This is a genomic window from Pyxidicoccus trucidator (assembly GCF_010894435.1).
Taxonomy (GTDB): domain Bacteria; phylum Myxococcota; class Myxococcia; order Myxococcales; family Myxococcaceae; genus Myxococcus; species Myxococcus trucidator.
Window position 1 is genome coordinate 1 of sequence record NZ_JAAIXZ010000014.1, and the last position, 56,931, is coordinate 56,931.

At 69.5% G+C, this 56,931-nt stretch carries 47 protein-coding genes and 1 pseudogene (1 of these 48 only partly in view); 23 read left to right on the top strand and 25 right to left on the bottom strand.

The features are described from left to right. The first annotated feature begins 150 nt into the window (after positions 1–150). Both G4D85_RS32735 and G4D85_RS32740 read left to right on the top strand, forming a co-directional pair. The gene (locus G4D85_RS32735) at positions 151–1,491 is read left to right on the top strand and encodes an RCC1 domain-containing protein (protein WP_164018001.1); all 1,341 of its coding nucleotides are present in this window, start codon (positions 151–153) and stop codon (positions 1,489–1,491) included. 107 nt (positions 1,492–1,598) lie between these two features. After that, on the top strand, positions 1,599–2,060 hold the full coding sequence (locus tag G4D85_RS32740) for a VOC family protein (protein ID WP_164018002.1): 462 nt from the start codon (positions 1,599–1,601) through the stop codon (positions 2,058–2,060). A 142-nt stretch (positions 2,061–2,202) separates the two neighbouring features. Here G4D85_RS32740 and G4D85_RS32745 read toward each other — a convergent pair whose 3' ends face one another. The 4 genes from G4D85_RS32745 to G4D85_RS32760 are packed head-to-tail and all read right to left on the bottom strand — an operon-like array spanning position 2,203 to position 5,299. After that, positions 2,203–2,754 carry a hypothetical protein gene (locus G4D85_RS32745; protein WP_164018003.1) on the bottom strand — a complete coding sequence of 184 codons (552 nt, stop codon included), beginning with the start codon at positions 2,752–2,754 and terminating at the stop codon, positions 2,203–2,205. Continuing rightward, positions 2,751–3,785 carry a FecR domain-containing protein gene (locus G4D85_RS32750; RefSeq protein ID WP_240359632.1) on the bottom strand — a complete coding sequence of 345 codons (1,035 nt, stop codon included), beginning with the start codon at positions 3,783–3,785 and terminating at the stop codon, positions 2,751–2,753. The genes G4D85_RS32745 and G4D85_RS32750 overlap by 4 nt, the downstream gene beginning before the upstream one ends. Then, complete coding sequence (locus G4D85_RS32755) at positions 3,772–4,332, bottom strand: RNA polymerase sigma factor (RefSeq protein ID WP_164018004.1); 561 nt, start codon at positions 4,330–4,332, stop codon at positions 3,772–3,774. The genes G4D85_RS32750 and G4D85_RS32755 overlap by 14 nt, the downstream gene beginning before the upstream one ends. A 49-nt stretch (positions 4,333–4,381) precedes the next feature. After that, a complete protein-coding gene (locus tag G4D85_RS32760; protein WP_164018005.1) occupies positions 4,382–5,299 on the bottom strand; it encodes a hypothetical protein in 918 nt (305 codons plus the stop codon). Between the two features lie 119 nt (positions 5,300–5,418). On the opposite strand from G4D85_RS32760, the gene G4D85_RS32765 reads away from it, so the two are divergent. Next, the gene (locus G4D85_RS32765; RefSeq protein ID WP_164018006.1) at positions 5,419–7,197 is read left to right on the top strand and encodes a DUF1592 domain-containing protein; all 1,779 of its coding nucleotides are present in this window, start codon (positions 5,419–5,421) and stop codon (positions 7,195–7,197) included. Continuing rightward, positions 7,194–8,813 carry a DUF1552 domain-containing protein gene (locus G4D85_RS32770; RefSeq protein WP_164018007.1) on the top strand — a complete coding sequence of 540 codons (1,620 nt, stop codon included), beginning with the start codon at positions 7,194–7,196 and terminating at the stop codon, positions 8,811–8,813. The genes G4D85_RS32765 and G4D85_RS32770 overlap by 4 nt, the downstream gene beginning before the upstream one ends. Before the next feature lie 47 nt (positions 8,814–8,860). Here G4D85_RS32770 and G4D85_RS32775 read toward each other — a convergent pair whose 3' ends face one another. The 3 genes from G4D85_RS32775 to G4D85_RS50850 form a co-directional block, all read right to left on the bottom strand. After that, entirely contained in the window at positions 8,861–9,355 is a 495-nt protein-coding gene (locus G4D85_RS32775; RefSeq protein WP_164018008.1) for a hypothetical protein, read from the bottom strand. Between the two features lie 30 nt (positions 9,356–9,385). Then, on the bottom strand, positions 9,386–10,051 hold the full coding sequence (locus G4D85_RS32780; protein ID WP_240359633.1) for a hypothetical protein: 666 nt from the start codon (positions 10,049–10,051) through the stop codon (positions 9,386–9,388). Between the two features lie 330 nt (positions 10,052–10,381). Continuing rightward, the gene (locus G4D85_RS50850) at positions 10,382–11,095 is read right to left on the bottom strand and encodes a hypothetical protein (RefSeq protein WP_420821739.1); all 714 of its coding nucleotides are present in this window, start codon (positions 11,093–11,095) and stop codon (positions 10,382–10,384) included. 798 nt (positions 11,096–11,893) lie between these two features. Here G4D85_RS50850 and G4D85_RS32790 point away from each other — a divergent pair. Both G4D85_RS32790 and G4D85_RS32795 read left to right on the top strand, forming a co-directional pair. Then, positions 11,894–12,739, top strand: coding sequence for an SIR2 family protein (locus G4D85_RS32790; protein WP_164018010.1), 846 nt, complete (start codon positions 11,894–11,896; stop codon positions 12,737–12,739). A gap of 28 nt (positions 12,740–12,767) precedes the next feature. Continuing rightward, complete coding sequence (locus G4D85_RS32795; protein ID WP_164018011.1) at positions 12,768–13,328, top strand: non-canonical purine NTP pyrophosphatase; 561 nt, start codon at positions 12,768–12,770, stop codon at positions 13,326–13,328. A gap of 67 nt (positions 13,329–13,395) precedes the next feature. Here G4D85_RS32795 and G4D85_RS32800 read toward each other — a convergent pair whose 3' ends face one another. Then, positions 13,396–13,812: a hypothetical protein gene (locus G4D85_RS32800; RefSeq protein WP_164018012.1), complete on the bottom strand. Its 417-nt coding sequence runs from the start codon at positions 13,810–13,812 to the stop codon at positions 13,396–13,398. A 290-nt stretch (positions 13,813–14,102) separates the two neighbouring features. Here G4D85_RS32800 and G4D85_RS32805 point away from each other — a divergent pair, with 290 nt between their 5' ends. Continuing rightward, a complete protein-coding gene (locus G4D85_RS32805; RefSeq protein WP_205525817.1) occupies positions 14,103–14,396 on the top strand; it encodes a hypothetical protein in 294 nt (97 codons plus the stop codon). Between the two features lie 229 nt (positions 14,397–14,625). Continuing rightward, positions 14,626–16,941, top strand: coding sequence for a Vps62-related protein (locus G4D85_RS32810; RefSeq protein ID WP_240359634.1), 2,316 nt, complete (start codon positions 14,626–14,628; stop codon positions 16,939–16,941). A 32-nt stretch (positions 16,942–16,973) separates the two neighbouring features. On the opposite strand, the gene G4D85_RS32815 is transcribed toward G4D85_RS32810, so the two are convergent. Beyond that, a complete protein-coding gene (locus G4D85_RS32815; protein WP_164018014.1) occupies positions 16,974–18,056 on the bottom strand; it encodes a hypothetical protein in 1,083 nt (360 codons plus the stop codon). Positions 18,057–19,256: 1,200 nt separating this feature from the next. Beyond that, the gene (locus tag G4D85_RS49800; protein WP_240359635.1) at positions 19,257–20,558 is read right to left on the bottom strand and encodes a hypothetical protein; all 1,302 of its coding nucleotides are present in this window, start codon (positions 20,556–20,558) and stop codon (positions 19,257–19,259) included. Positions 20,559–20,766: 208 nt separating this feature from the next. On the opposite strand from G4D85_RS49800, the gene G4D85_RS32830 reads away from it, so the two are divergent. From G4D85_RS32830 to G4D85_RS32840, 3 genes are all read left to right on the top strand, one after another. Continuing rightward, positions 20,767–21,570 (top strand): HmuY family protein, encoded by an 804-nt coding sequence (locus G4D85_RS32830; RefSeq protein ID WP_240359636.1) that lies wholly within the window; start codon positions 20,767–20,769, stop codon positions 21,568–21,570. Beyond that, entirely contained in the window at positions 21,567–23,090 is a 1,524-nt protein-coding gene (locus G4D85_RS32835; RefSeq protein ID WP_164018016.1) for an MXAN_6640 family putative metalloprotease, read from the top strand. Before G4D85_RS32830 ends, G4D85_RS32835 begins: the two co-directional genes overlap by 4 nt. A gap of 145 nt (positions 23,091–23,235) precedes the next feature. Further along, positions 23,236–25,272 (top strand): hypothetical protein, encoded by a 2,037-nt coding sequence (locus tag G4D85_RS32840; RefSeq protein WP_164018017.1) that lies wholly within the window; start codon positions 23,236–23,238, stop codon positions 25,270–25,272. 61 nt (positions 25,273–25,333) lie between these two features. On the opposite strand, the gene G4D85_RS32845 is transcribed toward G4D85_RS32840, so the two are convergent. After that, positions 25,334–25,915 (bottom strand): hypothetical protein, encoded by a 582-nt coding sequence (locus G4D85_RS32845; protein WP_164018018.1) that lies wholly within the window; start codon positions 25,913–25,915, stop codon positions 25,334–25,336. Positions 25,916–26,103: 188 nt separating this feature from the next. After that, a complete protein-coding gene (locus G4D85_RS32850; protein WP_205525818.1) occupies positions 26,104–26,403 on the bottom strand; it encodes a hypothetical protein in 300 nt (99 codons plus the stop codon). A 204-nt stretch (positions 26,404–26,607) separates the two neighbouring features. Here G4D85_RS32850 and G4D85_RS32855 point away from each other — a divergent pair, with 204 nt between their 5' ends. After that, positions 26,608–26,811: a trypsin-like peptidase domain-containing protein gene (locus tag G4D85_RS32855; RefSeq protein WP_338052924.1), complete on the top strand. Its 204-nt coding sequence runs from the start codon at positions 26,608–26,610 to the stop codon at positions 26,809–26,811. Between the two features lie 116 nt (positions 26,812–26,927). Here G4D85_RS32855 and G4D85_RS32860 read toward each other — a convergent pair whose 3' ends face one another. The 5 genes from G4D85_RS32860 to G4D85_RS32880 form a co-directional block, all read right to left on the bottom strand. After that, a complete protein-coding gene (locus G4D85_RS32860; protein ID WP_164018020.1) occupies positions 26,928–27,251 on the bottom strand; it encodes a DMT family transporter in 324 nt (107 codons plus the stop codon). 98 nt (positions 27,252–27,349) lie between these two features. Next, entirely contained in the window at positions 27,350–29,575 is a 2,226-nt protein-coding gene (locus G4D85_RS32865; RefSeq protein ID WP_164018021.1) for a S8/S53 family peptidase, read from the bottom strand. A 25-nt stretch (positions 29,576–29,600) separates the two neighbouring features. Next, positions 29,601–32,354 (bottom strand): CHAT domain-containing protein, encoded by a 2,754-nt coding sequence (locus G4D85_RS32870; RefSeq protein WP_164018022.1) that lies wholly within the window; start codon positions 32,352–32,354, stop codon positions 29,601–29,603. Continuing rightward, the gene (locus G4D85_RS32875; RefSeq protein ID WP_164018023.1) at positions 32,351–33,148 is read right to left on the bottom strand and encodes a hypothetical protein; all 798 of its coding nucleotides are present in this window, start codon (positions 33,146–33,148) and stop codon (positions 32,351–32,353) included. The genes G4D85_RS32870 and G4D85_RS32875 overlap by 4 nt, the downstream gene beginning before the upstream one ends. After that, complete coding sequence (locus G4D85_RS32880) at positions 33,145–33,807, bottom strand: RNA polymerase sigma factor (RefSeq protein WP_164018024.1); 663 nt, start codon at positions 33,805–33,807, stop codon at positions 33,145–33,147. The genes G4D85_RS32875 and G4D85_RS32880 overlap by 4 nt, the downstream gene beginning before the upstream one ends. A gap of 142 nt (positions 33,808–33,949) precedes the next feature. Between G4D85_RS32880 and G4D85_RS32885 the strand changes: the two genes are divergently transcribed. Beyond that, positions 33,950–35,242 (top strand): trypsin-like serine peptidase, encoded by a 1,293-nt coding sequence (locus tag G4D85_RS32885; RefSeq protein WP_164018025.1) that lies wholly within the window; start codon positions 33,950–33,952, stop codon positions 35,240–35,242. Here G4D85_RS32885 and G4D85_RS32890 read toward each other — a convergent pair. Beyond that, on the bottom strand, positions 35,193–35,597 hold the full coding sequence (locus G4D85_RS32890; protein WP_240359638.1) for a DUF3565 domain-containing protein: 405 nt from the start codon (positions 35,595–35,597) through the stop codon (positions 35,193–35,195). The two genes, G4D85_RS32885 and G4D85_RS32890, sit on opposite strands and share 50 nt — an antisense overlap. Before the next feature lie 19 nt (positions 35,598–35,616). Continuing rightward, complete coding sequence (locus G4D85_RS32895) at positions 35,617–36,711, bottom strand: amidase (RefSeq protein ID WP_205525819.1); 1,095 nt, start codon at positions 36,709–36,711, stop codon at positions 35,617–35,619. Positions 36,712–36,931: 220 nt separating this feature from the next. Here G4D85_RS32895 and G4D85_RS32900 point away from each other — a divergent pair, with 220 nt between their 5' ends. Continuing rightward, positions 36,932–37,525, top strand: coding sequence for a biotin transporter BioY (locus G4D85_RS32900; protein WP_240359639.1), 594 nt, complete (start codon positions 36,932–36,934; stop codon positions 37,523–37,525). Between the two features lie 31 nt (positions 37,526–37,556). On the opposite strand, the gene G4D85_RS32905 is transcribed toward G4D85_RS32900, so the two are convergent. Further along, on the bottom strand, positions 37,557–38,885 hold the full coding sequence (locus G4D85_RS32905; protein WP_338052923.1) for a M24 family metallopeptidase: 1,329 nt from the start codon (positions 38,883–38,885) through the stop codon (positions 37,557–37,559). Positions 38,886–39,043: 158 nt separating this feature from the next. On the opposite strand from G4D85_RS32905, the gene G4D85_RS32910 reads away from it, so the two are divergent. Then, positions 39,044–39,934 (top strand): CPBP family intramembrane glutamic endopeptidase, encoded by an 891-nt coding sequence (locus G4D85_RS32910; protein ID WP_164018027.1) that lies wholly within the window; start codon positions 39,044–39,046, stop codon positions 39,932–39,934. 23 nt (positions 39,935–39,957) lie between these two features. Here G4D85_RS32910 and G4D85_RS32915 read toward each other — a convergent pair whose 3' ends face one another. Continuing rightward, complete coding sequence (locus G4D85_RS32915) at positions 39,958–40,212, bottom strand: hypothetical protein (protein ID WP_164018028.1); 255 nt, start codon at positions 40,210–40,212, stop codon at positions 39,958–39,960. Between the two features lie 139 nt (positions 40,213–40,351). Next, the gene (locus G4D85_RS32920; RefSeq protein ID WP_164018029.1) at positions 40,352–41,767 is read right to left on the bottom strand and encodes a serine/threonine protein kinase; all 1,416 of its coding nucleotides are present in this window, start codon (positions 41,765–41,767) and stop codon (positions 40,352–40,354) included. Positions 41,768–42,235: 468 nt separating this feature from the next. Here G4D85_RS32920 and G4D85_RS50855 point away from each other — a divergent pair. Continuing rightward, a pseudogene (locus tag G4D85_RS50855) lies at positions 42,236–42,361 on the top strand (TetR family transcriptional regulator); the annotation flags it as partial. A gap of 38 nt (positions 42,362–42,399) precedes the next feature. Here G4D85_RS50855 and G4D85_RS32930 read toward each other — a convergent pair. Continuing rightward, complete coding sequence (locus G4D85_RS32930; protein ID WP_164018030.1) at positions 42,400–42,750, bottom strand: hypothetical protein; 351 nt, start codon at positions 42,748–42,750, stop codon at positions 42,400–42,402. Between the two features lie 256 nt (positions 42,751–43,006). Next, the gene (locus tag G4D85_RS32935) at positions 43,007–44,446 is read right to left on the bottom strand and encodes a cytochrome B6 (protein ID WP_240359640.1); all 1,440 of its coding nucleotides are present in this window, start codon (positions 44,444–44,446) and stop codon (positions 43,007–43,009) included. A gap of 181 nt (positions 44,447–44,627) precedes the next feature. Here G4D85_RS32935 and G4D85_RS32940 point away from each other — a divergent pair, with 181 nt between their 5' ends. Continuing rightward, the gene (locus tag G4D85_RS32940) at positions 44,628–45,932 is read left to right on the top strand and encodes a dipeptidase (RefSeq protein WP_164018031.1); all 1,305 of its coding nucleotides are present in this window, start codon (positions 44,628–44,630) and stop codon (positions 45,930–45,932) included. 13 nt (positions 45,933–45,945) lie between these two features. On the opposite strand, the gene G4D85_RS32945 is transcribed toward G4D85_RS32940, so the two are convergent. Further along, positions 45,946–46,848, bottom strand: coding sequence for a LysR family transcriptional regulator (locus tag G4D85_RS32945; RefSeq protein ID WP_164018032.1), 903 nt, complete (start codon positions 46,846–46,848; stop codon positions 45,946–45,948). A 144-nt stretch (positions 46,849–46,992) separates the two neighbouring features. On the opposite strand from G4D85_RS32945, the gene G4D85_RS32950 reads away from it, so the two are divergent. The 6 genes from G4D85_RS32950 to G4D85_RS32975 all read left to right on the top strand — a co-directional run. After that, a complete protein-coding gene (locus tag G4D85_RS32950) occupies positions 46,993–48,708 on the top strand; it encodes a malectin domain-containing carbohydrate-binding protein (RefSeq protein WP_164018033.1) in 1,716 nt (571 codons plus the stop codon). 186 nt (positions 48,709–48,894) lie between these two features. After that, positions 48,895–54,621: a sensor histidine kinase gene (locus tag G4D85_RS32955; protein WP_164018034.1), complete on the top strand. Its 5,727-nt coding sequence runs from the start codon at positions 48,895–48,897 to the stop codon at positions 54,619–54,621. 153 nt (positions 54,622–54,774) lie between these two features. After that, complete coding sequence (locus G4D85_RS32960; protein ID WP_164018035.1) at positions 54,775–55,161, top strand: VOC family protein; 387 nt, start codon at positions 54,775–54,777, stop codon at positions 55,159–55,161. A gap of 39 nt (positions 55,162–55,200) precedes the next feature. Further along, the gene (locus G4D85_RS32965) at positions 55,201–55,770 is read left to right on the top strand and encodes an AAA family ATPase (protein ID WP_164018036.1); all 570 of its coding nucleotides are present in this window, start codon (positions 55,201–55,203) and stop codon (positions 55,768–55,770) included. A gap of 4 nt (positions 55,771–55,774) precedes the next feature. Beyond that, positions 55,775–56,386 (top strand): DUF998 domain-containing protein, encoded by a 612-nt coding sequence (locus G4D85_RS32970; RefSeq protein ID WP_164018037.1) that lies wholly within the window; start codon positions 55,775–55,777, stop codon positions 56,384–56,386. A gap of 194 nt (positions 56,387–56,580) precedes the next feature. After that, positions 56,581–56,931: the 5' portion of a hypothetical protein gene (locus tag G4D85_RS32975; protein ID WP_164018038.1), read on the top strand. The gene runs 21 nt beyond the window's last position; 351 of the gene's 372 nt are visible here — the first part of the coding sequence; its start codon is at positions 56,581–56,583; its stop codon lies off the right edge, out of view.

The window sequence follows — 56,931 nt, forward strand, 5'->3', positions numbered from 1 at the left end:
CCACGCGCAACTGGACGCCCGCGGGGCCCGTGCGCCTCAACCCCTCCGCGAACACCACGCCCATTCAGCACGCACGGACGAAGACGCGCTGACCCGACTCACCCGACATCTTCCTTGACGCTCACCGATGGGACGACTACCGATCGGCGGATGCCCACGCAGATGCCCGGTCTCACTGGCGTGGCAGCCCTGACCGCGGGCTCAATTCATTCGTTGGCACTGAAGGCGGACGGCACCGTCTGGGCCTGGGGCTACAATGGGTATGGCCAGCTGGGCAATGGGACAAAAAAACAGGGTTCGACGCCGACGCAGGTGCCCGGCCTCACCAATGTGGCAGCCTTGGCCGCGGGCTCAAGCCACTCGTTGGCACTGAAGGCGGACGACACTGTCTGGGCCTGGGGCCGGCGGCCGGGATGGTTCCTCGCCCCGATTCTCTCCCAGCTTACGGACTGCCAGAGCATGACCGCAGGCTACCTCTACTCGCTGGCGCTGAAGGCGGACGCCACCGTCTGGGCTTGGGGCGACAATTCGAACGGCCAGTTGGGTGACGGGGTGCTTCCCGAGCGTGGTGCGCCAAACCAGGTGCCCGGTCTCACTGGCGTGGCAGCCGTGGCCGCGGGCTATCACTACGCGCTGGTGGTGAAGGCGGACGGCACCGTCTGGGCCTGGGGCGACAATGGGTCAGGCCAGCTGGGCGATGGGACGAACACCCAACGGCCGACGCCGACGCAGGTGCCCGGTCTCACCGGCGTGGCGGCCTTGACCGCGGGCTCAAGCCACGCGCTGGCAGTGAAGGCGGACGGCACCGTCTGGGCCTGGGGCTCCAACACTTCCGGCCAGCTGGGCGATGGGACAAACACCCAGCGGTTGACGCCGACGCAGGTGCTTGACCTCACCGGCGTGGCAGCCGTGGCCGCGGGCGCAAGCCACTCGTTGGCGCTGAAGGCGGACGGCACCGTCTGGGCCTGGGGCACGAATGCGGACGGCCAACTGGGCGATGGGACAAACACCCAGCGGCTGACGCCCACGCAAGTGCCCGGTCTCGCCGGCGTGGCAGCCCTGGCTGCTGGCCGGTTTTTCTCGCTGGCGCTGAAGGCGGACGGCACCCTCTGGGTCTGGGGCGACAATTCGTACAACCAGCTGGGTGATGGGACGCTCACCGATCGTCTGACGCCGACGCAGGTGCCCGGTCTCACCGACGTGGTGGCTCTGGCTGCGGGCAACGTCCACTCGCTGGCGGTGAAGGTGGACGGCACCGTCTGGGCCTGGGGCGAGAATGGATACGCCCAGCTGGGTGATGGGACGTACACCAGCCATAGGAGGCCCACGCAGGTGCCTGGCCTCTCAAGCGTGGTCACCCTGGCCGCGGGCTACCAGCACTCGCTGGCGATGAAGGCGGACGGCACCGTCTGGGCCTGGGGCAGTAACCTGGAAGGCCAGCTGGGAAATGGTCGCTCGCAAAGCCAACTGTTCCCGGAGCAAGTCTGGTGAGTTGTAGAAGTACGACGGCCAGGTAGAGGAAGCCGCTCCAGGTAGGCAAACCGGATGCTGTAGGCTCCTCGCGTAGCCGGAACAGGTCCGCACGAGGAGTGGCAATCATGTCCAGCAAGGTCTCACCGTTTCTCTGGTTCAACGACAGCGCGGAAGAAGCCGCTGAGTTCTACCTCAGCGTCTTTCCGCAGGCGCGCAAGGTCACGGAGCTGCGCTCGAAGGGCGTCGGGCCCTGGCCGGAAGGCAAGATCGCGACCATCGTCATCGAGCTCGAAGGCCAGGAGATGACGTTCATGAACGGCGGGCCCGCGCACCAGCTCACCCCGGCGTTCTCGTTCTTCGTGCGGTGCGATTCGCAGGAAGAGCTCGACGCGTACTGGGAGAAGCTGATGGCGGGTGGTGGAAAGCCCATGGCCTGTGGCTGGCTGACCGACCGCTTCGGCCTGTGCTGGCAGGTCGTGCCACGCAATGTCGAGGAGCTGCTGCGCCATCCCAAGGCCATGCAGGCCATGATGGGCATGATCAAGATGGACATCGCGGCGCTGGAAGCCGCGGCGCGTGAGCGCTGAGCGCTCTGTGCCGTCACCTCATTGACGGTTCACCATCGCTGAGAAGGCGTCCGAGGTGCCGATGGCGGAGACGCCCGTGGTCACCAGGGTACCCGCCACCGCCACCGTGTAGCCGGCCTTGACGCCCACCGTCAGGAGCCACTCAAGGCGCGCTCAAGGCCTGCACGACCAGCACATCCAGCTCGATGACGTCGCCCGGGGCACCCTCGGTGCCCGTCACCTCCACCCACACCCGCTCCGTTCCGGCCGGGGCCGTCAGCTCGCGAGCAGTTCGAACCCACTCCGCGGAAAGCACCGGGCTGGAGAGCACGTCCGACCGCAGCTCCTCGCCGCTCGCCTCGAGCCATCTCACCCGCATCTCGGCGACCAGTGAGCGCTCCGGCGTCCCGCGGGCCCAGAAAGAAGCGCGGTGCGCTCCCGCGGATGCGACAAATCCCGGCGAGTTGTCGAGATGGACGCCCCAGCCGTACAGCTCGGTCACCTCCACGCGCATGCCCGCTTCGCCAGCTCTCGCAGCGGTGGGCTCTCTCGAGACGTTCACCGAGTACCAGGGGACCCACTGTCCGAGCCCGGTCTCGAGAGACGCCGTCTCGGCGTCGAGCAGATTGGAGGTGGGGGGATGGTCGATGATGGCAGGCTCGCAGGCGGTGAGCGCAGCGACCAGCGACAGCACGCTCCAGCGCCCTGGTCTCATCGCCCTGTCTCCCCGTCACGGGCCTGACAGGACAGCGTCTCACGGGCACGCTGGACTGCCTCTGCATAGCGCCCACGCGGGAACTGTCGTTCGTGGCGGGCCCAGTGCGCACAGGCGCGCTGCGCGTCCTTGAGCTGGTGCGTGAGCAGCGAGCCCAGCTCGAAGCTGAGGCGCTCCCGCGTCGCTATGGGCTGCTTGCGCATCGCCGCCTCGAGGTGCCGCGCCGCTCGCTCGAACTCGTGCCGACCGCGAAGGACCTCCAGCTCTCGCAAGACTTCCTCCACGCTCGGGGCACGGCCTGCCGCGGCGGGGGGGCGGGAGGAAGCGACCTCCGGGCTGGGCGGCGCCGGGGGCTGGGGCGGCTCCGGCTCGGGCGACGCCAGCCCGCGACGTGCTGGCTCGGCGGGTTCGGCCACCGGCCACCCCAACGTCTGCCCCGGCCGAAGCGGAACCACCTCACCCGTGAGCCGACGGAAGACAATGGCGCCTTCGTGCAGGGTGACCGCTCCTCCCGCTTCCCGCTCCTCCACCGTGAAGCGCGTGCCCATGACCTCAATCGCCCCACCCGACACGAGCACGACAGCGGGGGAGGCCCCTGGCTTTCGGCGCTCCACCGAGAACTCCGCGCGGCCGCGGACCAGTCGCACCCCCGACGGCTCGCGACGAACGACGAGCGGCCCCAGGTTCCGAAGGGCGAGGCCCCGGGCGTCGTCCACCAGGGCGGCCTCACCCCTCTGGATTTCCACCCCCGCGGCGTCTTCCCGCACCCTCAGGTCGGCAGTGGCCTGCGCGACTTCGAGCCCCCCGAGCGAGCGTGCGGACGGAGCGCTCCAGAAGTACACCGCGAGGGCCAGCGCCGCTGCCGACGCGGCGAGCATCCACCCCACGGGGCGCCTGTACCGTGCCGGCTTCGGCTCGCGGGCGCCCCGCAGCCGAGACTCCAGCCGGGCCCGGGCGGCCGGGGACATCCCCTGCTCGCGGCGGAGCTGGTCTTCACGCCGGAGCTCGGCGCGGAAGTCACGGGGCTCCATCGTCCACCTTCCATCCCCACGCCGCCAGGCGGCCCTGGGCGCGGCTGATCAACTTCGACACGTAGCCCTCCGACAGCGAGAGGAGCTGGGCAATCTCGCGCTGGCTCAGGTCATCCAGCATCTTCAAACCCATCACCACCCGCTCCTGTCCCGGCAAGCGGTCCAGCGCCGCCGTGGCGCTGCGCACCGCCTCTCGCCGCTCGAGGGCCGCCTCGGGCGTGGACTCCGTCTCCGTGCGCTGCGACGGAAAGAGGAGGGCGGCGAGGCGCCGTTGAAACGTGTTCTCGCGCCGCAGGGCGGAGAGCGCCACGTTCTGCGTGACGCGAAACAGCCAGCCCCTCACGTCCTCCTCGCGCAGCCAGGCCCGGTGCTCCCAGGCCTTGAGGAAGACATCGTGCGTCACGTCTTCGGCCCAGCCCGAGCGGCCCGCCGCATACCGCATGGCCCAGAAGAAGACATCCTCGGCGTGCTCCTCGTAGAGCGTGTCGAACGACACAGGGCGGGCAGGCACGGCAGGCAGGGCCTTGGAGTGGGGGGCGCGCGACATCCATCACCTGGGCACCTACGGTTGGCGCCGGAGAAACTTTCCTCGGAGGTTACGGCCACCAGGAGAGGCTGGCGCCGGTTTCGAGCCTCGCGCCACCCCGCGACCACAGCGTTGCGCCTTCGTTTACATGAGTCACCGGCCTCAGCAGGCCCAGGGCCACGCGCAGCTCCGCCGCGAGGCGCTCGGTGAACCTCCACCGGAGCTTCATCCGGGCCCAGCCCGCGGGAGACACCTGCGTACCGGACCGGGCCGACACCCAGGAGGCCGCGAGCTGGAAGGTGTGGAGGACGACGCCCGCGCCCACGCCAGGTTCGAGCTGGAGGCGCTCCGTCGCGGAGAGTCGATAGCTGAAGAAGGCCCCACCTTGCACCTCGAGCACGGTCAACTCCGCGCCGCGAGACACCCCGAGCCCCGTCTCCGCCTCGAGGCCGAGCGCCCCCAGGCCGCGCCTGATGGAGAGCAGGAGGTGTGGGTCGGCGGCGGGTCCACGCCAGAGCGAACCCAGGCCCAGGCTCAGGTCCAGCTCGGAGCTGCGTGGGGCGGAAGCCACCGCCACGGGAGGCTGGGGCGCGGGCTCGGGAGGCACGGGCGCGGACGGGGGCGGCTCCGGCTCGGGCTTCAGCGCCCGCGCCAGCTCGGAGAGCTTCTGGGCGATCTCCAGATGAAGCTCCGCGAGCGAACCCCGCCCCACTCGAACGCGCTGCTCGGCCCGTTGCCGCGGCCCGACTGCCTCGAGCCGCAATCCTTCTGGAGCGCGGCTTGCGCGCAGTCGAAGCTGCGCCGGGCTCTCCGGAGAGACGACCGCGAAGCCCTCCTGTATCAACCGGATCGCCACCTTTCGCTCCAGCTCCACACCGTCCCACCGCCGATAGTCCTGGTCGGACAGGGGGCGAAGGTCGAAGGAGACGGACACCGCCGGGGCCTGGGCCAGGAAGACGAGGGAGAGCGCGCTGAGCAGAGCGGTCATGCGGTGACAGTGAGAGTACCGCCGACCGTGGATCACAGCCAGCGTCGGCCGCCCGTGCGCTCCGGCTGCCAGCCCTCACGGGGAGGAAAGTTTTTTCGGCCGCGCGCGTAGTGGGGGGCATGACGTTTCCACGCTACGTGAGCCTCCTGCTTCTTTGCGCTGGCGCGGTCGCCTGCTACGGCACCGTCGAGCAATCAGGTCCCGGCGGAGAAGACGACCCCGCTCCGCCGGCCTCGTCCGCGCCCGTCCCCCCTGCACCGGCGCGGTTCTCCTGCGACGCGAGCGCCGTCCCCGCGGACCTGCCCTTGCCCAGGCTGTCCCGGACGCAGCTGGCGAACTCGCTTCGCTTCGCCATTGCTCGTGCATTGCCGAACGAGGCGGACGCCCTCTGGGCGGAGCTTGCGCCCACCTTCGCCCGGTACCCCACGGACCAACGCAAACCCGCGCCCGGTGACTTGAGAGGTGGCTACAGCCGGCTGGACCAGTCCATCCAGCAGTCGCAGGTGGACGCCATGTACGACGTGGGCGTGGTCATCGCCCGGGAGCTCACGCGGACGCCGGCCCGCCTCGAGGCCGTCCTGGGCCGCTGCGCGACGGACAGCAACACCTCCAACGACCGCGGCTGCCTGGAGGACTTCATCAAGGGCTGGGGCTCGCGCATCCTGCGCGCTCCTCTGCCCGCGGCGGAGGTGACGTTCCACGCGGACATCGCCGGCAACACGCCCGTGGAGCCCGCGGCGGTGGCGGACGTCATCGCCACCCTGCTGAACTCGCCCAGGTTCCTCTACCGCGTGGAGAGCGGGACCCAGAACGCGGAGGAGGTGAGCCCCCTGTCCGCGTACGAGCTGGCCTCGCGCCTCTCCTACCAGTTCTGGCAGGAGCCACCGGACGACGCCCTCTGGGCCGCGGCCGCGGGCGGCTCCCTCCTGACGCCCGAGGGCTACGACGCGCGGCTGACGCGGCTGCTGGAGAGCCCGAAGCTGCGCAACTCCCTGGACGACTTCATCAGCGAGTGGCTCCGCCTGGAGGAGCTGCCTTCGCTGGTGACGCTGCGGAATGACCCCGTCTACAAGTCCTTCGTCGGCGAGCGAATGCCCACCGAGGCCACCCGCACCGCCATGCTCGAGGACGTCCGCCGCTCCGCCTGGCAGACGGTGTCCTCCGGCGGCTCGGTGAGCGACTTCCTCTGGGACAGGCACTCGTACACGGACGACCCCTTCCTCGCCGCCGTCTACGACGTGCCCGTCTGGAACGGGACGGGGCCGGCCCCCGTCATGCCCTCCACGCGCCGCAGCGGCCTCTTGACGCGCGCCGCGCTGCTGGCCACGGGGACCGCCTCCACGCGGCCCATCCACAAGGGCTACCTGGTGCGCAACGCGCTGCTGTGCCAGCAGGTGGGCGCGCCACCGCCCAACGCCACCGACACGCCGCCCGTCCCCACGGCCACCATCACCACGCGCGAGGCCGTGACGGCGATGACGTCCACCGCCGCCTGTCGGGGTTGCCACAAGGCGACCATCAACCCGCAGGGCTTCGTGCTGGAGGGCTTCGACGCGCTGGGGCGTGAGCGCCTCCAGGAGCGCCTCTTCGACGCGCAGGGCCACGAGACGGGCGCCCCCACGGTGGACACCGTGGCCGAGGTGCACGTCTACGACGACGAGTTCCGCGTGCTCGACAGCGCGGTGGGGCTCACCCAGGCCATCGACGACAGCCAGCTGATGGAGTCCTGCCTGGCGCGCAACTACTTCCGCTTCGCCCACGCGCGCGTTGAGTCAGAGGAGCGCGACGGGTGCCTGCTCGCCGAGTTGGAGCAGGTGACCCGCGGCGGCGCCCCGCTGGCGGAACTCTTGAGGAAGGTAGCCCACCATCCCAGCTTCAAGCAGAGGAGGTTCCAGTGAAGAAGACTCAGGACCCGGGTGTCTTCAGGGTCGACAGGCGCCAGTTCCTTCGCGGTACGGGCGGGGCGATTTTGGCTCTGCCGCTGCTGCCCTCGCTGCTGAGCGCCCGCGAAGCGAAGGCGGCGGAGACCCAGCGGCCCAAGTGCTTCGTGCACGTGCGCACGCCGCATGGCGCCATCCTCACCTCCAACATGTGGCCGGGGGCCTCGGCCCTGAGCGAGACGCTCCGCTATGCGGGCCACGACGTGCGGCGCGGGAGCCTGACGGCCCCGGTGAACGCGAGCGGCGAGGCGGTCATCAGTCGGGCACTGACGGCGAAGTCGAGCGTCCTGACGCCGAGCCTGGTGTCGAAGATGAACATCCTGCGCGGGCTCGACTACCCCTTGTACATGGGGCACAACTTCGGCGCCGCCCTGGGCTACTACGACGAAGACAAGGGCCGGCCCGGCTCGCCGCGGGCGACGATTGACCAGCTCATGGCCTACTCCCCGGCCTTCTATCCGAGCGTCGCCTCGGTGCGGAAGCGCAGCGTGGTCCTCGCCAGCTCGGGGACGTCGAGCGGGAGCTGGGGTTACAACACGCCGGGGGTCCGCTCCTCCGGTGTGGCCGCGAGCGACGTCAGCGCCATCGAGAGCTCGTTGGCTCTCTTCGACATGCTGCTCGCGGGCGCAGGGGAGGGCACCCACCCGAGCCGGCCCCCGGTGGTGGACCGCATCCTCGAGAGCTACCGCCGGCTCCGCAACGGCAACAGCCGGCTGTCCGCGGAGGACAAGGTGCGGCTGGACCAGCACATCCACGCGGTGGCTGAGCTGCAGCGCCGCCTGGGCACCGTCGTGCACGAGGCCTGCCAGGTGCCCGCCCGGCCGACGACGGACAACCTCACCCTGAAGCGCTCGGCCTCGTTCGCGGGGGACCCGGCGAAGAACGTCGAGTACTTCCGGCTCCTCAACGAGGTGCTCGCGGTGGCGATGAGCTGTGGCACCTGCCGCGTGGCCACCCTCACCATTGACGAGAACAACCAGAACCTCACCTTCACCACTCGCGCCCCGCAGGGGGAGGACTGGCACAACAACGTCGTGCACCCGTCCACCGCCCCCGGCGACGAGCAGGACCTGGTGGTCCAGTTCAACAAGGTGTTCTTCTCGGAAGTCTTCCTGGACCTCGTCGGCCGCTTCGAGAGCATCTCCAACGGCGTGGGCGGCACGCTGCTGGACGACTCGCTGGTGGCGTGGGGCCAGGAGAACGGCAACTACCCCCACTACTCCTTCTCGGTGCCGGTGGTGACCGCCGGTAGTGCCGGAGGCGCCCTGAAGACCGGCAACTACTGCGACTACCGGAACCTCAACTACAACCTGGCCGGCAGGAACAGCCCCGAGGACGAGTCCTTGTGGCCGGGTCTGCTCTTCAACCAGTGGCTCGGCACGGCCCTCCAGGCGATGGGCATCCCCCACGCAGAGTGGCGCGAGGAGGACCACCCCGGCTTCGGCTGGAAGACCACGTACCAGTCCCAGTACGCGTACTTCTTCACGAACACGGGCCTGACGGCCGACAAGGTCTACCACTCGGAGCTGTGGGCCAAGACGGGCGAGATTCTGCCGTTCCTCGCGCCGACGTAGCGCTGGCCGCACGCGCCCTCCTCGAGGGCGCGCGGCACCCCAGGGGCTCAGCGATCCGCGAACGCGCCCCCGCTGTAGCGGTCGCACAGCGCCAGGTACTCGTCGCTCGTCATGTCGAGCGCGAAGACGCGCAGCTTCTTCGTCTTGGGCTTCTTCAGCCGCGTCTTGATGACGACGTACCGGCCGATGGGGATGAGGCCCATATAGGTCTGGTTGAGGTAGGTGTTCTCCTCCATGTCGTCCCAGTCGATGAGCTGGCCATCGGGGAAGAGGACTCCATCAAGGCCAATCACCAGCGCGGGCATGTGCAGCTTGCCCAGGCCCCGGATGCAATTGATGAGCATCCACACCGCGGCCAGCGCGATGAGTCCCACCAGGTACCCCGCGCCCGTCTTGGGGATGGCCATGGCGGTCAGCACGAGGAAGAACGCGCTGCCCATGGACCAGATGATGGCGCCCGCGATGAGCCTGGTGCGCGAGTAGTAGAATTCGTGGGGCTTGTCGGACTTCGCCTTCGACTTCGCGGAGCTGTAGATTTCCATGATGTGATGCCTGTGTTGGGGTGAGGGGTATCAGCCGGCCAGGCGCGCTGACAGGTAGGCCAGCAGGACGGGGGCGTTGACGACCTTCGCCTCGTCAAGCTTGTGGCGTCTGCCGTTGACCGTGAGGATGAGCTCACGCGTCTCCGCGCCCGTGTCGCTCTCGTCCTGGAAGCGGATGCTGTCGATGTCGTCCCAGTGAATCAGCCGCCGCTTGTAGGTCAGCCCCTCGTCACCGAGGGTCAGGGGACCGAAGGGAACCGCTTCCCCCTGGGATACCTGGTGGTGCACCTCCTCCAGGAGCTCCGCGACCACGGAGTCCGTCACCAGGGCCTCGAGCTCGTCCGGGTCGCTCCACAGGTACAGCCGGAGCCGGTACGTGCCTCGGTCATGACGGAGGACGAGCTGGTCCTCCTGGTGCCGCCGGACGATGGAGCGCACCTGGCCCCACGCGAGAGACGTGCTGCCCGAGCGCAGCCCCCTGTCGTCCACCACCAGCGAGCGCGGGGACCACCACCAGACGAAGAAGTCGCTGGCCCGCCACGCCATCAGGTAGATGCCGCATGGGATGCCGAGCAGCAAGGTGGGGAAGCCATACGTGCTGCGCAGCATGCCCACCACCATTTCGCGTGGCAGCAGGTGGATGGACGCGGGCGTGAGCAGCATGGCCAGCACCACGTAGATGAGGACAAGCCCCATCACGAGCCACCACAGGGTGTGCCGGGGGAAAACCAAGGTGTACGAGTGCTTCAGGGGACGACTCCCAGCGGGCCGGGTGGGGGGCGCGGAACTTAGCGAACGTTCGTTCAGCCTATAGCCTCGGAGCCGACCCTTTACGAGCACCAAACGCCTCGGGCCCTGGCCATGGGCCATGTAAACTCAGAACCTCCAAATTCTCATTGAGTGAGATTCGGCCCATGCCGCTCCAGGGGATGGGCGGAAGGGCTGGCTTGCTCCCACAAAAGCAAAGGGCCGAGTCCCAGAAGGAACCCGGCCCGCGCAGGTGGTCAACGATACGTTCGCCTGCTCTTACTTGCGTATGCAGCCAGATTTATCAGTGATTGCGGATGGACAGGTGACCTGCTTGAAGCTCACGGTGGGATTATCCGCGTTCTTGAACCAATCGAATCGCCACTGACAGCCCGCCCTCAATTGAGACGGCAGTTGGCTGCATTCATTTCGAGTGGCGATGCCGCCGTATCTGGCACCCCAACCATCGGCTGGAGCACCCCACTGACTCGTACAGGCGTTGAAAAGGCCAACACCCCCGCCAGGGATTAGCAGGGCGAAATGGTTCTGACCCAAATCCCCTCCCGTATTAACAGCCTGAACCACCATCTTCTTGCCCTTCACGGGCCCGCTGGTGAATGTCAATTCGTAACAGGCGCAGCTCCAAGCGGCTTCTGTCAAGCCCTGCAAATTCGCTGCGGCAAATCCATACGACAGATTCGAATTAACAGCCCACGGCTGATTGTTGTTACACGCGTAGGCAGTACCACCATTCGCACCGCTTTGCGTATCCGGACTGAGCACGGAGACGCCATTACTGGCGCAAGCTTTAACCGGACTGGTAACTGAGGCTTTCCCAGGCCACGAAGCGCTTCCTTTGGCACAATCCCAGTATCGGGTCGTCTTGCCCGTTTGTTGAGCCTCAGCCTCGTTGCCGATGCCGAGCAGGAGCGCGAACGCAGTCACTACAGCCAGCGCTTGTCGAAGGGAGCCTCTGTGACGAATATTTGTCATCGTCGCAGCGTGGCCATAACAGCGCGCGAGTGTCAAGGTGCGGCGCTGCCCCACGCTTCACACCTCGTGCGTACCCGGCAATGCTCTGCTCGGCACGACGCCCCGCACCAGCTGAACCCATAATGAGGAAACGAGAGGGGATTCGCGGTCAGCCGGAGGGCCGGCGCGTTGACGTTCAGCAACGAAGTGGGGCGGAACAGGGAGCGGGGCTAAGAGCGGGGCAGGGCTAACCCGTGAGACTCACTCTGGAGTTTGGCGGCCTGCCCCGCTGCCCCGGCGCCCCGGCGGAATACACACGAGTCCAAGCAGGAGGAATGAGAGGAATTGAATGACTGGCAATTGTCGCCTTGGGGGTTGTGTTCCTCTTCCTCTCTCTCTTCTCTGAAACAGGCGGGGCAGGCGGGGCCGCGAGACGAAGGCGTGTAAAAGAGTTGTGGTCTCGGGCACTTGGCGTGGTGGGGGCTGCCCCGCTTCGCGCCCCGGTGTGGCGAGGCAGCGGGGCCAAGGGCATGTGGTCGGGGCAGCACGCCTGAAGGCTGCGCGTCCCCACGTACTGCTGCGCCCGTCGCCGTGGGCGGACTTCTTCAAGACGTGCCTGGGCGCGCCCCGCAGGAGGCCGAGTGACCGGTCAGCCGCCGCGACCTTCCCCTCGAGGTCCAGCACGCCCAGCGAAGCGAGTCTCGCGCCAGCCAGACGTACAAGGCCTTCCTCGACCACCTGTGCCCCGCGCTTGTTGTGATGGGGCCACGTGGACAAGGTGCGATTGCAGGAACGTGCTCCCCGGCCACGGAGGTGACCATGGCGGTTCTCGAGCTGCCCCAGGCCGCGCCATTGCTCCAGCAGGAATACCGGGAAGGCCGGCTCATTCCCTTTCTGGGCGCGGGCTTCTCCAAGCCGCTGCACCTGCCGGACTGGAGCGAGCTCATCGCGTCCATGGCGGAGCCGCTGGGCTTCGAGCCGGAGTTGTTCATGGACCATGGCAGCGCCGAGCAGCTCGCGGAGTTCTTCTCCGTGGCGCACCCGAACAACTTCGAGCGCCTCGTCTATGGCATGGCGCGGAAGTTCAACTCGGAAGAGGCCAGCCAGCTCCGCAAGGTCTCTCCCACGCACAAGGCCCTGGCCCTCCTCGACCAGTGGCACACCATCTACACGACCAACTTCGACTGCCACATCGAGCACGCGCTCAGGGATGCGGGAAGGAAGGTCTCCGTGCTGGCCTCCTTCGTGGACTTCCAGGACAAGCAGGAGGCCGGTGCCTGCGATGTCATCAAGTTCCACGGCACGCTGGAGATCCGCAACACCATCATCCTGACGGAGAGCGGCTTCTTCGACCGGATGGCGCTGGAGGATGCCGCGGACCAGCGACTGCGGGCAGACCTGCTCAGCCACAGCTTCCTGTTCATCGGCTACAGCTTCAGCGACATGAACATCCGCTACATCTGGTACCGCATGCACCAGCTTCGCCAGCGCAGCCAGGCCGGAAGCCGCGCTCCGCTGACGCCTCGCAAGTGCTTCTTCGCCACGCATGGCGCCGGGCCGGTCCAGCCGATGCTGCTCGAGCAGTGGAACGTCGACGTCATCCAGCTCGACCCGGAGGACAAGACCGCAAGCGTCGCGGAGCTCCTGAGGAGTATCGGCGGATGACGGGAGCGGATGACGGGAGCGGATTGGAATGAAGACCGCCTATTACGTCACGTCGAATGCCGACAGGCTCCGTGAGGTCGAGCACTTCTTCCAGGGCTCGTCGAAGCTGGGCTTCGTCAAGGCGCGCAGGTCGGCCTTCGTCGAGCTCCTCGAAACGGACCTGAAGACGCTCGTCCTGAACAAGGCCGCGGCGGCCTACGCCCGGGTCCGGTTTCCCCTCATCGTCGAGCATGGCGCCTTCTGTATCGAAGACTTCGGCTGGCTCCCGGGGACGCTCATCCGTCCTTTCTGGGAGGCGCTCGGGACAAGGCTCTGCGGGTTGGTCCGTCCCGACCGCAAGAGGGTGACCACCCGGTCCGCTGTCTGCTTCTGCGACGGCAGGCAGCGGAAGGTGATTCTCAAGGAAGTCGAAGGGACGCTGGCGGATGCACCGCGCGGCAAGGGCGGCTTCGATTGGGACTCCATCTTCATTCCCCAGGGCCGCACGCAGACCTTCGCGGAAATCGCCGAGGCCTCACTGGATGACAAGCTGGGCCTCTCCGCCTCGGGGCTCGCATACGCCGAGCTGAAGAAGGAGCTCGGCCTCTGACCTGACTTCGGGCATGGAAAGGTGGCACGGCGACCTGCTCATCCAGGTGCCGTGCCGTGATGCTGCTCTACGCGCCGGTCTCGTAGTTGGCGGTGGCGGACAGGATGACCGACTGGCCCGTCTGCAGATCAGTCACCTGCACGCGCTGGGGGTAGTCCCGGAAGGGACCAATCGAGCGCGAGCAGACCCAGCCCTCCTGGGTGGTGTACCAGACTCTGGCGCACTTGTTGTCGAGGTACGTGATCTGGTACCGGCCGGCGGACTGGTCGATGCCGACGACCGAGAACACCGCCGTGGCCTTGGGCTGCCACCAGACGATGGCGGAGCAATAGTAGGGGGTCGCCACGTCCCACGCCGATGTGTCGATGTAGCAGGCGGCCCGGGCCGACTCGAGCCCCGCGACCTGTACCAACCCCTCTTGTGTACCCGTCGCATCCTCGTGAGCGAGGGCCGGAGTCGCGATGGTGGCCAGGACAGTCGACATTCCCCACTTCAAGAAAGACTTCATACAGAGCACCTCGTTCCAGTGTGTTGTGGGTCCCTGCCACAGACGTGAAGCGCGGCAGGCAACCGGAGACACAAATAGAACGAGGCGCCTGGAGGGTATCGGACGACAGCGCACCACGATTCGACTGGGAGTGCCCCCTCTATGCCAGGCCCGAGGAGATCGCGCGGCAGATTGGCTTCCTGCTGTCAGACGACTGCGCGCCGGACGGCGGGTCGGTCTTCGACAAATGCGTCATGAACCGGGGCCGTACCTCGATGAACATGATCGTGAACCCGGAACTCCCATACGTCGGGGAGTTTGCGTGCGAGGAGGTGTACTCGTTCCGCCGTGCCCAGCGGGCGCCCGCCACCGCGCCGCCGGAGGGCGCCACCTTGCGCTGCTCCACGCTGTACGACGTCGAGGGCGAGTCGCTGTCGGTGAACACGCGCCCGGAGCTCTTCTGCACCACTGGCAACACGACGCGCTACGCCCTGGTCGACGGCTACACCGGACAGTGGGATGACCGCGCCAACCCGCCCGCGTGGTGGCCCTGCGAGGTGACGCCGCCCTCCGAGCCCTGAGCACGGAGAGACACCGGAGGCTGGCTCGGTGAGGCCTGCCTCCGGTTCGCGGCGACGACTGCGACAGCTTCGCCTGGAGGCCAGCCTTCTCGCGCCGTGATTCGACGAAACGGGATGTGCTTCCCGGGGGCAGGGTGTGCCACGTTGGCGGCTTCGCGCGGCGGTGTGAGGTCGTGACACGCCGGCATCTCGCCGGCCACCAGCGGCCGCGCGTCCCCACAGGTGGCTCATGGCACTGTCTCGAACAATCCGACTCCGATGGCTTTCTTGCCTCGCGGGCGCCGCGCTCCTCGGCGCATGCACCTCGGAGGACCTCACCGAAGCCGAGCTGCTCGGCGAAGGCCCCGTTGACGAAGTAGAGGCGGCGCTGGGCGCCAACCTCGCGCTCGGCAAGCCGGCGCTCCAGTCGAGCAACTATCCACACGGTGGCGGCGAGGCGATGCGCGCGGTGGATGGCAACACCAGTGGCAACTGGGGTCACAACTCCGTCACCCACACCGACAACCAGCTCCAACCCTGGTGGCAGGTCGACCTCCAGGGCATCCAGCCCCTCTCCAACGTGGTCCTCTACAACCGCACCGACTGCTGCTCGGAGCGGCTGCAGAACTTCAGGGTCCGCGTCTCGGATGACGGGATGAGCTGGCAGGACTACCCCTTCGCCGGTGTCGCCCCGGTGCAGTCCACGTTCGCCATCAACCGCCCGGCCCGGTACGTCCGGGTGCAGCTGGACGGCACGGGCATCCTGAGCCTCGCCGAGGTCCAGGTCTTCGCTCCCACGCAGCCCGCACATGGCGGTGTCCGCTTCGGCAACACCGTGTATGGCCGGTGGAGCGGCTCCGGCGGGAGGGCCCCACTCAGCGCCGCCAACCGGCAGCTCATCGTGGACTTCGAGGGCCCGAGCGAGACGGTGACCTTCCAGCTCACCTCGTCCGCCAATTCCTATCTCTACCTGCTGGACGCGAACGGCAACGTGCTCGCGGAGGATGACGATGGTGGTGGCGGCACGCACTCGAGAATCTCCCGGGTGCTGTCGGCCGGAACCTACAAGCTCGTCGCGGCGACCGCCGCTCCCGGCCAGAGCGCCGAGTTCACCCTCAGCGCGGACAAGGCCCTGCTGCGCTTCCCGCAGCGCCTCTGGGTCCAGGCGGCCACCCAGCTCCAGTGGCTCTACGACGACTACGAGACGGGGGCGAGCAACAACGTCTCCGTCTGGCGGCCGAACCTCGGTGCGTATCCGGGCTACTTCTCGCTCGGAGACGTGGCCATGCCCTCTCATGGCGTGGCGCCCCGGATGACCTTCGTGGTCGCCGGTGAGGGGGACACGCTGGCGCGCCCGGTCGACTACAACTGGATCTGGAGCGACTGGGGCTCGGGTGGCGCCCATGACGTCTCCTTCTGGGACCCTGTGCCTCCAGCGGGCTACACCTGCCTGGGCACTGTCACCGTTCTAGGCTACGGCAAGCCCTCCACCGACCTCATCCGGTGCGTGAAGAGCGAGTACGTGCTCCCGGGCAGCTTCAGCTGGGTGTGGAACGACGGCGGCTCTGGCGCGGACTACGACGTGGGCCTGTGGCAGGTGGGGCCCCGGACGGACGACCCCCGCGGCCTGGCCCTGTCCACCTTCAAGGGTCAGGGCAACTACGGCAATCCCGACGGCGGCCGCGCCTGGGTCCTCAACAAGAGCGCCACCGCCAACCCCGAGCTGCAGGGGCTTCCAGTCGACGGGGCGACGGCGCTCCAGTTCGCGCCCCGCATCTGGCTGCACGCCGGCGAGTACTACTTCCCCTCCTCGGTCGAGTTCTTCCTGCCCAACGTGCAGGAGCAGAACGGCTACCTCGTGACCCGGCAGCCCCTGGGCTGTGACTCCTGCACGGACCCGCAGTTCCTCGACGGCCAGCGGCCGGACCAGGTCCCCGTGCCCATGTACGTGGAGGTTGTCCACCGCACGAGCCAGGGCGCGCCCACGAACATCACCGACCTCATCTACTGGAACTTCTATCCATACAACAATGGCAAGCGGGTGTGCATCGGCTGGTACTCGCCCTGGGGCTGCGCGGGCGGCTACTCCACCTTTGGCAACCACGTGGGGGATTGGGAGCACCTGACGGTGCGGCTCATCGACGGCCGGCCGTACGCGGTGTACCTGAGCCAGCACGCGAGCGGACAGACCTTCCTCTTCGGCGCCAAGGAGCTGGCCGTGCTGGGTTGGCACCCGGAGGCGTACGCGGCGCTGGGCTCGCATGGCCTCTACCCGGACGCGGCCCGGCACATCTACCAGAACCTGCCCAACGGGGACTTCCTCGCCGACGACACGAGCCGCGGCCTCGCCTGGGACGGCTGGGTGCGGCCGGTGGTCTTCCCCTGGCAGCCGCTGGGCTCGTACACCGGAAGCCTGAGCTGGCTCAACATCACCAGTGACTGGGGCAACCCCGCTTCCGGCTGTGAATGGAGCGAGCCCGTGGCCGGCCAGTGCGTGCTCAACAGCGGACCGACGGCGCCCATGAAGAAGACCTTCTCCCAGCCGCAGGCCCTGACGCTGGAGTAGGGGAGGGCGACGGGCGCGCTGACCGTCGTGGGTCAGCGCACCGGGTGCGCTGTCCAGGTCCTGCCGTCAGCGCTCGACGCGACGACGTGACTTCCCGCCAGCCAGAGGCGGCCACCTCCCGAGGACAGTCGCCCCACGTCGGGCCAGTTGCCCGCGGCGGCCACCAGGGGCGTAGCGCACCGCTCGAAGCCGGACCCGTCCCAGCGGTAGACCCGCTCCGAGTCCGCCACGTAGAGCTCGCCACCCCACCGCTCGGCGGTGTGGATGCGACCGACGCGCCCGAGGACGCGGCAGCCCTCCGCCGTCCCCGCGATGACGTCGCCTCGCGCCGTGCCCGCGATGACCTCGCCCGAGGGGAAGCAGCGGAGGAAGACCACCTCGCTCCCCAGGTAGGGATGGACATCCCGCCATTGGTCCCCCGAATACATCCAGAGGCTCCGGCCTCCCGCATAGAGGACTCGCGTCCCGTCTTCACCGAGGCGGCTGTCCAGCGCGAGCACCCGACCTGGGACTTGTCCCAGTGAGTGCGTCCACCTCATGACGCCCTCGCCGCGCACGAGCAGGCCGACCTCGGACGGAGCGTCGGGCTCGAATGACCGACTCCCGGCGAGCACGATGTCGGCACCGCTGAAGCACGCACGCGTGTCGACCAGCCCCGCCGGCAGCCCCGCGTAGTCGAGGCCCTCCCAGCGGCCTGCTCCGTCCGCGCGAATGGCCGCGAACCAGGCCGAGCCACCGTAAGAGAGCAGCGCGCCGTAGCCGTGAGTCCCCAGCCGGAACAGCGTGTCGATGGTTCCGGAGCCTGGCAGTTCCTCCAGCGACCAGACGCCCTCCGTGCACACCGCCACGTTCCGGAACTCGCGGACCTCGTAGGTGGCATCCCCGGGGTCGAAGCCCGAGTCCTCGGGGTCGAAGTCCGCATCCTCGGGGTCGAAGCCCGAGTCGACGAGGGACGCGTACGCCTCCGTGTCGTAGGGCTCGCGCCAGTTCCCGACGGGGCCGGGTCCGCCTCCGTGGTCATTGTCCGGATGCGGGTGGCTGACGACGAGCGCCAGGTTGCGCTCATCGGTGAAACAGCCGCTGTGCACCACTCCCCGGAAGGCGTTGTTCTCCACGGCTGTCCTCTCGCTGAAGGTCCGGCGGCGCGTATACCACCGGCCTTCAGGAGGACTCTCGCTTTCGCGGCGCTCAGCGCTTCAGCGGGTCGCCGTGCTTCTCGTTCGACGTGGACCGCCTGGGCTCCGCGAAGCCGGGCGGCATCGTGGCCCGCCTCGGAACTTTCCGAGGCGGGCCACCGTCAGCGGTTCAGACGCTAGCCGATGATGCAGCTGCACTTGCGGGTCACCGCATTGCACCGGCCACTCATCGTGCCGCCGCACTGGCTATCCGAAGTGCAGGACCTGCCCGCGACGCAGGTGCCACAGTCTGGATCCAGGGCACAGACCTCGGAGCAGCAGTTGTCCCGGCTACAGCCGCACGTGGGCTGGACGATGGGGTTACAGAACGTCGTATTGGTCCCACCACTATTGGTGCAGGTCACACTTCCGAACCCAGCTGGATTGACCGAGCAAGCTCCATTCGAGCCGGTGCAGGAGGCCCAGTTCCCACAGTAGATGCTGGCCGTGCAGTCTCCCTGCACGGCCGAGAACTCCTGCGTCCGCTCGTGCTGTTCGGAGGACACAGCTCCATTTTCGAGAGCCTGGTCCGCACCGGACGTGGAATCACAGGCGGTCAGCATCATCACCAGGCTGACAAGAACTCCGGCCATCATCTTCATGGAAGCTTTCCTTTCATTGATGCAGTGGATGGACGCTCCCAGGTGCACTCGGAAGCCGGTGTCCGGCTGCTTGCGCGGTCGCCAGAGCCAGGACTGCCGGTGATAGCGCCAGCACGAGCGCTGGCTGGAAGACCGCCGAGCCATTGCTGAGCTGCCACTTCATCTCCGCTTCCCGAGAGTGGGTCCATGACCGCGACACCTCTGCGCGGCCACGCCTCGCTACGCAGGCACTGTGCCAACGCGGAACGCTTCGGAATGGCAGGAGGAGGTGACGGCTGCAGTGACATGCCGGGTTACAAGCCCGAGGTACTTGTAGCGTCGATGGCTACAGTACCTGCGTACGCTCGGCCTTCAGCTCCGCTTCTCCGCGGTGCGCTGGAGCCGTTCGGCGTGGAGGCGTGGCGCTCGCGTCGATGCGCACGGCGCCTTCACCGTCCGTAGGAGTCCCGTGGAGGGACGGCACTTCATGGGAACGCCCGCGACCGAGGTGACGACCGCCCAGGGCATCACACGAGGTGCGGGAGAGCCGAAGGCGGGATCAGAGGCCTTCGCGCAGGTTTTCCTCCGCGATGTCCGTGAGTCGTGACACGTGCTTGTGGAGCCACAAGCCGAAGGGCTGGATGCGCGCGGGAGGCGTCTTCTTCGGCAGCGCTTGCAGGCTCTCGTCGAACGGAACGACGGCGTGCTCACCCGTCGGAGACTTCGTGCGGTGGTCGAAGGCGAAGGACCTGCCGATGTGCCACCCGCCGTGGAACACGAAGAGGTTCTCCAGGTCCTTATTCCCGGTGGCCTCGACGAGCCCGTCGATTTCGTAGATGTCGTCGGCTATCTCCAGGCAGCTCCAGCCGCCGCCCGTGACGTTGCCGCAGGGGAACGTGGGCAGGCCGTTGTCGACGACGTTGTCCACGATCCAGGTGATGGAGCCGTACACGCGCAGGAAGTAGTCCCAGCTCGACTCGCTCTTCCTGGGCTTGAGCGCCTTCGCCCCGTTCCAGCTCCCGATGCGGTGCTTGTACTCGCGCTTGAAGATGGACAACTGCTGGTCGAGGGAGTCCATCCGCCCGGGCTCCTTCTTCAAGTCCAGCTGCTCCGCGACGAAGTGCGCTTGGGGGAAGCGCTCGTGGAGGTCCTTCAGCATCGCGATGGCCGTGTCGGCGGCCGCGTAGGCGTCCTGGGGCTTCGCGAAGGAGGGGCTCCTGGGCGCGGGGGACTTCTTCGGGGAGCCCTTCGGAGCCTTCGGTTCGGGATTGGGATACTTCGCATCCCGGAGATCGACCGTGTGCAGGACGAAGCCCTCCTTCTCCTTGGCGCGAATGAGCTTCTCCGCCCGCTCGATGGCTTCCTCGTGGCTCGCGGCGACTGTCTCGTTGCGATACGCCTCGATGGTCCGGTCCCCATCGACGGAGATGGCCCAACCGGTCGATGGGCCCTTCCGGTACTCACGTATCGCCACTCGCTTCTTCGTCGCGTTCCAGGGGTTGCCGTCGCGGAAGCCGAGCGTCCGGTAGCGCGCCACCAGCGCTTCGACGTCCGTCGCCTCCACGAGCGAGAGCAGATAGGCGCCGTTCATGGTGCCGCGGCGGACCACCGCCTGGCTGCCTCGTACTTCCACGTCGACGAAGAGGAGCGACAGCGGCTTGAAGAGCGTGAAGCGCTCCTTCACGGGCGTGGTGAGCTTCAGCGCCTGGGGCTCCGGCTTGTGGAGGGTTCCATCGCTCCAGACCCGGAGCTCGCCGCCCGCCGAATAGAGCCAGACCTCGCCCTTCAGTGAGAGCTGGGGGTCCGAGTGCCAGATGGCCTCGCCGCCGTTGAGCTTCTGCAGGTGCTTCCAGTTGGACATGGGGGCTTTCTCGCACGGGAGTCGTGAGGGGTAAATCTGCCTCCACGCCTCTCGGGAAGGGGGCTTCCTCCTCGGGAAACAGGGGTGCTCATGATTCAGTATTGAAAATGAGAATCGTTATCAAGTAGGTTGCCATCCATCGAGAGGGCCAGGTGCCAGGCCCTGGAACGAGTCACGCAGTCCGAACAGGGAGAGGGGCAAGAAGATGATGAGTCATACCGAACAGGCGATGCCCAGGCGCGCCGGACAGCAGGGGCTGTGGGTCCTCGTCGCCGTGGCCGTGTCGCTGGCGCTGCTGGCTGGCTGTGGCGACGACGGGCCAACGGATCTCCAGCCGGACGCGGGCACAGAGCCCGAGGTGTGTGGCCCGAGCGACGTGTGGTGCAAGGACCAGACAATCGACCGGCTGGACCTGCTGACCACGGTGTCGACGGGTGAGGTTCGCGAGGAGGGCACGACGTCGGGCGAGTTCCTCACCTTCGTCGACTCGCGCGCGGGCGGCCTGTCGCCGACGATGTCCTATTCCTACCTCCGCTTCACGCCGCAGGGGCTGACCCCCGTGCAGATCCACGACCAGGAGTCGCTCGGGTCCACGGACTGGGACCTCGCGGTCCGTCGCTACACCCTGCGCGTCAACAGCGGCACGTCCGGTCCGTCCTGCGTCTCGGTGGCGAACACGCCCGAGGGCACGACGTTCGCGTCGGTGACGGCGGTGAACGCCGCCATGGAGTTCAAGACCGAGGCCTGGTTCGACACTGCCTGCACGCTCATCCCGGATGACTCCGGCCTCAACGGGCCCTTGACGCAGCTGGGCGGGTTCTGGGCCTATACGAGCTGCGTGCAGATGACGGGTCGCGTCTTCGTCATCCGGCTGGCGGATGGTCGCCACGTGAAGCTGGAGGTCACCTCCTACTACGAGCCCTCGGCGCAGCAGGTCTGCAACCAGACGGGCAGCGTGCCGCAGCCGAGCGGCTCCGGCGCCATTCGCATCAAGTGGGCGTTCCTGCCATGAGACTCGGGGCGTTGCTCCTGTTGCTTCCCCTGGGGTGTGGCCCCGTGCAGGCGTCGCGTGAGCCGCATGAGCGTCATGAGCCGTTCGCTGAATGGCGAGAGGGGCTGCAGGCAGGAGCGCGCCCCACCTCACCGGAGGCGGTGCCTCCGCGCTTCGGCGTGGAGGAGCAGGTGGAGTCGGTGGTGTCCCCAGCGGGGCGCTTCCGGGTCCACTTCTCCCGCGTCGGGCCCAACGCCGTGGTGGCAGGCGACGTGGATGGCAATGGCGTGCCCGACGCGGTGGACGTCGTCGCGCACGCCTATGACCGGGTGGCCGCCTTCTACCTGGAGCTGGGGTTCCTGCTGCCGGGCGACGACGCCTCGGTGGGCGAGGACCACGGCGGGGATGGGCTGTTCGACGTGTACCTCGTGGACTTCGCGGGCAGGGCGGATGGCGCCTTCCGGCTGGAGGGCTGCGAGGACGAAGAGGAGGGTGCTCGCTGCGTCGGGCACATGCTCCAGGAGAATGACTTCGCGGGTTACAGCTACCCCTCCTTCGAGGCGGCGGTGAACATCCTGGCGAGCCACGAGTTCTTCCACGCGGTGCAGGCGGCCTATCGGCCCGGGCTGGGCAACGTGGCGTCGGAGGGCTCGGCGGTGTGGGCCAGCGAGCGCTTCGATTCCTCGCTCGATGACCTGGAGTCGTTCTCTTCGTCGTATCTCTCGCGGCCAGACCGGAGCCTGGTGGTGGACCCGACGGGCCCCGCCGTGTCCTTCAGCTATGGTGCGGGACTCTTCTTCCAGTACCTGGGCGAGCGCTTTGGCGACCGGGTCGTCCGGGCGATGTGGGAGGAGAGCGTGGTGGCGCCCGCCGCTCGCTGGCCTGTCCTGGTGGACACCGTCCTTCGCCGTGAGTGGGGGGCGGACTTCGACACCGCCTTCGCCGAGTTCGCGCAGTGGAACCTCGCCACGGGCGCGCGGGCGGGTGCAGAGGGCGGCTATGCGCGGGGCGGTGGCTACGATGGCCTGGTGCTCGCGTCCAGGACGCTTCCCACCGAGGAGGCCCAGGTCCGGGTGCCTCCCGCGGCGACGCGGTATTTCGAGGTGCCGGGCGGCTCGGCGCAGGTGCTGGCCACCTTTACGCCCGATACCGTGGAGGACCCGCCGAAGCTCCACTTGCTGGTGGCCGCGGTGACGGCCGACGCCGTGCTGCGCGTCTCTCGAGCCGAAGGTCCTGGCGTGCTGAGCGCGCAGGTGGCCGCATCGGATGCGACCCACGTCGTGATTGCGGTGGTGGATGGCCACCATGAGGGCACGGGCCGATACGGGCAGCTCTGCATCACGGGAGCGGCCACCGGCGCGCCCTGCGCGGAAGTCGTCCCCGATCCCGAGGAGCCTGCGCGGCCATCGGACGACGGAGGCTGTGGCGCGGCCCCAGGTGGGCTCGGCTGGAGTCTGCTGGCGCTCATCGTGCTGGCGGGAGGCAAGGCGCGGAGCGCGGTCCCCGCGAGGCTCCGCCCGTCGCCACGTCGACGGTCCTGAGGCCGCCAACGGACGCTCAGGCGCAGCGGCCTGGCTCTCCACGTCATGCCGCTGGCGTCCGGTGACGTGAGCGGCATCTGGAGGGGAGGGCGCCCGAGGGCAGGCGAGCTCGGCTTTCCGGTACGGGCGCGCGTAAAGTGGACGCATGCTCCGTTCCGCCTGTGTCCTCCTGCTGGTCCTGGCGTTCTCCTCCGTGGGCTGTGGTCGTGCGGGCCCGGGGGGCGATGAGGACGACGTCCCGGTCCTCACCCTGCCCGTGGGCGCGGAGGTGCTCGTGTCCGTCGGCGAGTGCCTCGTCGGCGCCCCGCCGCTGAGGGTCTGCCCGGACCAGGACGTGGCGACCCTGGTCAGCGTCTCCATGTCGGGTGACCGCTTCGAGCTGGGGGAGCAACGGGTGGAGGCCGGCGCCGCGCTCATCCGCATGAGGGCGAAGGAGGAGGGAAGGGGGAAGCTCACCGTCGAGTACCTCGACCCGCGCGGCGCTCCCCACACCGTGGAGGCCTGGTTCCAGGCGATGACCGTCACGGAGGCGCGGGTCTCGGTCCACTGCGACGCCTTCGACTCTCGCGCCGTCCATCCAGTCCCCGCGGGCAGCCGCTTCGGCTTCGACCTCCAGGCGAACTCCGGAGACACGTCGCTGACGGTGGGTGACGTCTCGCTGGTGGACGCACCAGGCTTCGCGCTGACGCAGCAGGTGGACGGGAGGGGCGAGGCCCTCGCACCCTCCGAGCCCGGAACGTACTCCTGGACGCTCGTTGGCGGCGGCTCCGTGGAGTTCCTCGTCTACGCCCCGGAGACGCTGGAGCTCACGCTGACCGAGGAGCCCGCACGCGGGAGACAGCCGCGCGCCATCGTCGTGGGGACGACGGCGGGAGGTCACTCCGTCTGTATCCATGACCGAGGTGCGAAGGCGACGGTGACCGTGGCGGGGAAGGAGTGTGCGCCGGTCCTGTCGGGAGTGGAGATTGACGGCCCGCTGCCCTTCAGCCTCACGGGCCGTGACTTCCAGTTCGAGCTGGTGGGCCGGGAGACGTGCGACGTGTACGCGCGGCTCGGAGACGGGCGCGGCCTGACGCGCTCGTTCTTCGTGGGCGGCTTGGATGCAGGCACGCCGCCTGTTCTCGGCTCGGTGATTCTGGATGGGGGCACGGAGCTCGCGGAGGAGATTCCTCTGGGCAGCAACTGTCCTGGCAGCGTCTCCGACGGACGGTGCGAGTACCCCTGGTTCCTGGACGGGGACTGCTACATCGACTCCGACTGGCGCATCGAACATCGCGACCCCGCCCCCGACGGAGGGGTGCTGGGCGAGGACCAGCTCGTCGGGGTGGGACTCACGACGAAGCTCCTGCTCTCGCTGGAGCTGGGCTTGTCGCCGGTGCCCATCTCCCTCGGGGCTCCGCAGCAGCTCACCTTCGAGCAGGACCCCGCGTGGGACTGGAGCGTCTTTCCGCCCGGGCCGAGCGCGGGGCTGGCTGTCGAGGGCGGGCGCTGCGTGGGCTCCAGGATGGTGATGACGGTGAAGCCCCTGGCCGAGGGCTCGCACGGCTTGAGCTTCCACGCGGACAACCTCGACGACGAGGGTGAGCTCGACATCGACGCCCGGAAGGTGGACCGCATCGCCTATACCCTTCGCGCCGAGGCCGGGAGTCCGACGCAGCGAGGCCCCTCGGTGGAGCTGTTCATCCGCTCGAAGGCGACGATGGCGGCGAGCTACACGCGCACGAGCGGCACCGTGCTCCATGGCGTTGCCCCGCTGCGCATCGCGACGGATACCCCCGAGGCCCTCTCCCGCGTGAGCGCTCCCGATGTCCTGGCCTCCGGGACGGTGCCGCACACGCTGACCGTGTCGTCTCCCCTGGGGGCGGACACCCTGACCATCCAGGTGCGAGATGCCTCGGCAATCACTGGCATCCGGGGCCTGGAGGCGCAGACCCTGCCCGGCGGTACGGCGAAGTGCGCGGAGGCGCTCACTCCGCTGGGCGTGGGCGGAGTGGTGATTCTCGGGAAGCCTCCCACCCGACCGCGCGTGACACTCAGCGGTGACTCGCTGGTGTTCAGCCGGAGGGCCTTCTCCGACGGCCTGTGTCTGGAGGGCGTCGCGCCGGGAGGCTCGACGGTTCACCTCACCTGGGGCTCGGCGACCGTCGAGCGCGCGTGGACGGTCGTGCCCGCGTCACCGTGACTTCCGAGGGCCCGGGAGGTCGTCCCGGGCCCTCTCCACCTGACTGACGGCAGGTCCGCTCTCACTTCTCCGGCGGCGCCATTCCCGGGCACTGCCCCGGCTTCATCAGCTCCGCGTTCTGGTGGATCTCCGAGCTCAGTCGCTCCTGATGCTTGGACTCGGCGGCGGTGTAGGTGATGGTGACGCCCCCGGGGATTTCCTCCAGGCGGGAGACGGAAGGCACGCTCGGCGAGCCCGCGGTGCCCTGGAGGCCGCCGCCGCCCATGCCCTGGTATTCAATCCCGGGAGCCTGCTCCAGCCCGCGGCGCCCCGAGACGCCGTGCTCCTGCTGCCGCTGCATCATGTTGCGGCTGCGCTCGCGAAGGTCCGCCACCTGGTCTTCCTCGGAGGTGACGATGACGAGGGCCACCCCCTCCTGCGAATCCTCCGCTCGCGCCTGGGCCCCGGGGACCGTCATGGGACAGTCCCGCTCGATCTCGGCCCGGGCGGGTACGTCCTCGCCCTCCGCGGTCGGCCCCGGTGGATACTGCTGGGCGGTGGATTGCTCGCCTCCCTGCGAGGTCGTCGCATTCTTGGAGCAACCGGCCGCGAAGCTCAGCGCCGCGGAGACAGCAAGCACGAATGGAAGTCTGAACGAGAACATCTTGGCCTCCTCTGCCGTGGGTTCTGTGCGGAGAAGGTGGGGAGCGGCATCCAGGCCACGCAACGCGGCCTCACACGCCAGGTTCCCCCGCCCCACGGTTGCGGGCCTGTGTCGACGCGCGGACGCGTGCATTTGACAGACGAGCGAGGTGTGCGGTTTCGAGCATCGCCTCCCACACACTTCGTGACTCACGCGGAGGGCGTGTGCCAGGTAGGCAACCCCAATGACGTCTGCGGCCTCAGGGGCGCGGCCTGCCGGGACTGCACCGCCCAGACGAACTCCATCTGCTCGGCCGGGCAATGCGTGGCCAGCTGCACCCCGCAGAGCTGCCCGAACGGGTGCTGCGACGCGTCCGGCGACTGCCGCGACTTCTCCGACCAGTACTCTGCCTCCTGTGGCCGCGGCGGCGCCGCCTGCGCCGACTGCAACCCCGGCTCCTCGTTCACGAAGGACTGCGAGGTGGGCGTGTGCTGCACGAGCTTCCTCAACCCATGCACTACCAGTGCCGAGTGCTGCTCCGGCTACAGCTGCCGGGCCGACAGCTTCGACGCCGCCCTCAAGTGCCGCTGACTCCTCACCCCTCCGCAGGTGTCCCATGAAGTCACTCCTCTTCATCGCGCTCCTCCTCGGCGCCGTTCCGGCAGTCGCCCAGGTCGTCACCGGGCGGCTTCTTCATCAATCGCGAGGGGCTCATCCTCACCAACGCGCACGTGGTGGAGGGGCGCCAGACGGTGGACGTGGTGCTGCACGACGGGCGGCGGGTGCAGGGGCAGGTCGTGGAGCGGGGCGCCGGGAAGCTGGACGTGGCGCTCGTGCAGGTGCCGCTGAAGGAGACCCCCATCCTGCCGCTCGGCGGAGCCTCTACGAGGTCTTCGCGGTCATCGCCGGGCAGATGAAGAAGGTCCAGGTGAAGTACCCCGAGGAGCGCGAGGTGACGCTGCGCTGAAGTCCTCCTTCAGAGGCGCCCGGGCCTACCGCGTCTGTCCCGGGCGCCCGCGAAGCTCAAATTGATTCAATGCGCGCCGCCCAGGTTGATCACGACAACGCCGGCGACGATGAGCCCCACACCGATGATTTTGACTGCACTCAGGGGCTCGCCCAGAAAGACCGCGCCAATAACAACGATGCCGGCGGTGCCGAGCCCTGCCCAGAGCGCATAGGCAATGCCTACTGGCACTGTCTTCACTGCCTGCGACAAGAATGCAAATGCGGCCACATATCCGCCAAGACAGGCAACTGAAGGCCAGAGCCGGGTGAATCCATCGGTCTTCTTCAGCAGGGATGTTCCGACGATCTCGCTGGCGATAGCGGCAACCAAATAAACGTACGATAACACGGGTGCCTCCTCGTGGATTTCCTACGTCACGAAGCTGCTGAATGCACGTCGGAATCACCGATGGAAGGGAACTCCCTGTCCCTGCCACAGGACGCGCGCTATTGCAGGAGCAGCTCGTCGAACGTGGAGTACGGGACGCCGAGCTCCTCGCCGCGCAGCGTGAGCACCGCGCGTTTGATGGGGAGCCAGTCCGGGTCGAGCGGAATGGCTGTCACCTTGACCTCGTCACCTGCGGCGAGGGTGGGCTGCCCGGCGAGCTCCAGCAGGCCGGAGAGGTCCACCGTATGCTTGTCGTTCAAAATCAGCGTGGGCGAGTCCAGGCTCCGTGACGAAAACTCGCTGTCGATGCTGATGTAGAGCACCGCGGTGGGGGCGGGGGTCTCCAGGGGGTCGGCCCTGAACCAGCAGCAGATGCAGGGATTCTTGCTCGGCTGCGGGTTCGTCCAGGGCCGGAGCGGGATGCCGTAGTACTGACGGAAGGGGCAGACTGTCTCGTCGTAGCGCCAGCGGTTGGAGCGCAGCGTGCTTTGACGGCACACGGCCAGCGGCGGCAATTCGACGTCGAGCGTCGAGCCGTCGATGGTGCGGGTGAGCTTCGACTCGATGGATGCCCACGCGCCCTCGTCCAGCGACGGCAGCGGCGAGCCATATGCGGGGCGCGGAGTGCACTCCGGGAGCTGCGTGGAAGGCGGACAGCGCCCGGGCCCTCCCTTACAGGCTTGCACCAGTGCCTCGCAGAGCGAGACGCGGCGGATGACGCGGCGCGGGTCCGTGACGGCCCAGGGGCAGGGGGACCCGCCCAGGCAGAAGTCCGCGGGGGTGCCCAGGCTGACCGAGGCCTGACGTACCCGCTCCATCAGCTCGGGCCCGGACAGCTCGGGCCGGTAGCCCCAGAGGGTGGCGACCAGCCCGGACACCACCGCCGTGGACACGGACGTTCCCGTGAGGATGTCCGTGGGCACGAGCGCGCCGGTCGCGTCGACGTCGGTCGCCAGCGCGTGCGCGCCGGGTGCCGCCAGGCGCGGGCGCCCCCCGGGGCGGGTGCTCGCCAGCGGCGCGTCGTCCCCCCGCACTCCGCCCACCGCGTAGACCAGGGGCCGGTAGACAGTCGCCCCCGCTGGCGGAAGCGGGGGATACGCTCCCGTGCCCGAGTAGCCCAGGCCCTCGAAGGGCTCGCACTGCGCGAGCGCGGGTGCCGGCTTCTGCTCCCAGTCCGCGGGGTACATGGCGCCGAAGACCGGCTCCGGTCCGCCCGGATCATTCCCCGCAGCGGCGATGACCAGGCCCCCGCGGCAGACGGCATGGGTGATGGCGGCATGGACCGCGCGCACCGGAGCCGGCAGCTGCTCCACCAGGTCACCGCTGTAGGCGCCGCCGAAGCGCCCGTCCCACGCGAGGCTGAGGTTGACGACCAGGCGCGGCTGGGGCGTCGCCGTCTTCCCCGGCGGGACCTCCCCCGCGTTGTGGCCGCGCCACTCAGTCACCGCGGCGTGGATGGCCCGCGCCAGCTGCGTCTGTTCCCCGAAGTAGCCTCCATGCGCCAGGTCCCTCACGTTCGGCGTCACCTGTGGGAGCGCCAGGTGGTTGGCCACCTGGGCAATGCAGACGGGGCTTCCGTCCGGACAGCCCAGCTCGCGCACGACGCGGCCCATCGCATGACCATGACCGAGCCTGTCCTCCACCGCCTCGCCGTCGCTGTAGCGGTGGGGCGCGGAGTCCACAATGGCGACGCGCACCTCCGCGGGTTGAAACGTTCCGCCCGGGGGGAGGACCGCCAGCTGTCCCGTCTGCGCATGGAAGTCCGTGTGCAGCGTCTGCCAGGCGGCCTTGACGGTGGCGCTCGAGCCCATGGGGGCCACCACCTGACAGTCGCGGTCGAGCCGGAGGGCCCGCGCGCCCAGCCCCGACTTCAGCAGCGTCACCGCCTGCTGCGAGGGGAGGCCGCCCCCTGGAGTCTGCCAGTCGTACGAACAGAAGGGCGCGAGCCCGGGGGGCAGTGCCCACTGGCCCCGGCTGACCTCGAACAGCCGCGCCCCGGCCCACTGGCCTCCCTGGCCGGAAGGGCCCTGCGGACAGCTGTCGATGCCCTCCGCCAGGACGGCAATCCAACGGTTGCTCGGGCAGGCCGCGTCCTGGGGGATGGGAGGCGACACGGGGACGCAGGTGCCTCCCATCATGGGGCAGGGCGGCGCGCCGGCATCCAGGGCGAACGTACCCCGCGTCAGGGCCGGGCTCCCTCCCTCCTCGGGGCTTGCTCCCGAGGGCGCGCAGGCCGTGACTCCGACGGCCAGGATGCCGGCAACCAGAAAGCGGACGGACTTCATGTGAGTGTCTCCCGGAGGGGGTGAATCATGGAACGAGTGCGCGGAAGGCGGCCCAGTCCGACTCCGGCCGGCTGGCGCGAAGCTCGAGCTGGGCGCGGCGGAGCGCGTCCGGCAGCTCGGTGGAGGTGCCGGGTCCGCCCTCGCGGTAGAGCGCCCGCATCAGCTCCATGGCGTGCGCGTCATCCACCTCGCGCCACGCGGCCACGGCCCCCTGGGCGCCTGCGGCGAGGAAGGCCTGCGCCAGTTCCAGGCCCTCCACCGGGGAGTCCTGGGCCGCGCGAACCGTCTCACAGCCCGAGAGCACCACCCAGGAGGGCACGCGGCGCAGGGCCAGCACGTCCCCCACCAGCAGCCGCCCCTCGTGGAGGGGCATCGTGCTCTCCCACCCGCCGAGCCCGGCGAAGCGCCCATGCCCCGCGTAGTGGAAGAGCTCCGCGCGCTCGAGGGCTGCGCGAACCCCGGCGCCCGTCGCGGCGGGGCCCGACAGCATCTGGACGCGCCAGTCCCCCCGCAGCGCTTCGTCGACGCGCCGCGCCTCCTCACGCGCCTGGGGGAGGTTGCCCTCGGGGTCCGCGACGATGAGCGCGGTGCGCTCCCGGGCTCCGGCCCCGGCCAGCCTCGACTCCGATCTCGCCAGGTCCAGCGCGTAGGCCACCGGACGCCCCGCGACCAGTGCGTCCCCGTTGAAGGGCAGGGCGTGGAAGTCCACGGCGCGAAGCACGCCGTAGGGCACCAGGGTGACGCGCCTCGCCGCGGCCAGCTCCGCGTGAAAGGGCTCCAGCAGGGTGGCGGCCAGCGTCGCGGGTGGAGCGCCGGGGGAGACGGGCTCGAGGAAGCGGGCCGTCACGCCGCGGTCGTCGGCCGCGAAGCCGACCCAGCCTCGCGGTGCCGGGTAGTAGACGAGCCACAGCTCACCGGGCACGGGGCGGGCGCGCGCGCCCCGCGAGGGGCTCACTGCGGAGGCAGGCGCCAGCAGGGAGAACGCCTCCTCCAGGAGCGCCCGCAGTCGCTCCTCGCGCAGCCGCCGGGCCTGGCGGACCTCCGCGAGACGGGCCGCGGAGAGCCGCCAGTCCCGCGCGGCCTCTTCATCCAGCGCCTCGCGCTCCTGGCGGTAGGCCGAGAGGGCGCTGTCCCACCGGGCGCGCTCCGCCGACGGGAGGTGCGTCACCCGGCCGGACAGCCGCACGGCCTCGAGTACCCGCGCCCGCGCGCGCCGCGCCACTTCCAGGGCCTCCTCGACGTGTCCCGCTTTCACCGCGAGCGTCACGTACGCGCGGCTGCCGCGCTCGCGCTCGCGCAGGAAGACGTGCCTGCCCTCCATCAGCGGCACCCGCAGGGCCTCGCCGTCCAGCAGGTCCTCGGCCTGGGCATAGGTCGCGAGCGCCGCGCGCACGTCCCCGAGCTGCTCCGCCGCCCGGGCCCGGCCGAACGCCGCGCGCCAGCGGGCCTCGGGTGACGCCGACGCCTCGGCCAGCTCCGCCAGTCGCGCGAAGCGGTGCCGTGCCTGGCGCGCGTGCCCCGCCGCCAGGAGGATGCGGCCCTCGAGGTCCAGCCACCACAGGGCGAGGCGTGCTCCCGGCTCCGGGCGCGCGCGGCGGGCCTCGCGCAGCCGGGCCGCCGCGGCCTCGGCGCGCCCCGCATGCAGCTCCGCCAGCGCCAGATTCACGAGGACATTGGCCTCATCATCGGGGCTGGCACACACGCCGCGGTAGAGCGCGAGCGCCTCCTCCAGCGGGGGCTCCGGCTCGCCCCGGGGCGGGCCCCCGGCTTCCCGCGCGAGCAGCAGTCCCCAGCCGATGTTGGTGAGCAGGTCCGCCTTTTCACAGTCGGAGTCCCCGGTCTCCGCACGCAGCACCTCCAGCAGCGCGAGGGACTCGGCGTCGCGGCCGAGGGACTGGAGCGTCGTCGCCAGCACCTGCTGCACCGCCCGTTGCATGCGCCCGATGCCCAGCCGCTCCGCGAGCAGCGCCGCCTCGGTGAAGTGCCTGAGCGCGGTGCCGGGGTCCCCCGACTCGAGGGCCAGCAGCCCCTCGTGATAGGCCACATGGGCGCTCCCCTCGGGATGGCTTCCCTCCAGGGGGCCCAGCGCGCCGAGCACCTCGCGCGCCTCGGTGAAGCGGCGCCCATGGTGGATGAGCGTATAGGTGAGGACCATCGCGTCGCTGGTCTCGTCCGAGCGGCGCTGCGCGTCGCGGTGGAGCTTCAGCGTCTCCCTCAGCAGCGCGACTGCCTCCTCGGAATGGCCCAGCGACAGCTCGACGCGGGCCAGGAGGCTCCTCGCCCGTGCGCGAGCGACGTCCGGGAGCGCCGGGGCCTCCTCGCGCAGCAGTCGCGCCGCCTCGTCGGCCTTCCCCTCCATGCGCAGCGCCGTCGCGCGCTGGAGGAGTGGCACCGGCTCCGTCTCCCGCACCGGCAGCCGCCACACTGCCGGGCCCCCCGGTAGCGCCACCTCCAGCACCACCTCCGTGGCTCCGGCTGGCACGACGAAGGTGCAGGCACGCCCGCCCGGCGCCTCCCGCTCCTCCACGGGAAGCCGGGCCCCACCCGCCGAGACAGCCAGTGCCACCCGCGCGGGAAGCTCCACCCAGAGCCGCAGGCGGCGGTCCCCGGGGAGCTCACATACCGGTCCACCGATGACGGCGGCGCAGCCGGCGAACCCGACGCGCAGCGACTGCGTCGGAGGGGGAGGGGGAAGTGCGGCGGGCGCCTGCCGTTGGCACTGGCAGGCCCCGCTGGTGAGCACGAGCGCCAGGGCCAGCAGCAGCGCGGCCCGCCTCATGGGCGGTCCACGAGCAGGAACTTCCGGGTGAGCAGCCTCCAGGTGCCCGCCTCCGGTGCGCGGCCCTCCTCGACCCGGGCGAGCACCTCGCCCGGGGCCTCCGGGAGCGTCCCGGGGCGCCCCACGGCGATGGCCAGGGTCCACTCGCCCGGCGGAAGGGGGAGCAGCGCCTCCACCGGACCGCGAATGCGCACCGCGCCTTCCGGAGAGCGCTCCAGGAGCGGTGACCAGGCCCTCGCCTCGCCCGACCGCAGGAGGAAGGCGCGTACCTCCACGGGCCCTTCCACCGCCTGCTCCGGGCGTAGGAGCACGTCGAGCCGCGAGCCGGGGCCCAGGCGTGGCACCTCCGGCTCCGTCGCCCCCGCGCGCACCGCCTGCTCGCTGGAGACCGACAGGGTATAGCCCGGCAGCGGCGGGGCCTCTCGGGGGAGGGCAAGCAGGAGGACCGCGGCGGCCGCGGCCAGGGCCGCCACGGCCGGCGCGAGCCTCCGCCAGCGAGACCTGGGGGCGGGTGGGGCGGAGCGGGCGGGAGGCGCCGCTTCCCGGGCCGGCTCCGCCGCGAGCTCCCGCTCCAGCCGCGTGGCGATGCCCTCCCGCGCCGCCGCATCCAGCGGACGGAGGGCCTCGTAGGCCTCCGCGGCGGAGGGGTCCTCCGCGGCAAGCCGCTCCAGCTCCCGTCGCTCGTCTTCCGAGAGCGTCCCCTCCGTGAGTGACTCCCAGCGCTCGTCGCGTGACTCGGCGCGCTGGCGCTCCCGCGCCACGCGGCCCAGCTCCAGGAGAAGTTTGTCGCTCATGGGAAGTCACTCACTTTGCGTATTTGCGGCGGGCCGTGCGGATCTGACAAGAGCTCCGCGCCGAGCCGGCGGCTCAGCTTCCCCAGCCGGCTCTGCCAGGCGTAGACGGCCTCCCGGCTCATCCTCATCTGCTCGCAGACCTCGGGCACCGTGCGCTGCTGGATGAAGATGAGCTCGAAGAGGGAGAGGCCCAGCGGGCTGAGCTCCTCGCGCAGGCGGTCCAGGAGGGCCTCCAGCATCTGCTGGGACTCCAGCCGCAGCTCCACGCCCGAGTGGTCCTCGGGGGTGTCGAGCTCCTCCATCAGCGTGGGGTCCTCCGTCCAGGGACTGCGCCGCGCCGTCCGGAGGATGGAGGCCACCTGCCGCTCGGCGACGAAGCCGACGAAGCTGGCCAGCGTCAGGCCGCGCTCGGGCTTCCACGCCCGCAGCGCCTTGCCCTGCTCGGCGAAGAGGGCGGCGAACACGTCCTGCGTCAGGTCCGCCACTTCCTGGCGGATGTTCCGCCCGCTCGCTGCCACGGCCCGGCGCAGCAGGGCTCGCGCCACGCGGGCCTGGATGACGGGGGTGAGCGCATCCACCAGCGCGCGCAGCGCCTCGCCATCCCGGGCGAGCGCGCGTTCCACCAGCTCCGAGGTTCCCTCCGTTACGCCGCGAGTCATTTAAGTCCGAGGACTCTAGAGGTGCCGCCGCGCGGGTGTCCACCCGCCGTGCCGGGGGCGGAAGAATTCCGTTTCTCGCAATGGCTTGTCAGATATTCCAAAGCCGCCGCGAAAAGCCTCATGCACTCGCAAGGAGGCTTCATTGTCCGTTGACTCGTCACACGTTCATCGCCGTTCCGTCCGCACGCCGGTTGCCCTGTCTCTCATCGCCGGTCTCGTCGGGTTCTCCGCCCCAGCGGAGGCCGCCGACGAGCGCGACATCGTCCAGAGCCCCATCGTCTTCCCGTGGAACACCGTGGTGAAGGTGAAGCTCGGCCCGTTGGGTGGAGGCCGCGGCAGCGGCGGGCTCATCGCGGGCTGCACCATCCTGACCAACGGGCACGTGGTCTGGAATGGCCAGACAGGCACCTGGCGTGAGGTCGCGTCGGTCCATCCCGGCAGCTACTACAGCGAGGTGCAGGGCAGCAGCGTCGACCCCTATGGGAGCAAGGTGGACTCGGGGCGCGCCACCAACACGAAGTGGATTGCCACGCTGGACAGCAAGTACGACTACGGCGCCATCTTCGTGTCGAGCTCGTTCGCCGGCATGGGCATCAACACCTATATCCCCGTCGCGTTCGAGGAGGAGCCCGGCTTCATCAACCTGTCGGGCTATCCGTCCGAGTCGCTGCCGCTCGCGGGGGTCGGCGTCAACCAGGAGCAGTGGCGCGGGTTCGGCGACGTCGGCCTCTACGAGTCGCGCAGGATGTACTACGACGCGACCTCGACGGGAGGCGCCAGCGGCAGCCCCGTCTGGGTCTACTACAGCAGCACGAACGAGCGGTACATCGTCGGAGTCAACCGGGGGCACAGCGCCGCCTGGGATGGAATCGGCGTTCGCATGGTCTCCCAGAACCAGAACGTCGTCGAAGGCTGGATGAACAGGCTGTGCTTCATCGGGCCCGGAGTGCCGGGCGCCGGTCAGCCGTTGCCGCGGTTGTCGTTGAGCGCGCTGCTGCAGACTCGGAAGACGGTGCTGGGCGCCCCCATCCCGCTGCATCCGCCGGGGTACTTCCGCGTGGTGAGCCCGCCGAGCAACCGCGATGGCCTCATCCCGAAGCGTGAGGTCCTGCAGATCATCGAGGGCACGTACTACCGCTGGCAGGAGTTCCACGCGCCGGGTGACGCCGTCCACGGGGCGGTGGAGGGAGACCCGGATGGGCAGCTCGCGCCCACCCGCTTCGTCCACCTCGTGGCCCCGGAGAATCGCTGGCTCACGGCCGAGGAGGCCTCGGTGGTCCTCTCGGCGTCGCTCCTCTGGATGAAGTCCGCGCAGCCGACGAACCCGGTCCTCGACCCGTCGTCTTCGCAGGTCCAGGCCGTGCAGCCTCCCGCGCCGCTTCAGGTCAACGACGATCCCACCCAGCCGGAAGTCGGGGTCCAGAGCTCGAACTGACGCGCTCGAGTGCGCGGTGGATGACCGGGAGGAGGTCTGTTGAACCGAGCGCGTCCAGGGCCAGCTCCCACCGGCCCTCGGCGCAGAGGCCACTCAGGCCTCCGTCCTCATACGCTTGCCGGGCCGCGGTCCTCAGCGCTTCGCGTACCGCCTCGGCGACCGCGCGCCCTGCCTCGTCACAGCGTTTGCAATCGAGCTCGACTCCCAGCCGGCTGCGCCTCCCTTCCTCCGTGAGGATCCAGGGGCGCACCACCCAGGGCGGGTCATGGCGCATGTGCTGCCGGTGGCCACATTCGAGGTCGGCGACCCAGTGCTCTTCCTGGTCGCGATGGAAGCCTGTGATTTTCTGGTTCATCGGTTCACCATGACAGTGTTCAGTCGAGCCCCCAGCCGAGCAAGGCCACGTCCTGTCCCCATGGCGCAACCAGCTGAACGCCCACTGACAGCGCCCCGAGCGGACGGGGGAGGCACAGCGTCGGCGCGCCCAGCAGACTCCACTGCGCGGTGATGCGCAGCACCGCGCGCCGCACCGGCAGCGCTCCTTCAGCGACGCTGACTTCTTCCTGCTCGAATCGTGGCGCCACGTCCGGCACCGCGGGGCCGAGCAGGACGTCCACCTCGCTGAACAGCGCTTCCAAGCGCGTGCGGTACGCCTCCCGCCTGGCGCGCGCGGCGGCCACGTCCGCTTCGCTCAGCGCCGCGCCCGCGCGCAGGTTCGCTTCCGTGGCGGCGATGAAGCCTGGCGCTTCGCTCGTCAAGGCCCGCGCATGCACGGCCGCTGCCTCGCTCAGCACGATGGGGGTGTACGCATCCATGACGTCGGGGAAGGACACCTTTGTGACTCGCGCCCCCAGCGCCGCCAACCTCGCCGCGTCCGCCTCCACCACGGCCCAGACATCCGGGGTGACCCAGGCGGAGACGTCCCACACGCCCACGCGGACGCCGGCCCATTCACGCGGAGTCACGGCCTCGCCCGACAGGGCGCTGTGGACGCGCGCCACCCCGCGCACGTCCCGCGCGAGCGGGCCCGTGTGGTCGCAGGTGTCGCTCAGCGGCAGCACACCCTCGGTGGGCCACGCGGTGTTGCCTTTCGTGGGCTTGAAGCCCACCACGCCGCACCACGCCGCTGGCACGCGGATGCTGCCACCCGTGTCCGTGCCGAGCGCGAAGTCCACCTCGCCCGTCGCGACGCTCACGGCCGCACCGCCGCTGGAGCCACCCGCCACACGTGCGGGGTCCAGCGGGTTGCGCGTCCCGCCGAAGGCGTTGGCGCCGGTGATGCCGAGTGCCACCTCGTGCAGGTGCGTCTTGCCGAGGAGCGTCGCCCCGAGCCCCAGGAGGCGGGCCACGAGCGGACTGTCACCCACCTCGGGAAGGACGGCCCGTGAGCTGCCCCGGAGCGGCCAGCCCGGCACCCCGTACAGGTCCTTCGCGCTGAACGTCAGGCCCGCGAGTGGCCCTTCCGCCATGCCTCGAAGGGGAGCATCCGGGCGGTACGCCCATGCCCCGTGAGGATCCATCGTCATGCCCGGAGTGTACCGGACGCGGGGAGGGATGCCGCGCCCCGAAGTCACATTCCCGGGCTCGTCGACAGCTTGCATCGGAGCGCGTCCTCGCTGAGCATCGGTCCGTGTCTCCGCGCCCCTCCGAGTCGTCCCGCTGCTCGTACTCCTCCCGGGTGGGACGTTCTTGAGCGCGAGCACCGGTGCTCCACCGCCTCGCGTCCTGGCCGACGTCTTCGCACGCACGCGCATCCATGATGGGGCGCTCGTGCTCGGCGCCGCGCTGTTCACCGCGTTGCTCGCGCAGGTCGCCATCGCGGTGCCGGGCTCCCCTGTGCCCATCACCGGCCAGACGCTCGCGGTCGTCCTCACGGCCGCGGCGCTCGGGCCCGTGCGGGGCACGGCCGGGCAGCTCGCCTACGTCCTGCTCGGCGCGGTGGGACTGCCGTTCTACTCCAAGGGGGCCAGCGGCTGGGCCCAGGTGCTCGGGCCGACGGGCGGCTACCTGGTGGGCTTCATCCCCGCGGCCTTCCTCGTGGGGCTCGCGGCGCGGCAGGGCTTCGACAGGCTGCCGTGGAAGGCGATCCCGCTCTTCCTCGTGGGCCAGCTCGTCATCCTGGCCATCGGCGTGACCTGGCTCAGCGTGGTGGTCCCACTCGACCTCTCCACGGCCCTCCACAAGGGCTTCCTGCCCTTCCTCCCCGGTGGGTTGCTCAAGGCCGCCATCGCCGGCCTGTGGATGCCTCTCGCCTGGAGGCTCGTACGGCTTCGCGAGCCCTGAAGGTGCGCCTGCCCCGGTCCGGCTGTGGCCGTCAGGGAATGAGGAAGAAGGACTCCTGCCGGGGCACGAAGAGCTTCCAGCCCTCGTCGGAGAGCCAGGCCGGATCCTCCTGCATCACCTGGACCTTCTGACCTCCCCATTCGGGCACGGCCGTCGTCGTCTTCAGCTCGATGGCGATGTACGAGCCCTTTCGCAGTCTCGGCGGGTCTGGCCGCCTCGCGCTCCCTTCGTCGATGTCCGCGCCCAGGGCATGCCCGTGGTTGCCCAGGGGATGGCAATAGATTCGCGCTTCGATGCCCTGCGCACGCATCTCCGCCATGGCCGCCTCGTGGACCTCGGAGACAGGCCGCTCGGGCTTGGAGGCGCGCAGCATCAGCGCGTCCTGCAGGGCATGGGTGTTGGCCAGCGCCAGCTTCAGCCCCTCGGGGACATCCTCCTCGTCTTCGCGAAGGAGGTAGGCCATCCGCTGGAAGTCGCTGTGCAGCCCCATGTAGCTGATTCCAAAGTCCAGATGCACGAGGTCTCCCCGCTGGAGGACCGTCTCGTCCTTCACCGCCTTCAGGAAGCCCATGTTCATGTCCGGGACGAGCCCCTGACGCTGCACCCTCACGTCCGGCTGGAACCACATCCCGAGGCCCAGTCCCCCGACACGGTCATAGAGCCAGCCGCGCAGGTCCTTCACAGTCGTCCTGCCAGGGACAATCACCTCCGGCGAGAGCACCTGGCGGCCCAACTTCTCCGTGAGCACGACCAGGTTCTGGTAGTGCTCGAACTCCCCAGGCAGGCGCGTGTCCAGGTACTCCGTGATGAGCGGCTCCGCGCTCACGAAGCGCTGCTCCGCCTCGGGCCCCATCGCGTCGACGAGGAAGGCATGGCCCGCGCGCGTCAGGCTCCGAGTCACGCCGCGCTTCCCATTCATGCTCAGGCCAATGGTGCGTAGCTGGTACTGGAGGAACAGCTCGGACAGGGCCAGTCCCGCGCCGTAGCGCATGGGGGGCACCTCGAAGAACTTCTCGACGTGCTCCTCGGACTGGAGCGGCAGCGCGAACTTCTTCAGGCCCTGATCGCCCGCGTCGATGAAGACGAAGAGGTCCCAGGAGCTGGCGTAGGGCCGTGGCGGTGCCACGTACTGGGTCAGCGGATCGTCGTGGAACTCCTCGTTCACGATGATCCACATGCCCATGCCGTGGTTCCGCATCATGGGAAGCAGCAGCGCATGGCGCTCGGCGAGCCACGCCTCCCGCACCTCGATCTGCCTGGACCAGGGAAGGAGTCTGGACTCGGGAGTCTGCTGGGGCGGGGCAGGTCGACACGCCAGCCCGAGTATGAGGCCCAGGGCCAGTAGGACTCCACGCATCATCGCTCCATCCTCCAGGTCCGTGTCTCGTGAGGCTATCAGCGGGGTCGGGCTCCCCCAAGCGAGGCCGTAGCGGGCAGGTGGCGCGGCCCCAACTCATTCCCGTGCAAGCGAGCTGCTCGCGGTCCGTAACGCCTGGGTACCCTCATTGAAAGAGCCCCATGCGTTCTGTTTTCTTCGACGGTCAGCGCCACTGGCGCAGCGGGTGGAAGGCCGTCGGCTTCCTGCTCCTCACGATTGTGCTCACCGGCCCACTGCTTGCCGGGCACCGGTTCCTGCCGGCGGAGGCGCGGTTCTTCGTGCCGGGTTCCTGGGTGGCCTTCTTCGGCGTCCTGCTCTCCACGGCCATCTGTGTGCGGCTCGAGCGCCGCGGCGGCAGCAGCGTCGGGCTCCGGATGGACCTGCGCTTCGCACGGCACCTCGCGGGTGGCATCGCCGCGGGCGTGGCGCTGGTGGGGGTGGGGACCGCCATTGTCTGGCTTGCCGGTGGCTTTCACTTCGTGCGCGTGCCGGAGGCGCAGGTGGGACTGCTCCTGCGCAGCGCGCTGGTCATGCTGGGGGTAGGTCTGTCCGAGGAGCTGGCGTTCCACGGCTATGCCTTTCAGCGGCTCACCCAGGGAATCGGGCCCGTGAAGGCGCAGCTGGTCATGGCCACGATCTTCGCGCTCGGCCATCCCGTGGGCGATGTCCCGGGAAGCGGCAGGGTCTGGGCCCTGGTGAACGTGTTCGTGGCGGCACTGGTCTTCGGCCTCTGCTTCATGCGGACGGGAAGCCTCGCGCTGCCGGTGGGTCTGCACATGGGCTGGAACTGGGCCATGGGCGCCCTTGGCGTCGCGGTGAGTGGCGTGGAGTCCAAGGGCTGGTGGGCGCCGGTCCAGCACGCCGGGAAGGAGTGGCTCACCGGCGGCAGCTACGGGCTGGAGGCTTCGCCCGTGGACTTCGGGGTCCTCGTCGCCGCGGCGCTCGTGCTGCTTCGCTGGAAGGCGCGACCCGCGGCGGAGCACCCCGGGTTGCCGGAGGCTCCGCTGCTTGCCGCTTCAACGGTCAGGTGACGCCAGGTACCAGGCTGCCACGCTCAGAGCGGCTCCCAGCCGTTCTCGGTGCAATAGCCGACGAACTCGTCGGTTCCGTAAAAGGAGTAGGTACCCTCGAGATGGTATTGCACGTAGTGCAGGCCGCAGCTGGGATAGATGTGCCCGACCACCGTCGTGTAGGTGGCGTCGCTGTAGAGCGTCGTCACGTAAGCGGCTTCCCGGTAGCCGGCGCTGGCCGGGCTGGCGCTCAGGAAGACGGCCGCGACAGCGAGAGAGGACAAGATCCGCTTTGCCATTGGTTCCTCCACGGTTTGATTGGATACCCACCTGTTCGTGCGAGAGGGTTTATCGCCCACCGGCACGAGTCGTGAGTAGAGCCGAGTAGGAAGAGCAAATCTAGCGCATGGGAGAAATGCAGCGCCCAATCGGGCAGGCTCAGTTCGCGGGACCCGAGGTGGCGGGGCGCGGGGGTGGGTAGGCGGGCACAAAACACCCGTCCTTGTACACGTAGCCGTTCTCTTCACAGTCCTTCTGGGACCAGTCCAGCTTCAGCCAGCAGCTGCCCTGGAGGGGAACCTGCCCTTTGCGTGGACAGCGGCCGCGGGGGTCTGGCCGCTGCTGTCCCGGGAAGGGCTTGAGTGGCATGTCCACGGCGATGGTTGACCACGCGAACGGGGCGATGGATGACGGCACCGGCTCCATCAGCGCGGAGTCACCGACAGCGACAGCGCCGCCATCCAGCGCCTCTCCTTGCGCTGAAGCTCGGACCTCCGCGGGCGCGTCTCCGGCCGACATGCTCAGCATCCACCCGGCCAGAGTAAGTGCCACTCCCAGGCTTGCCGCCGCGACCCACGGACTCCAACCCGTACGACGCGCCGGGGACGCGACGCGCGGGCGAGATGTCCACGCGTCCTCGGACTCAGGCGCTGGCCGGACGAAGAGGGACGCATCCGCCTCCGGACCCGCATGGCGAGCGGCCCGCTCCAGCGCCACCGCGAGCTCACGGGCGCTACCGCGCGTCTCGGGGGTGGGGGAGAGCATTCGTGAAACGAGGGCGCTCAGCTCCGCGCAGCAGCGTTCGTTGAGCGCTCCCGGAGGACGAGGTCCATTCCCGGCCAGGAGCCAGAGCCGAGCGCCGTCATCCGCGGTTGCAAGCGAAGGGGGGTACTCCCCTGTCATCAGTCGGTAGGCGGTGACGCCCAGCGCGAAGACATCATCCGCCGGCCCGGGGGCGTAGGGCACGGCCACGTCCCTGTCAGGGTCAAGCACGTACCGCCACGCCTCCGGCGAGCGGTACTCCGGAGTGCCGGGAGGAAACGGCGGCGAGGTCAGCGGGGTGGCGCCCAGGTAGTTCCCGGAACCAAAGTCGGTGAGGAAGACGTGGCCGTCGGAATGCCGCACCAACACGTTGTCACCTTTGACGTCCCTGTGGACGCCGCCCGCTGAATGGGTGGCCTCGAGGGCGCGCGCCAGGGTGGCGAGGAGCCGGAGCAGCTGACGGGAAGAGGGCAGGTGCGCTTGCGCCCAGATGTACAGGGACGCGCCCTGCACGAACTCCATGGCGAGGTAGGGGTAGCGCGCGCCGGCCGCGTCCTTCCAGTGCCCCGAGTCCAGGAGGCGAGGGACGGCCGGGTGGCATAGGCGGGAGAGGAGCTCTCCTTCTCGCTTGAAGCGCGCATCGCGAGGGTAGAGGGCCAGCTTGAGGGCCACGGGCCCTGGCGTTTCCTGCTCGGGGCCCACGGCAAGGTAGACGGCGCCGTAGGTGCCCATGCCCAGCCGGTTCACCACGCGCCACGGCCCGACCTGGGTGCCCGGAGGAAGGCGTGCCGGATTCAGGTAGCCACCTGCCATGAGGTTCCTCGCGGAGAAGGGATGCGGTGCACCCGCCATCGAGGAGACTACTCGCGGAGTAGGCCTGTGTCTGCGCGACGGTGGGCGACCCGGGCGCTGCGCCGCGAAGCACCCACGGTGATCTACGACCCGGGGCGATTCCCTGAGAAGCCCCCACGGTGGGCCCACAACCCGGGGCGGGGGCACTGCCACGTGAGGCACCCCACGGTGGGCCCACAACCCGGGGCGGGGGCACTGCCGCGTGAGGCACCCCGCGGTGGGTCCACAACCCGGGGCGTTGCCGTGTGAGGCCCCCCTGTCAGACCCACCCGGTAGACAGGTGCAGGCGGAAGGAACGTTCATACCGCGGAGGCTCCTCCCCCGAGGGGGAGGGCGAAGCGGAGGGGCGGCTCGTTCACGGCAGTCAGTCGCCCGAGGGAAGGGAAGGGGATGGGGATGGGGATTCTGGAGATGATGCACGCCGAGTCCATGCGCGAGGCGGCGGCGTTGCTGGCGTGGCGGGGGTACGACAACGTGCAGGCCTCGGGGCTGGCCCAGGCCATGCGGATGTCGGTGGGCACGCTGTACCGGCGCTACGGCAGCAAGCTGGGCCTGGCCCTGGCCGTGCGCGACTTCACCGAGAAGGAGCTCAGCTACCAGGCGGAAGTCGCCTTCATGTTGAGCCACGGCAGGCCGGGCGTGAGCTTCGGCCAGGCCTTCCACGCTTTCTGGTGGGAGCTGGCCCGGTGGGCGCTGGCGCAGCCGGACTTGTTCGGCTTCACCTTCCTGCACTGGCACGCGCGGGAGTATGGGCCGCGCTCGCCGCCCGCTCCCGGGCCTCGGGCGGCTGGAGCGCTCATCTCGCGACAGTCGTACGGCGGGGCGACGCGGGCGCTGGTGCGCGAGGTGCTGGAGAAGGGCGAGCGCGACGGGGCGCTCGTCCCCGGCTGCGTCCGGCTGGGCGAGGGGTTGGTGTGGGGCGCGCTGGTAGACTTGGCGCGCACGGCGGCCCAGAACGGCGAGCAGGTAGGCGAAGCCGAGGTGCTCGCGTCGGCGCGGGCCCTCTGGCGAGCCCTGGTGCGCGAACAAGACGCCGGGCCTCGCGGTACGGGCACGCCATCCCCTGGCGAAGACTCCGGCCCCCGAGGCGCTGGCACTCCTTTCGCCAGGTTGGGCGTCCCAGAAGGAGGCCGAGCCGCTGAGGTGGCAGCCTCCCAACGGGCGACCCGAGAGCGTGGTTCAAGAAGGGCGAAAGTCGAGTCAGAGCGCGTAGAGGTAGACCACCAGGTCCCGCTTCTCGGCGTCGGTGAGCTGGGTGCCCAGCACCAGGTTGAAGTACTCCACCGTGTCATCGAGCGTGAGCAGCCGGTCGTCGTGGAGGTAGGGCGGGCTCTCCTTGATGCCACGCAGCGGGAAGGTCTTGATGGGCCCGTCCATCGCCGCCATCCGGCCGCTGACGAGCACCGGCTCGTAGAAGCGCTCCACCTTCAGGTCGTGCATCAGGTTGTCGCTGAAGAGCGGAGGCGGGTGGCACTCCGCGCAGCGGCCCCTGCCGAAGAAGACCTTCTCTCCGCTCAACTCCTGCTCGCTGGCCAGCGCCGGGACGAGCCGTCCGAAGACGTCCAGCTTCGGGGCCGGGGGGAAGTTGAGCAGCTCCTGGAACTCGGCCATGTCCTGCACCTGCCCGCCGCGCTCGAGGATGTTCTGTCCCTTCTTCGTCGCGATGACCGGGTCGCCGTCGAAGTAGGCGGCGCGCTGCTCGAACTCGGTGAAGTCCTCCACCGTCTTGAGCGCGCGCTGGGAGCCGAAGAGGCGCTGGTTGTGCACGCCGCGCAGGGTCGGCGTGTCGATGCGCTTGCGGAAGGGCTGCGGGCGGATGTCTCCCACCAGGTGGGTGGACGCGTTGGTGTGGCCGTTGGCGTGACAGTCGAAGCAGGAGACGCCCCCGCTGGGCTTCACGCTGCGTCGATCATGGGTCAGGTTGAACTGCTGCTGGGGAAACTGCGTCACCAGCAGCCGCAGCCCGTTGAGCTGCTTGGGGTTGAGGATGCCGTTGAAGAGCCGGTAGAAGGTCTGGTTGGTCACCAGCTCGCCCTTCGACACGTCACCGAGGTCCGGGCGAGTGGTGAGGAAGATGGCCGGCGGGAACTCGGGCAGGAAGTGGTCGGCGAGGTCGAACTCGACGTCGAACCGCTCCAGGTCGCGTCCCTCCTGGCGGCGGATTTCCTGGATGTGGAAGTTCGGGAACACCATCCCGCCCTCCTCGTGGAAGGGGTGCGGCAGGGGCAGGAAGCCCCGGGGCCACAGCCCCTTCTGGCGAAGCTCCGCGGGGGCCATTCGCGCCAATTGCTCCCATGTGGCTCCCTGGGGAAGCTTCACCCGCACGCCGACCTGCACCGGCTTGCCGCGCGTCATGGTGACGGCCTTCAAGGGCCTGTTGGCCAGGTCGTAGCGCTCCTGCAGCAGGGCGCGCTGGCGCTGCATCATCTTGGGCTTCGCCGCGACCCCGCGCTTGTGGATGTCCTCGAAGCTGGCGTCGTTGTCGACCGGGATGTAGCTCGACTCCGCTCTCAGGGGGACGGGGAGCGGCGCCTGGCTCTTCGACTTGCCCTGGGTGGGCGCCTGCGCCGCCGCGCCGAAGGCGAGGATGACCACCGCTGCCGCGCCCAATACGACACCGGCTACCCGTCTTGCGCTCATCGTGCCTCCCATGCCGGGCACTCGGAGCAGCGCGCCAGCGGACGGCCAATGGACATAGAGAAGGGAAGCTCCGGCCGGGTAGGTACCCGGGGGCAGGTCTGTTGTCCGCCGGATGCCGGGCGCCTGGAGGGTCCGGTGACTGACGGCTACACTGGGGCCCCCTCGCTTCCCGGACTGCCCCATGTTCGCCCTGCGCTCCGCCCTGTCCCTCTCCCTGTGCACCGCGCTTGGCCTCGTCGCCACGCTGGCCCACGCCCAGCCCGCGCGGGAGGACGCCGCGCGCCTGGAGCGCGCCCGCGGGCTGCTGCGCCAGGTTCCCCTCATCGACGGGCACAATGACCTGCCCTGGCAGTTTCGCGAGCGCGTGGGCAACCGGCTCGCCGCGCTCGACCTCGCCCAGGACGGCCGCAAGCTCGAGCCGCCGCTGCACACCGACCTGCGCCGCCTGCGCGAGGGCGGGGTAGGGGGCGTGTTCTGGAGCGTCTACGTCCCGGCGGACCTCGAGAGTGGCGCGGCAATCCAGGCCACGCTCGAGCAGATCGACGTGGTGCACCGCCTCGTGGAGCGCTACCCCAAGCAGCTCTCGCTCGCGCTGACGGCGGACGACGTGGAGCGTGAGCACCGCGCGGGCCGGGTCGCCTCGCTCATCGGCATGGAGGGGGGACACTCCATTGGCGGCTCGCTGGCGGTGCTGCGCCAGATGCACCGCGTCGGCGCGCGCTACCTCACCCTCACGCACTCCAAGAACGTGCCCTGGGCGGAGTCCGCCACCGATGCGCCCATGGCCACCCCCCTCACCGAGCAGGGCCGCGCGGTGGTGCGCGAGATGAACCGGCTGGGGATGCTGGTGGACCTCTCGCACGTGTCCGCGCGCACGATGAACGCGGTGCTGGACGTCACGCAGGCGCCCGTCATCTTCTCCCACTCCTCGGCGTTCGCGCTCGACCCGCACCCGCGCAACGTCCCCGACGAGGTGCTGCGACGGCTGCCGAAGAATGGCGGCCTGGTGATGGTGACCTTTGTCCCTGGCTTCATCTCCGATGCGGTGCGCAAGCACTACGCCGAGGAGAGCGCCGCCGGCGAGCGCTTCAAGGCGCTGCATCCCGGCAACCCTGAAGCGGGGAAGGCCGCCTTCGAGGCGTGGCGTGCGGCGAACCCCGCGCCCCGCGCGACGCTGGCCCAGGTGGCGGACCACATCGACCATGTGCGCAAGGTCGCCGGCATCGACTCGGTGGGGCTGGGCTCGGACTTCGACGGCATCTCCACGACCATCCAGGGGCTCGAGGGCGTGGAGACCTACCCCGCGCTGCTCGCGGAGCTGCTGCGCCGCGGCTACTCGGATGAGGACGTTCGCAAGGTGGCCGGGAAGAACCTGCTGCGCGTGATGCGCCAGGCGGAGGCCACGGCGAGGCGCCTGCAGAAGGAGCGGCTCGCGGAGGATCCGCTCGTCGAGGCGGAGAAGCCCGTGGCCGGAGCCACGAAGTAGGGGAGGGGGCCGTTCAGGGGCGACGAACGAGGGGCGCCGCGTCCTCCGGGGCGAGCGCCAGGGCGGCCTCGACGAGCGGCTGGGGCGCCTCTCCCCGGCGCGTCACGGCGTAGATGGGGAAGTCCGCTCGCGGGCGCAGGAGCGGCCGGGCGACGACGCCCCGCTCGCGCGGCCCCGAGGGCTGGAATGACGGGACGATGGAGTACCCGAGCCCCGCCGCCACGAAGCCGAGGATGGTCTCCGCGGACTCGGCCGAGTACAGCCGCTGCGGGTGGACGCCGTGCAGGGCCAGCGCGCGGAGCTGCAGGTCCAGCAGGTACCGGTCCGTGCTGTAGCCGATGAAGGGCTCCTCCGCGAGCTGGTCCGGAGCGACTGTCTTCATCCGCGCCCGTGGGTGCGACGCGGGCAGCACGAGGAACCCACGCACCGTGCCGATGCGGCGGGCCTCCATGTCCCCGGGCACCTCGGGCAGGTGGTCCACCAGCAGGTCCGTCTCCCCCAGCCGCAGCAGCGCCAGGTCCGGCGTCTTCGCCTCGGACAGGCGCACCTGGATGTCCGGCCGGGCGCGCCGCAGCCGCAGCAGCCAGGGGGGCAGCAGGTGGCGCAGCACCAGGTTCGAGGCGTGCATCCGCAGCGTGCCTCCCTGCTCGCCCGTGCGCAGCGAGCTCGCGACGGCGGGTAGCCGCTCCATGAACGGCGCCACGAAGTCATGCAGCGCGCGCCCCGCGCTGGTGAGCACCACCTGGTCCCGTCCGGTGCGCTCGAAGAGCGTCACGCCCAGCTCCTCGCTCAGTCGCTGCACCTGCCGGTACACGCCGGGCTGTGTAATCGGGTAGGGGAACGCGCGGGCCGCACGCGAGTACCCGCCCGTGCGCGCCACCCAGTAGAAGCCCTCGAGCCGCTGGAGTCGAATCATGACTCACCGTCATAGAAGAGCGGACCTCTAATTCCCAGTCAGCCGGTGAATGCCGGAGCAGAGTCCTCCGTGTGTTCACGCGAGCGGACACCACGAAGGTGCCCCGCCATCGAGGCCTCCCGCGCGGAGGCCCGGAGAAAACACATGCACGGGAAGAGAATGGGGACCTTGCTCGGTCTCATGGGCGCGGTGTGGCTGGCCGCCTGCGGTGGCAGTGAAGCGCTGGAGGAGGCTCCACCGTCCACACAGGAGCAGGCGCTCGCTCCGGTGACGCTGCCCATCCGCATCAACTCGGGGGGCGGTGCGTTCACCGACACCTATGGACGGCTCTGGCAGGCGGACACCGCCTACTCGGGCGGGCAGGCCTTCCAGACGACGGCCCCCATCGCGGGCACGGAGAACGACGGGCTGTACCAGTCGCTGCGCATCGGCGACGGCGTGAGCTACAGCATTCCGGTGCCGGGACCGGGCATCTACACGGTCCAGTTCCTCCTCATCGAGCCGGAGCCGTCCCCCCAGGCCGTTCGCCGCATGCAGGTGCTCGCTGAATACGAGACGCATGTGTACGACTACCGGGACCTGGTGACGCCGCTGCGCGCGTACACGCTGTCCTTCGACGTGCCCGTGAGGGACGGCCACCTGAACCTGTGGCTCCGGGCGATTCCAGGCTCGCCCCCGCCCGGGGTCTCCGCCGTCGAGGTGACGGACTCGCGGTGGAAGTGGCTGGGTGGCAGCCCCCAGCTCTCGGGCCAGTTCAACAGCAGAGCCCCTCAACTGGCGGTGGATGGGACGAACCAGCCCGTCGTGGCGTGGGAGGACGACAGCCTGAACAACATCCTCGTCTCGCGCTGGACGGGCAGCACCTGGCAGCAGCTGGGCGACGCGCCGGGCGGCAACAGCTCCAGTCGGCCCGTGCTCCTGATGGATGCGGCGGGCTCTCCCATGGTGGCGTTCGTCGAGCTGCGCCCCTTTCCCGCGGTGACGAGCGTCCGCATGCGGCGCTGGAGCGGGGTGGCCTGGAGCGAAGTGGGCGACGCCCTCGGTCTGGAGGACTACGAGGCCCAGTCCGTGGCGGCCACGCTGGACAACCAGGGCCGGCCGCTCGTCGCGGTGGTGTTCGCCGGCTACAACGTCACGGACTCGCGCCTCCACGTCTACCGGTTCAACGGCCTGGCCTGGGAGCAGGTGGGTGACGCGCTAGCCTCGCTGGGCCCCACGGCGTGGGACGGAAGTCTCCGCAATCCCTCCATCGCCGTGGACCGGTTCGACCGCATCGTGGTGGCGTGGGACGAGTCCTACTGGCGCGGCGACCTGAAGGGGAAGATGTTCACCCACGTCTTCCGGCGCAGCGGCAGCCAGTGGCTGCGCGTGGGCACGAAGGTGCCGGACGACAGCGCCACCCTGTCGCAGGTGCCCTCGCTGGCGCTCGCCCCGGATGGGACGCCCTGGGTCGCCTACGTCAGCAACGGCATCGTCGGGGTGGTGCGCGAGCAGAACGGCGCCTGGGCGGCCACGCCGACGGCGGGACTCAAGGGTTGGGGCGCTGCCACCCTCCATGACGTACCTCCGCTGCTCAGGATGGATGGAGCGGGTGTCCCCACGGTGTTGCTGATTTCGCGCGCCCCGGATGCCCGCGCCGGGCGCTTCCTGCGCAAGTGGAATGGCTCCGCCTGGGTTCCGGTGATGAGCCGTGTGGGCCCCTTCGACACGAGCCCCTTCATCGAGAGCATCCGGCACGGCCTCCGCAGCGACATGGGGTTCGCGTTCAACAAGTCGGGGCACTTCCTGGTGGCCATGCCTGAAGACACGCCGTCCGGCGCGAGCCACGGACCGCTCCGCGTCCGCACCTTCACGCCGTAAGCGCGCGCCGCGCGGCGGCGAGCGGGAGTCGAGCCGGGCCAGGCGCTCGCGCCCTGGCTGCTGGTTCGACTCCCGCCGCTCAAGCAATCGGTGGCTTCCCCTGCCGATGCTTCTGGAGTGCCCTTCCCACCTCCATCGTGAGGCTGGGGAGGGGGCTTGTGCCGCTTCACCCTGGGGGGACGTGGGTTGCTTCAGATTCCTGGCTACCGCGACTTTCTTCAAATCCACCAGGGGCGCCGGTACGCCGTGTTCCGTGTCCGGGACGAGCGCTCGGGCGGGCCTCGGGTCATCAAGATGGTCCAACCCGGGACTGCCGGGGCCGACGCCACCGCCGCGCTCCGGCACGAGCACACGGTGCTGCGGGGGCTGAACCTTCCAGGGGTGGTGAAGCCGCTCGCGCTGGAAGAGGTGGCGGGAGTCCTGGCGCTCGTCCTGGAGGACGCCGGCCCGTTCGACCTGGAGCATCGGCTGGGGCAGGCGCCGCTCGCGACCGAGCTGTTCCTGGAGCTGGCCGTCCAGCTCACGGACATCGTCCTGAGCCTCCACCAGCGCAACGTCATCCACCGGGACATCAACCCGTCCAACGTCGTCGTGCGGCCCGACACCCGGCAGCTGACGATGATTGACTTCGGCACGGCGACGAAGGCCTCGGGACTCGTGGGCGCGTCCGAAGGGACGCTGTCGTACATCGCGCCGGAGCAGACGGGGCGGATGAACCGGCTCGTCGACCACCGGGCCGACCTCTACGCCCTCGGCGCCACCTTCTACGAGATGCTCACCGGGGTTCCTCCTTTCGTCTCGGCGGACCCCATCGAGCTCATCCACGCCCACCTGGCCAGGCCCCCCGTTCCCCCGGAGCAGCTCAACCCCCTCATCTCCAAGGTCCTCTCCGACATCGTCCTCAAGCTGCTCGCGAAGATGCCCGAGGAGCGCTACCAGAGCGCGGAGGCCCTCGACTTCGACCTCCGCGAGGCCTGGCGTCAGTGGAAGGCCGTCGGCGCCATCGCTCCCTTCACGCTCGCGTGGCATGACCTGGCGCGCGAGCTCGTCATCTCCAACACCCTCTATGGGCGTGAGCGCGAGCTGGCCGAGCTGCGCGGTGCCCTGGAGCGCGTGCGCGCCGGCCCCAGCGAGGTCCTCCTCGTCACGGGGGAGGCCGGCTCCGGCAAGTCCTCGCTCGTCCACGAGCTGCACGGACGCTTCGGGAAGGGCGCACGGTTTCTCTTCGGCAAGTTCGACCCGCTCCACGGCAACGTGCCCCATGCCTCCCTGGTGAAGGCGCTCGGCGGGCTGGTCCGGAGCCTGCTCCAGGAGCCTCCCGCCACCGTCCTCTCCTGGAGCCAGCGCCTGCGCGACGCGCTGGGCTCCAGCGGCGTCATCCTGCTTCGCTTCGTTCCAGAGCTGGCGCGCCTCCTCGGTGAGCAGCCCCTCCCTCCGCCTCTGGAGGCCGCCGAGACGGAGAGGCGCTTCCAGTTCGCGTTCCAGTCCTTCCTCCAGGTCTTCGCCACCCGCGAGAGTCCGCTCGTCCTGTTCATGGACGACATGCAGTGGGCGGACGCGGGCTCGCTCCAGCTGTTCCGCTCCCTGACCACGGCAACGGACCTCCACCATGTGCTGTTCGTCGGTGCCTATCGCTCTCCAGAGGTGGGGCCGGACCATCGCCTGACCCGGACGCTCGGGGAGATGCGCGCCGCGGGAGCGACGCTGAAGACCCTCGAAGTCCCCCCGCTGGACCTCCATGCCCTCATCCACCTGTGTAGCGACACCCTCCACGGGGGGCCCGGGCGCGTCGAACCCCTGGCGGAGCTGCTGTTGCGCAAGACGGCGGGCAACCCCTTCTTCGTCAAGCGCCTCCTGCGCTTCCTCCACCAGTCCGGGCTCCTGGTCTTCGACGCCGAGCGCGGTGGGTGGACCTGGGACCTGGAGCGCATCGTCCAGGTGGAGGCCACCGAGAACGTCGTCGAGCTGATGCTGCTGGCCATCCGCCGGCTCCCCGCGCTCACCCAGCAGCTCCTCAAGGTGGCGTCCTGCTTCAGGGACAGGGTGGACCTCTGGTTGCTGTCCGCCGTGGTGGGGAAGTCCGCCGAGGACACGGCCGGAGCGCTCTGGAGCGCCCTCCAGGAAGGACTCCTCGTCCCCGCGGGCCAGGGGCCCCGCTTCGTGGGTGGGGGGCGCGCGTCGGAGAGCCCCGCGGCGCGGGCCGCCACCTACCGCTTCGTGCACGACCGCATCCAGCAGGCCATCTACTCGCTGCTCTCCGACGAGGAGCGGCGCCACCTCCACCGGGAGCTGGGGCGCCGGCTGCTGGAGGGGGTCGCCGAGTCGGAGCTCGACGAGCGAATCTTCGAGGTGGTGGACCATCTCGACATGGGCCTGGAGCCGGGCCAGCGGCTGGAGCCGGCCGAGCGCCTCCAGCTCGCCGGGCTGTACTTGCGGGCCGGCGGCAAGGCCGAGGCGACCTCGGCCCTCGGCTCCGCGCTCGTCTATCTGAAGCATGGGCTGGAGCTCCTCCCAGGGGACGCGTGGCGCTCACTCCCCGAGCTGGCGCTTCGGCTCCACCGGCAGGCAGCGGAGTGCGCGCACCTCACCGGCGACCATCGCCTCGCCGAGGAGCTCATCCAGGCCGCGCTGCCCCATGTCACCTCCGACCTCGAGAAGGTGAACCTCTACGAAATCCACATCACGGCCTACACCCTCGCGCGCAACTACCGGGAAGCCATCCGGTGGGGGAGGGAGGGTCTGCGGCTGATGCGGGAAGAGCCCCCGGAGCACGACCTGGAGCGGGCCATCGCGGAGGAAGCCACCGCCGTGGGCGCCTTGCTGCGGGGCCGCACCCGGGAGGAGCTCCTGGCCGCCCCTTCCACCCGGGACCCATGGCTGCTCACCCTGATGCGGTTCACGTCGAGCATCGTCATGGCCGCGTACTTCGAGGACCAGCAGGCGCTCTTCGCCTTTCTCCAGGCGCGCATGCTCCACCTCGCCCTGGAGCACGGACACAGCCGTTACTCCTCACATTCCTATCTGGGCTACGCCATGACAGTCGGCGTAGCCACGGGCGACTACGACACCGGCATGTTGATTGGCGAGACGGGAGTGGAGCTGAGCCGGCGCTATGGCGACCCGACGCAGGAGTGCCGATGTCTGACCACGTTCGCCGGGGGGGTGAGCCATTGGCGGACGCCGTACCGGGCCAACATCTCGCTGCTGCGGCGGGCCATCACCGTGGGACTGGAGGGCAACGAGTTCCTGTTCGCCAGCTATGCCGCCACGCAGGTGGTGGAGGTCCTGTTCGCCATGGGCACGGAGCTGTCCGTCGTCCACGCCGAATGCGAGGCCAGCCTGGCCTTCATCCAGAAGGTCGACCACCGGGACATGGCGAGCCTCCTCTGCGCCTACCGTCAGGCCATCCGGTGCCTCCAGGACAGGACCCACCAGCGGGCGCGCTACGACGATGCTGCGTTCACCGAGAAGGAGTACCTCGACACCATCCGCGACAGCCCCCTGGTGCTCTGCGAGTACCAGATCCTGCGCCTCCAGACGTCCTTCCTGCTGGGCGACCTCGCGGATGCGCTGGAGATGCGCCGCGCCGCCCGCCGCCGCTTCCACCTGGTGCGGCCCCTGTTGCCCTCCATCGACTACACCTTCTACTCGGCGCTGACGCTCGCGGCGTACCACCCCGCGGCCCCTGACTCGGAGAAGGGCTTCCTCCTGGCCCGCTTCAGGGAGCACCTGGACCAGCTCGACACGTGGGCCCGGGGCTTCCCCGGGAACTTCCGCCAGAAGCACCTGCTGGTCGCCGCCGAGCTCGCCCGCCTCGAGGGTCGCCATGACGATGCGATGCACCTGTACGACTCGGCCATCGACGCCGCACATCAGAACGAGTTCCCCCAGGACGAGGCGCTCGCCCACGACCTGGCGGGCCGCTTCTACCGCGCGCGGGGACACCGCCGCATCGCCTCCCTCTACCTGGGCGCCGCCGTGAAGGGCTTCGCCCGCTGGGGCGCCAGGGCCAAGGCCGCGGCCCTCGAGGAGGAGTTCCCGGACCTCGCCCTCGCCGGGGCCCTGCCCTGGAAGACCCCCACCACGCGAGAGCATGGGGAGGCCCGCGGCGCCAGCCTCGACCTGCTCAGCATCCTCAAGGCCGCGCAGACCCTCTCCGGAGAAGTGGTCCTCGACAGGCTCCTCGAGAAGCTGATGACAGTCTGTCTGGAGGTCGCCGGCGCTCAGTGCGGCGCCCTGGTCCTCCACGAGGAGGGCTCGCTCTTCGTTCGCGCCCGCGGCTCCACCTCCGAGCCCGTCTCCCTCGAGCGCACGCCCTTCCACGCCTCTCCGCATGTGCCCCCGACCATGGTGGCCCACGCCTACGACTCCGGGGACGCCGTCGTCCTCGCCGATGCCCGTCAGGGCGCCTTCTCCTCCGACCCCTACGTCGTCTCCCACGCCCTCAAGTCCGCACTCGCCGTCCCCATCCGCCGTCAGTCCACCTCCGTTGGCGTGCTCTATCTCGAGAACAATCTCGCCACCCGCGCCTTCTCGTCCGACCGGGTCCGCATCCTCCAGCTCCTCTCCTCCCAGATGGCCATCTCCCTGGAGAACAGCCTCCTCTTCGAGAAGCTCCAGGTCGAAGTCGAGGAGCGCCGCCGGGTCGAGCGCGCCGTCCGCTTCCTCGCCGAGTCCTCCACGGGCATGGCCGAGTCCCTCGACTACGAGACGACGGTGAGCCGCGCCGCCCACCTCGCCGTTCCCTTCCTCGCCGACTGCTGTGGAGTCGCGGTGCTCGACGAGCCCCAGAAGCCCCGCTGCGTCGCCGTCGCCTGCGCCACCCCCGCCAGCGAGGCGCGCCTGCGTGAGCTCCAGCAGCGACATCCCCTTCGTTGGGACTCAGGGCTGCCGGAGGTGGTGGCGCTGCGCACCGGCGCGCCGCTGCTCGTCCCCGAGGTCTCCGACGAGCACCTCCGGACGTTCAGCCTGGATGACGGGCACCTCGAGCGGCTGCGCTCGCTCGGAATCCAATCCGCCATGGCCGTGCCGCTCATCGCCCAGGACAGGAGCTTCGGCTCCATCTGCTTCTTCCGGGTGACTCCCGGGCATCGCTACGGGCCCGCGGACCTCGCGCTCGCCCAGGAGCTGGCGCGGCGCATCGCCACCTCCATCGACAATGCCCGGCTGTACCGCGAGGCCCGCGAGGCCATCCGCCTGCGCGACGAGTTCCTCTCCATCGCCGCCCATGAGCTGTACACCCCGCTCACCTCGCTCAAGCTCTCCATGCAGGGGCTGGAGCGCCCTTCCCAGCCCGCCATGCCCGAGGTCGTCTCCCGCGTCTCCAGGACCGCCCGGATGCAGATACGCCGGCTCACCCGCCTCATCGACGAGCTCCTCTCCGTCTCCCGCCTCCAGGAGGGCCAGGTGCCCTTCCAGCTCGAGGAGGTGGACCTCGCCGCCGTCACCCGCGACGTCGCCGAGTACTTCAGTGAGGAGTCCGCCCGCTCCCACTCACCCGTCATCCTCCACGCGGAGACGCCGGTCATCGGCCGCTGGGACAGGACCCGCCTCGAGCAGGTCATCACCAACCTCCTCGCCAATGCCCTCAAGTTCGGCAACGGACAGCCCATCGAGCTCTCCGCCATCCAGGAAGGTGGCGTCGCGCTCCTCACCGTGAAGGACCACGGCATCGGCATCGCGCCGGACAGGCTCACCCACATCTTCGGGCGCTTCGCGAGGGCCGTCTCCTCGCGCGAGTACGGGGGGCTCGGCCTCGGGCTCTACATCGCGCACGAAATCGTCTCGGCGTTTGGCGGCTCCATCCACGTCGACAGCACGCCCGGTGTCGGCACCTGCTTCACCGTGCTGCTTCCGCGAATGCGCCCCCCTGTCTCGGCCGTCACTGCCGAGCAGGTGGTCGGGCATGCGTGAGGGTACCATGCCGAGCGGCAGTCACACCCGGCAGTCCTGGAGCACCCCATGGTTCGAATCCTCAGCGGCGTCCTGCTCGTCCTCACCCTGAGCGGTTGCGCAGCGACGCCTCCTCGCCAACCCGCCACCGCCTCGCCCACAGGAGCCGCACCCATGCGCCTCGGCAACTTTTCCGTGAGCCTCGCCGTCAAGGACCTCGCCGTCTCCCGCGCGTTCTACGAGAAGCTCGGCTTCCGAGCCATCGGCGGTGACGCGGCCCAGAACTGGCTCATCCTGCAGAACGAAACCAGCACCATCGGCCTCTTCCAGGGCATGTTCGACAAGAACCTCCTGACCTTCAATCCGGGCTGGGACCGCAACGCCAGTCCATTGGCCGACTTCGACGACGTGCGCGAGCTCCAGCGGACGCTCCAGGCCCGAGGCCTCACCCTCGCATCCGCCGCGGACGAAGCCTCCACCGGCCCCGCGAGCCTCATGCTCATCGACCCCGATGGCAACCCCATCCTGATTGATCAGCACGTCCCGAAGCCGGCGCGCTGACGGGCTTGGGGCGACCCGTTATCTGCGGTACGAACGCGCATGCGCCTCGCAGTGACTGGCTCGCACCGGGTGGGAAAGTCGACGCTCATTGAAGCGCTGGAGGAACGACTCGCGGAGTATCGGGTCGTCGACGAGCCGTACCACCTGCTCGAAGAGGAAGGTTACGAGTTCGCTTCTCCTCCGAGCTTGGAAGACTTCCTCGAACAGCTCCGTCGCTCGATGGAGTTGCTCGAAGAGGAGGAGGGCGCGCGAAAAGTCCTGTTTGATCGCTGCCCCCTCGATTTTCTTGGGTACCTCCTGACGCACGAGGACGCAGCTTCGTTCGACCTGGACGAGTGGCTTGCCCGGATTCGTTCCACCACCCGGACCCTGGAGCTCGTCGTCTTCGTGCCCATCGAGGAGCGGGAGCGCATCAAGCTCCCTGCACACGAAGATGCCGAGCTGAGGGCGGAGGTGGACGAGAAGCTCGCCTGGCTGCTGCTCGACGACCCTTTTGAGCTGGGAGTGGAAGTTCTATCCGTCCACGGGTCCACGGCCGCGCGGGTCACCCAGGTCCTCGATCGCCTTGGGCGAGGCCGTCCCCGCGAGTCACGGCCCCGGGGGGACTGACCTCTTGCGAACCATCGCCTTTGCCTGCGCGATCCTGAGCCTGCTCATCCTGGCTGGCGCGGCCATCGCGGGCGGTCTGGCCTATCCGGGTTACGACCATCTTCGGCAGTACATCAGCGAATTGGGCGCGACCGGTGCGGACACCGGACAGGCGGTCAGTCTCGCCTTCATGGCCTCGGGCGCACTGCTGGCCGCCTTCTGGCTGATGTGCGCCGGGCTGTTTCCGAAGTCGCCGCTGCTGTTCATCGGCTTCGGCCTCAGCGCGCTGAACGGCCTCGGCCTGTTCTTCGGCGGCGTCTTCCGCTGCGACTTCCAATGCTCGATGGAGTCGCCCAGCAAGGCGGCGATGCTGCACGAGCTTCTCGGCGGGCTCGGCTATCTGGCGGGGATCGTCGGGGTCTTTGTAATCGGCCTGGCGATGCGGAGCCGCCCCGCCGGCCGAGGCCTGTTCACCGTCGCCCTGTGGTGCGGCGTGCCGGCGGCCCTGGCGATCTGGCTGATCGATCCTACCTTCGAGTTCGACGGCGCCGCGCAGCGGGTGCTCGAGTTCGCGCTGGCGGTGTGGACCGTGGCCGTCGCCCTTTCCGTCCGCCGCCCCGCAGGAGCCGTCGGATGACCCCGCCCGCCTCCAGGGCTTGAAGCGGCGGTGCCTCGCGGTGGAGATGCCCGCCAGCGCGCCGGTCGACTGCGCCCTGCGACGTCTGGCGCCGGATTTCGACCGCTGGCCCCGACCGACCCGCCGCCCTCGCGCGGGAGTGCCACCTTAGGCCTGCTTCGACCCTTTCCATCATCGACAATGGAGACACGCCCATGCGAACCGCGACCCCCAGCACCGCGTACCGGGCCGCCCTTGGCCTCGCTCTCTTCGCCTCGTTCAGCCTGATCTGGCTGAGCCTCGGCGTCGGCATCATCGGCGCGGACGGCGACCGCACCAACCTGCTCTACAGCGGGGTGCTGCTCGTCGGCCTCGCCGGTGCCTTCATCGTGCGCCTGCGCGCGGCCGGCATGGCGCGCACGCTGGTCGCGATGGCCTTCACGCAAGCCGCGATCGCGGTAGTCGCGGTGCTCGCCGGATGGGGGCTGCCGTGGAGCCCGCCTGTCGAGATCCTGGCGCTCAACGCTGGCTTCGTCGCGCTGTTTCTCGGAGCCGCCTGGCTGTTC

Excerpts from the sequence above, each read along its gene's own strand:
- G4D85_RS32735 (WP_164018001.1), top strand. The coding sequence starts at position 151 with ATGCCCACGCAGATGCCCGGTCTCACTGGCGTGGCAGCCCTGACCGCG.
- G4D85_RS32740 (WP_164018002.1), top strand. The coding sequence starts at position 1,599 with ATGTCCAGCAAGGTCTCACCGTTTCTCTGGTTCAACGACAGCGCGGAA.
- G4D85_RS32745 (WP_164018003.1), bottom strand. The coding sequence starts at position 2,754 with ATGAGACCAGGGCGCTGGAGCGTGCTGTCGCTGGTCGCTGCGCTCACC.
- G4D85_RS32750 (WP_240359632.1), bottom strand. The coding sequence starts at position 3,785 with ATGGAGCCCCGTGACTTCCGCGCCGAGCTCCGGCGTGAAGACCAGCTC.
- G4D85_RS32755 (WP_164018004.1), bottom strand. The coding sequence starts at position 4,332 with ATGTCGCGCGCCCCCCACTCCAAGGCCCTGCCTGCCGTGCCTGCCCGC.
- G4D85_RS32760 (WP_164018005.1), bottom strand. The coding sequence starts at position 5,299 with ATGACCGCTCTGCTCAGCGCGCTCTCCCTCGTCTTCCTGGCCCAGGCC.
- G4D85_RS32765 (WP_164018006.1), top strand. The coding sequence starts at position 5,419 with ATGACGTTTCCACGCTACGTGAGCCTCCTGCTTCTTTGCGCTGGCGCG.
- G4D85_RS32775 (WP_164018008.1), bottom strand. The coding sequence starts at position 9,355 with ATGGAAATCTACAGCTCCGCGAAGTCGAAGGCGAAGTCCGACAAGCCC.
- G4D85_RS32780 (WP_240359633.1), bottom strand. The coding sequence starts at position 10,051 with ATGGGGCTTGTCCTCATCTACGTGGTGCTGGCCATGCTGCTCACGCCC.
- G4D85_RS50850 (WP_420821739.1), bottom strand. The coding sequence starts at position 11,095 with ATGACAAATATTCGTCACAGAGGCTCCCTTCGACAAGCGCTGGCTGTA.
- G4D85_RS32790 (WP_164018010.1), top strand. The coding sequence starts at position 11,894 with ATGGCGGTTCTCGAGCTGCCCCAGGCCGCGCCATTGCTCCAGCAGGAA.
- G4D85_RS32795 (WP_164018011.1), top strand. The coding sequence starts at position 12,768 with ATGAAGACCGCCTATTACGTCACGTCGAATGCCGACAGGCTCCGTGAG.
- G4D85_RS32800 (WP_164018012.1), bottom strand. The coding sequence starts at position 13,812 with ATGTCGACTGTCCTGGCCACCATCGCGACTCCGGCCCTCGCTCACGAG.
- G4D85_RS32810 (WP_240359634.1), top strand. The coding sequence starts at position 14,626 with ATGGCACTGTCTCGAACAATCCGACTCCGATGGCTTTCTTGCCTCGCG.
- G4D85_RS49800 (WP_240359635.1), bottom strand. The coding sequence starts at position 20,558 with ATGTCCAACTGGAAGCACCTGCAGAAGCTCAACGGCGGCGAGGCCATC.
- G4D85_RS32830 (WP_240359636.1), top strand. The coding sequence starts at position 20,767 with ATGAGTCATACCGAACAGGCGATGCCCAGGCGCGCCGGACAGCAGGGG.
- G4D85_RS32835 (WP_164018016.1), top strand. The coding sequence starts at position 21,567 with ATGAGACTCGGGGCGTTGCTCCTGTTGCTTCCCCTGGGGTGTGGCCCC.
- G4D85_RS32840 (WP_164018017.1), top strand. The coding sequence starts at position 23,236 with ATGCTCCGTTCCGCCTGTGTCCTCCTGCTGGTCCTGGCGTTCTCCTCC.
- G4D85_RS32845 (WP_164018018.1), bottom strand. The coding sequence starts at position 25,915 with ATGTTCTCGTTCAGACTTCCATTCGTGCTTGCTGTCTCCGCGGCGCTG.
- G4D85_RS32865 (WP_164018021.1), bottom strand. The coding sequence starts at position 29,575 with ATGAAGTCCGTCCGCTTTCTGGTTGCCGGCATCCTGGCCGTCGGAGTC.
- G4D85_RS32870 (WP_164018022.1), bottom strand. The coding sequence starts at position 32,354 with ATGAGGCGGGCCGCGCTGCTGCTGGCCCTGGCGCTCGTGCTCACCAGC.
- G4D85_RS32875 (WP_164018023.1), bottom strand. The coding sequence starts at position 33,148 with ATGAGCGACAAACTTCTCCTGGAGCTGGGCCGCGTGGCGCGGGAGCGC.
- G4D85_RS32880 (WP_164018024.1), bottom strand. The coding sequence starts at position 33,807 with ATGACTCGCGGCGTAACGGAGGGAACCTCGGAGCTGGTGGAACGCGCG.
- G4D85_RS32890 (WP_240359638.1), bottom strand. The coding sequence starts at position 35,597 with ATGAACCAGAAAATCACAGGCTTCCATCGCGACCAGGAAGAGCACTGG.
- G4D85_RS32895 (WP_205525819.1), bottom strand. The coding sequence starts at position 36,711 with ATGGCGGAAGGGCCACTCGCGGGCCTGACGTTCAGCGCGAAGGACCTG.
- G4D85_RS32905 (WP_338052923.1), bottom strand. The coding sequence starts at position 38,885 with ATGATGCGTGGAGTCCTACTGGCCCTGGGCCTCATACTCGGGCTGGCG.
- G4D85_RS32910 (WP_164018027.1), top strand. The coding sequence starts at position 39,044 with ATGCGTTCTGTTTTCTTCGACGGTCAGCGCCACTGGCGCAGCGGGTGG.
- G4D85_RS32915 (WP_164018028.1), bottom strand. The coding sequence starts at position 40,212 with ATGGCAAAGCGGATCTTGTCCTCTCTCGCTGTCGCGGCCGTCTTCCTG.
- G4D85_RS32920 (WP_164018029.1), bottom strand. The coding sequence starts at position 41,767 with ATGGCAGGTGGCTACCTGAATCCGGCACGCCTTCCTCCGGGCACCCAG.
- G4D85_RS32935 (WP_240359640.1), bottom strand. The coding sequence starts at position 44,446 with ATGAGCGCAAGACGGGTAGCCGGTGTCGTATTGGGCGCGGCAGCGGTG.
- G4D85_RS32940 (WP_164018031.1), top strand. The coding sequence starts at position 44,628 with ATGTTCGCCCTGCGCTCCGCCCTGTCCCTCTCCCTGTGCACCGCGCTT.
- G4D85_RS32945 (WP_164018032.1), bottom strand. The coding sequence starts at position 46,848 with ATGATTCGACTCCAGCGGCTCGAGGGCTTCTACTGGGTGGCGCGCACG.
- G4D85_RS32950 (WP_164018033.1), top strand. The coding sequence starts at position 46,993 with ATGCACGGGAAGAGAATGGGGACCTTGCTCGGTCTCATGGGCGCGGTG.
- G4D85_RS32960 (WP_164018035.1), top strand. The coding sequence starts at position 54,775 with ATGCGCCTCGGCAACTTTTCCGTGAGCCTCGCCGTCAAGGACCTCGCC.
- G4D85_RS32965 (WP_164018036.1), top strand. The coding sequence starts at position 55,201 with ATGCGCCTCGCAGTGACTGGCTCGCACCGGGTGGGAAAGTCGACGCTC.